A 54,504-nucleotide genomic window follows, 5' to 3' on the forward strand; every position below is an offset into this window, starting at 1 on the left:
TACCAGATCCTTTTCCCGTTCCGTTTCCGGTCCGGACTTTCGAATCCAGCGGCCTGTTGAAGCGGCCTTTTGTCTTTCGACTTTGCCTTTCGGCGTGTCCACTACGTTAGCCGATTTCCTCGGCGACTCATAATCGAGTCGGTCCGAAATCATTTCGGCATGCCAAAACAGAGCCCGTCCGGGCTGTGTCGAGCAGTAGGTGGGTTGGCCGCTTCGGGTTGCTGAACAGCAGGACCCGTGTCAAGCGGCTCGGGCTACGTTAGGCGTCCCGGATGGGCGAGTCAAGTTGACCTCTTGCGGGGGGCATGCGCGCGATAGGGGCTCACCGTGGGGTCTCCGTCGATCCAGAAACGCCAGGGGTGCTGGGCGCCATCGCCGCCCACTCCCGTACGGGGACCGCTGCGTACCAGGTCAAGGGCCGGGGTGGAGCCGGTGTGCAGAGTCAGGGGAGCGGTGTCGTCCTGACAGAGGTCCGTGCCGTTGAGAGCGCGGTCGACCGCGAGGGCCGTGGCGAGCCGGGCAGGTCCTTTGGCCAGTTCCTTGTCATAACGGGCCGAGACTCGACGTTTGCGGGCCAGCTCCTGGCCCTCGACGATCTCGCCGGCCCGCAGCAGGACCCCGCTCGCCCGGCCCTCGGGGCCGCAGACCACATTGAGGCAGTGCCACATTCCATAGGTGAAGTAGACGTAGGCATGGCCGGGCGGGCCGAACATCACCTCGTTGCGCGGGGTCCGGCCGCGGAAGGCGTGGGAGCCGGGGTCCAGCTCGCCCGCGTACGCCTCGACCTCGGTGATGCGGAGCACGACGGGGCCCTCGGCCGTCCGCCGTACCAGCACTCGGCCCAGCAGGTCGGGCGCGACCTCCAGCACCGGGCGGTCGAGGAAGGTCCTGGGCAGAGGCGTACGGTCGGGTCGCTCGGTCATGGCGTCCGAGCGTACCTGCGGAACCGGAGGCGGTCGCCGAGCGTTTTCACGGTGCACAACCCCTTATAAGGAGTGGATCAGGACATGGCCTTCAAGAAGCTGCTCGCGAGCCTCGGTGCCGGTGGCGCCTCGGTGGAGACGGTACTGACCGAGGAGAACGTCGTCCCCGGTGGAGTCGTCCAGGGCGAAGTGCGTATCCAGGGCGGTTCCGTGGACCAGCGGGTCGAGGGGCTGTCCATGGGGCTCCAGGCTCGCGTCGAGGTCGAGGGCGGCGACTACGAGACCAAGCAGGACATCGAGTTCGTCAAGCAGCGCATCGGCGGAGAGTTCGAGGTGCAGGCCGGAGCGGTGCACGTGGTGCCGTTCGGTCTTGAGATCCCCTGGGAGACGCCGGTCACCAGCATCGGTGGCCATCGGATGCGCGGGATGGACATCGGGGTGCGGACCGAGCTGGCGATCGCGCGGGCCGTGGACGCGGGCGACCTCGACCCGATCACCATCCATCCGCTGCCCGCTCAGCAGGCGATCATCGACGCCTTCGGGCAGCTCGGGTTCCGTTTCAAGAGCGCGGACATGGAGCGCGGTCATATCCGGGGCACCCGGCAGAAGCTGCCGTTCTACCAGGAGATCGAGTTCTTCCCGCCGGAGCGGTACCGGGGGCTCAACCAGGTCGAGCTGTCGTTCGTCGCCGACGAACGGGAGATGGACGTCATCCTGGAGATGGACAAAAAGCCCGGACTGTTCACCGAAGGCAGTGACTCCTTCAAGGCCTTCCGGGTCGGTCACCACGACTTCGCGTCGACCGACTGGGTTGCCTACCTCAACCAGTGGCTCACCGATGTCGGCGGTCGGCGCAATTGGTTCTGAAACACTTCCTGACGGTGCCCTAGGGTCGGTGGCACTACTGGACAGTGAAGTGAACCGGAGGTGCAGACGTGACCCAGCAGCGGGCTCCCCTGCCGCACGACTTCCATCCCGAGGTGCCGGCGTTCACCGTGGTGAGCGACGACCTCGCGCCCGGTGCGGTGCTCGGCGCCGCCCAGGTGTACGCGGAGGGCAATGCCTCCCCGCAGCTGCGCTGGGAGGGGTTTCCGGCGGAGACCAAGAGTTTCGCGGTGACCTGCTTCGACCCGGACGCTCCGACCGGCAGCGGATTCTGGCACTGGGTGCTCTTCGATATCCCCGCATCGGTGACCGAGCTTCCCGCCGGGGCCGGTGGGGGGTCCTTCACCGGACTGCCGAAGGGCGCGGTGCACGCCCGTAACGACTACGGGTCGAAGGATTTCGGCGGCGCCGCTCCCCCGGCGGGCGACGGACCCCACCGTTATGTGTTCACGGTGTACGCGGTCGACAGCGACACCCTGGGGCCGGACTCCGACGCCTCGCCCGCCGTGGTCGGCTTCCATCTGCGGTTCCACGCCCTGGCGCGGGCTTCGGTCATCGGAGAGTACGAGGTACCCGCGCCGGACTGACGGACCCCCCCGGTCCGATACTGACCGTTCGTTTCTTGTTTGCCCTGTCCGGGTCCTGGAGAGATCTGGACAGGGCAGGTTTTCTGTCCACCGGGGTCCACGGCCCGCGCGGGACGGATATTGCGTTGTCCATCCCGGCACGTCCGGCCAGAGTTGGTCCATCCCCGGGCCCGCACAGGCCGGGCCGGTGAACGGAGGTGGGGGAACATGCGGGACACACTGGTGCTCAACGCGAGCTTCGAACCACTGTCGACGGTGTCGATGAATCGCGCGGTGGTCCTGGTGCTCCAGGACAAGGCCGTTGTCGAGCAGGCCCACCCCGGTCTCCGGGTCCGCGGTGCCACCGTCGATCTACCGGTGCCGCGCGTGATCAGGCTCTGCAGATATGTCAGGGTGCCGTTCCGAAGACAGGCTCCGTGGTCGAGACGGGGTGTGCTGGTCAGGGACCAGCACCGGTGCGCCTACTGCGGCAGGCGTGCCACGACCGTGGACCATGTGGTGCCGCGGTCCCACGGAGGCGGAGACACCTGGCTGAATACGGTCGCCTCCTGCTCCGAGGACAACCACCGCAAGGCCGACCGCACACCGGAGCAGGCGGCGATGCCGCTGCTGCACCAGCCGTTCGTGCCGTCCCCGGCGGACGCGATGCTGCTGGGCCTGCGGGCCGGTGAGCGGTCCGAACTGCCGGAGTGGCTCCGGTCCGCGCGGCCCGCGGCCTAGTACCCCGTACCGCAGAGACCGTGTCGAGGGCCCGCTCCCCCCGGGGGAGCGGGCCCTCGTCCGTGTGTGGGGGCGGTCAGCCGTAGCGGTAGAGCAGGAGCTGGACCAGGGCGATCGTGCCGACGGCGACGATGAGGGCGCGCAGGGCGCCCGGAGGCAGTCGGCGGCCCGCCTTGGCGCCGATCTGGCCCCCGATGGTGGAACCGACGGCGATCAGGGCGACAGCGGTCCAGTCGAAGTCGGCGACGAAGAGGAAGAAGACCGCGGCGACGCTGTTGACGACGACGGCCAGGACGTTCTTGACGGCGTTCAGCCGCTGGAGGGTGTCGTCGATCAGCATGCCCATCAGGGCCATGTAGATGATGCCCTGGGCCGCGGTGAAGTAGCCGCCGTAGATGCTGGACAGCAGCAGTCCGAAGGTGAGGAGGGGGCCGCCGTCGGCGCCGGCGGTGGTGCCGTTCTCGGCGCGGCGGCGCTGGACGGCCCGGGAGATCCGCGGCTGGAGGATCACCAGGACCAGGGCGAGCGTCACCAGGACCGGGACGATGGTCTCGAAGGCCGTACTCGGCAGGGCGATCAGCAGGGTGGCGCCGATGATGCCGCCGACCGCGCCCACCGCGCAGAGCTTCAGTACCCGGTTGCGCTGGCCGACGAGTTCGGCCCGGTAGCCGATGGCTCCGCTGATGGAGCCGGCTACCAGGCCGAGGCCGTTGGAGACGGTCGCGGTGACCGGGGGCAGACCGACCCCGAGAAGAACGGGGAAGGTGATCAGGGTGCCGGAACCGACGATCGTGTTGATGGTTCCGGCACCGATGCCCGCGACAAGGACAGCAAGCATCTCCCAGATGGTCACAGTGTGCCCCTCCATGATCAGTGCAGTGGGCATTGATCATGCCGGAGGAGTGACCGGTCAGTCGACCGGGGGCACCTCACGCCGCTCGGTGCCGGTGCCGTTGCCGGACGAGGAGCCGCCGGTGTTGAAGCCGGGGACGCCGCCGCCGAGGTTGCCGAAGGCTCCGGAGAGGCCCTTCAGGGCGTCGCCGATCTCACTGGGGACGATCCAGAGCTTGTTGGCGTCGCCCTCGGCGATCTTCGGCAGCATCTGGAGGTACTGGTACGAGAGGAGCTTCTGGTCCGGATCCCCGGCGTGGATGGACTCGAAGACCGTACGGATCGCCTGGGCCTCGCCCTCGGCCCGCAGTGCGGCGGCTTTGGCCTCGCCCTCGGCCCGCAGGATGGCCGACTGCTTCTCACCCTCGGCGGTCAGGATCTGGGACTGCCGGATGCCCTCCGCGGTGAGGATGGCGGCGCGCTTGTCGCGGTCCGCGCGCATCTGCTTCTCCATCGAGTCCTGGATGGAGGTCGGCGGCTCGATGGCCTTCAGCTCGACGCGGTTGACGCGGATGCCCCACTTGCCGGTGGCCTCGTCGAGCACCCCGCGCAGGGCCGCGTTGATCTCCTCGCGGGAGGTCAGGGTGCGCTCCAGGTCCATGCCGCCGATGATGTTCCGCAGGGTGGTGACGGTGAGCTGCTCGATGGCCTGGATATAGCTGGCGACCTCATAGGTCGCGGCACGGGCGTCGGTGACCTGGTAATAGATGACGGTGTCGATATTGACGACCAGGTTGTCCTGGGTGATCACCGGCTGGGGCGGGAACGGGACGACCTGTTCCCGCAGGTCGATCCGGTTCCGGATGGAGTCGATGAACGGGACGACGATGTTCAGGCCCGCGTTCAGGGTGCGGGTGTAGCGGCCGAAGCGTTCGACGATGGCTGCGCTGGCCTGCGGGATGACCTGGATCGTCTTGATCAGGGCGATGAAGACCAGCACCACCAGAATGATCAGGACGATGATGATCGGTTGCATCGCGTTTCCCCGTGCCCTTCGCTGCCGGATGATGGTGTGATGATGATCGAGTTTCCCAGATCAGGGGCGGTCGTGGGGCTCTTTCCGGTCAGATGACGACGGCGGTCGCTCCGTCGATCTCGACCACGTCGACCTGCCGGCCCGGTTCGTAGCTCGCCTCGGGGTCCAGAGGCCGGGCGGACCACACCTCACCGGCGAGTTTGATCCGGCCGCCGTTGCCGTCGACGCGTTCCAGTACGACGGCCTGACGGCCTTTCAGTGCTTCCACTCCGCTGGTGAACCCGGAGCCCTGGGAGCGGTGCCGGGCGGCGATCGGCCGGACGACGGCGATCAGTGCCACCGACACGACGACGAAGACCAGCACCTGGACGACGATTCCGCCGCCGAGCGCCGCCGTGACGGCGGCGGCCACCGCGCCCGCCGAGAACATGCCGAACTCCGGCATCGCCGTCAGGACGAGCGGAATGCCCAGTCCGACCGCGCCGATCAGCCACCACACCCACGCGTCGATTTCCACATGGTCATGGTAGGTCGGCGGATCGGCTCGGGACAGAGGGCGACGGCTCCGGACCGGCGCGGGGCGGGCGCCGGTCAGCCCAGCGGAAGTCCGTGGGCGGTCCAGCGGTCGCCCCGCTGCTCGACGACGAGCGGCAGGCCGAAGCAGCGGGAGAGGTTGCGGGAGGTCAGTTCCATCTCGATGGGACCGGCGGCGAGGACCTTGCCCTGGCGGATCATCAGAACGTGGGTGAACCCGGGGGCGATCTCCTCGACATGGTGCGTGACCATGATCATGGAGGGGGCGTACGGGTCCCGGGCCAGTCGGCCGAGGCGGCGGACCAGGTCCTCCCGGCCTCCGAGGTCGAGTCCGGCGGCGGGCTCGTCGAGGAGGAGCAGCTCCGGGTCGGTCATCATGGCGCGGGCGATCAGGGTGCGCTTGCGCTCGCCCTCGGAGAGGGTGCCGAACTTGCGGTCGAGGTACTCGGTCATGCCGAGGCGGTCGAGGAAAGCGCGGGCGCGCTCCTCGTCGACCGGGTCGTAGTTCTCGTGCCAGGTCGCGGTCATGCCGTAGGCGGCGGTGAGGACCGTCTGGAGCACGGTCTGGCGCTTGGGGAGCTTCTCCGCCATGGCGATGCCCGCCATGCCGATGCGGGGGCGGAGCTCGAAGACGTCCACCCCGCCGAGGCGCTCGTCGAGGATGCGGACGGTGCCGGTGCTGGGGAAGAGGTAGCTGGAGGCCAGGTTGAGCAGGGTGGTCTTCCCGGCGCCGTTGGGGCCGAGGATGATCCAGCGCTCGCCTTCTTTGACCGACCAGGAGACGTCGTCCACCAGAGCGCGTCCGTCGCGGACCACGGATACGTCCACCAGCTCCAGTACATCGCTCATGAGCGCGTTGTCTCCCCATCCAGTCGTGTTGTGAGGTGTCCGGGGGCTTGACGTGTGCGGGCCGCCCCTCGATGAAATCTACGCCACCTGCCGGGCTTCCCCGTCCCCCGGGCCGCTCGTCGGCGGTGCCGGGGGCGGGGGCGGATCGCCTGATCGCGCTGTGTGCCGGTGCTATTCGGCGGCGGAGCGGACGAGGGAGTAGGAGAAGGGGTCCGATTCGCCGTACCGGTCCTCGTCCTCCGGGAGATGCTCCCAGAAGACGGCGACCAGGACGAGGAAGACGGTGCCGAGTGCGATCCCGATGGCGCCGGTGACGAGGCCGATGCGGGCCTGGCTGCCGTTGTCGGCCTCGCCTCGCTTCGCCTTGCGGATGCCGATGACGCCGAAGATCACCGCGAGGATGCCGAGGACGACGGCGGGGACGCCGTAGATGTAGAAGCTGCTGATGGCGCTGAGTCCGAGCACCATGGCCGTGGTGCCCTTGCCGTTCTGCAGGGACGGCAGCGGCTTGACGCCGGGGTAGGGGTACGGGTGCGGGTAGGGGCCCTGGCCGGGCTGGGGTGTCCAGGCGCCGTAGGCGTTGCCCGGCAGTCCGGCGGGGGCCGTCGGCACCGGGGGGCCGTAGGGTCCGGCGGGCGGCTGCCCGGGAGGGACAGGCGGTGGCGGTACGGCTCCGGTACGGTCCCCGGCCTGCTGATCGGTCATATGTCCCCCTGATTCGTTGTCGGCTCCATCGTAGATCGCGTCGGGTGGCGGCCGACGGGCCGGTTCGGAGCCGGAGTTCCGGGCGGGAACTTAGGCTGGGGGCATGATCTCGGATCCTTCGGAACCACGTTCAGGACGGCTCGCGGTATGGGGCAACGCCCTGTTGGCGGGGCTGGTGTCGCCCGACGACGCTGCGGTGGCGATCCGCGGTGAGGACGCTGTGCACCGGGTGCGGGGGCTGCCGGGTGAGCCGGGGCCGGTGGGGCTGACGCTGGCCCTGGGGCGGTTGCGGACGCTGGGGGTGACGGGCTGGCGGGTGGCGCTGCCGGTGGCGGGGCATCCGCTGGGGCTGAGCGGGCCTGCGGAGTTCAACGCCCGGGCGCTGGAGGCCGGGGAGGCGGTGGTCGGTCATGGGGCGGCGTGGGGGCTGGTGCCGTCGGTGACCGAGGTGGGGCCCGCGGGCGATGTGCATGCGGAGGTCGTCTGGGAGTGTCTGCCGGTGCGGGAGGCGCCGCCGGCGGATGTGCCGTCGCTCGGTGAGGCGGAGCGGGAGCTGGCGGAGGGGCTGCGGGAGGCGACCCGGGTGCTTTCGCAGCTGGACGTGGCGGCCTCGGGGCCGGTGGCCGAGGCGGCGATCGACGCCTACCGGGCGCGGGCCGAGGCCGGGAGGGCGGGCCTGGCGCCGGGCTATCCGCCGCGGGCGGTGCGGGTGCTGGAGCTGGCGGAGCGGGTGGGGCTGCTGGTCTCGGTGGCGTACGAGAACGGGCCCGGGGGTGCGGTGAGCGCCTCCGAGATGGCGGCGCGCGGGGAGGCGCTGCGGCCGGTGGAGCGGGTGGCGCGGCGGGCCCGGGTGGCCGCGTACAACGCGTATGTGGAGGAGCGGGAGCGGGGGCGCTGAGGCGGGCTGCCCGGCCGGAGGGCTGCGACGGTTCCTCCGGCCGGGCGGGCGGGGACGGTCAGCCGTTGTGGGCGAAGTTGCCGAAGGCCGGGTTCAGCAGGCCGATGACGTTGACCGAGTTGCCGGAGGCGTTCACCGGGATGTGGACCGGGACCTGGACCAGGTTGCCGGAGGCGACGCCCGGGGAGTTGACCGCCGAGCCCGCGGCGTGGGCGCCGGGGGTGGCGGAGGCGATGCCGGCACCGGCGGCCACCAGGCTGCCGGTGATCATGGTCAGGGCGGCGGCCTTCTTCAGGTTCTTCACGTGCGTTGTCCTCCTGGGCATCGGCCGCGGCGGGCGCCGCGGCACGCACTGGAGAACGGCCGGGCAGCGCGGGAGTTGCGCCGTCCGGGTGACATTCATCCGACAGTATGAATCTCCGATGGTCCGGGAACTCCCTGGGCGTACTCCCGGTGGCGGGGATCAGGTGGTCAGGCCGTGGCGTACGGCCCAGAGGGCGGCCTGGGTGCGGTCCGCGAGGTCGAGCTTCATCAGGATGTTGGACACATGGGTCTTGACGGTCTTCTCGGAGAGCACGAGGGCGCGGGCGATCTCCCGGTTGGAGCGGCCGTCCGCGATCAGGCCCAGGACTTCGCGCTCCCTTTCGGTGAGGGTTCCGCCGCGGCCCGATCCGGTGTTCGGATCGTCCTGGGAGAGCAGGGCCCCGGCGACCTCGGGCTGGAGGAGGACGTGTCCGGCGTGGACGGAGCGGATGGCTCCGGCGAGCGCCTCGGGGTCGATGTCCTTGTAGACGTATCCGGAGGCGCCGGCGCGCAGGGCGGGGACGACGGTCCGCTGTTCGGTGAAGCTGGTGACGATGAGGACCTTCGCCGGATTGTCCAGTCCGCGGAGTCTGCGGAGCGCCTCGATGCCGTCGGTGCCGGGCATCTTGACGTCCATGAGAACGACGTCCGGCCGCAGTTCCTCGGCGCGGGCGACGCCCTCGTCGCCGTCGCCCGCCTCGCCGACGACCTCGATGTCCTCCTGGACCTCCAGGAAGGTGCGCAGTCCGCGGCGGACGACCTGGTGGTCGTCGACGAGCAGGACCCTGATGCGGCTGGTGCGGTCACCCACCGGGGACCTCCATTTCGATCGTGGTGCCCCGGCCGGGGGCGGAATTCACCCGGAGCCGTCCGCCGACGCCGCTCGCGCGGTCGCGCATGGAGACGAGTCCGAGGTGGCGGCCGGCCCGGCGGACCGTGCGGGGGTCGAATCCCTTGCCGTTGTCGGTGACGCTGAGGGCGGCGCCTGGGCCGCGGCGGGTGAGGCTGACGTCGACCCGTTCGGCGCCGGAGTGGCGCAGGGCGTTGTGGAGGGCTTCCTGGGCGACGCGGAGCAGGGCTTCCTCCTGGGCCGCGGGGAGGGCCTTGAGGCCGCAGGTGTCGAAGGTGACCCGGGCGGTGTGGGCCCGGTCGAGCACCTGGATCTGGGTGCGGAGGGTGTTGATCAGCCCGTCTTCGTCGAGTGCGGCGGGGCGCAGTTCGACGACGGCCGCCCGTAGTTCGTCGGCGGCCTCGGCGGCCAGCTCGGCGACCTGCTGGAGCTCCTCTTTGGCGCGGGCCGGGTGGCGGTCGACGAGGGCGGCGGCGGCCTGGGCGGTCAGCCGCAGGGAGAAGAGCTTCTGGCTGACGGCGTCGTGGAGTTCGTGGGCGAGGCGGGAACGTTCCTCGGCGATGGTCAGTTCGCGGCTGCGCTCGTAGAGCCGGGCGTTGGTGAGGGCGATCGCGGCGTGCTGGGCGAGGATCGACAGGAGTTCCTCGTCGTCTTCGGTGAAGCCGCAGCCGCCGTCGGTGCGGGGGCAGCGCTTGTTGGCGAGGAAGAGGGCGCCGATGGTCTCGTCGCCGTCTCTGACGGGGAGGCCGAGGAAGTCCTTCATATCGGGGTGTGCCGCGGGCCAGCCGCCGAAGCGGGGGTCCTCCCGGACGTCGGCGAGCCGTTCGGTGCGGGCGTCGTGGAGCATCGCGGCGAGCACGCCGTGCTGCCGGGGCAGGGGGCCGATGGCCTTCCACTGGTCGTCGCCGACGCCGTCGACGACGAACTGGGCGAAGCCTCCGTGGTCGTCGGGGACGCCCAGGGCCGCGTACTCGGCGTCGAGCAGTTCGCGGGCGGAGGCGACGATCGTCTTGAGGACGTCCCGCACCTCCATCTGTCTGCTCATCGCGAGGAGTGCGGTGCTCACAGCGGCGAGGCCGGAGCTGGGTCGGTGGCTCATGTGCTCACCGTACCGGCGGCCGGGCCGAGCCGTATCGGCCTGTGGACAACGGGCGGCTAGGACCCGGGGCCTAGGTCGAAGTGCCTGGTCGGAAGGGGTCCGGCGGACGAGGTACGCCTGTGGGGCGGTTTCTACGGTGGTCGGTGCGGGCGCCGGTGAGCGGGGGTGGCCCGGGGACCGGTGCCGGAGAGGCCCGGAGACAGGTGAGGAGATGCCGATATGCCGGTAGCGGTGGTCACGGGGGGTTCGAAGGGGCTGGGCCGGGCGCTGGCGCTGGGGCTGGCCGCGCGGGGCTGGGATCTGGTGCTGGGGGCTCGTACCGCGGCGGTCCTGGCCCGGGCCGCGCGGGAGGCGGAGGCGTACGGAACGCGGGTGGTGGCCGTGCCGGGGGATGTCACGGACCCGGGGCACCGTGCGGAGCTGGTCGCGGCGGCCGGGCGGCTGGGCGGGCTCGATCTGCTGGTCAGCAATGCGAGCGTGCTGGGGGCCGAGCCGCTGGTGCGGCTGGACGTACAGCCCCTGGCGGGTCTGCGGGAGGCGCTGGAGGTGAATGTGGTGGCGGCGCTGGGGCTGGTGCAGGAGGCGCTGCCGCTGCTGCGGGTGTCGGCGGCGGGGACGGTGATCGCGATCAGCTCGGAGGCGGCGGCGGAGGCGTACGAGACGTGGGGCGGCTACGGGGCGGCGAAGGCGGCGCTGGACCAGCTGGTGGCGGTGCTGGCGGTGGAGGAGCCGGGGCTGCGGGTGTGGGCGGTGGACCCGGGGGATATGGACACGGATCTGCATAGGGCGGCGGTGCCGGCCGGCGGCGAGTACCGCCCCGCTCCGGAGTCGGTGGTACCGGCTTTCCTCCGGCTGCTGGACGAGCGGCCCGTGAGCGGACGGTACGGGGCGCGGTCCCTGCTGCCGTCGGGGTGAGCCGGCCGGGACGGTGACCCGGGGGGGCGGCCGGGCGGCGGGCGGGCGGATCCGCCGTGAGGCCCGTGCGCGGGGCGGAGGCGGCGGGCGGGCCGGGTGGGAGCAGGGGAGCCGTACGGCTGCGGGTGCCGGCGGCCCCTTTCCTGTTGTACGGCGGCGCGGCCCGGCTGTCCGTGGCGCGGGTTCGGAGCATCCGGCCGCTGCTGCCCGCCCGATCTCCTCACGTATCGAATTGCCATCGCAACACAAGGTGAAATCGGTGGGGTGGCGATGTGAGCCCGAGCATAGGGCGCAGGTCACTTACGAATCCCGATAGTGGAGAAATAAAGAGGCCGTGAGCTGGCGCGGGCCCGGAGAACGGCCGTTCTCCCGAGGGCCCGCTCCACTATCCGGGGTCGTACGTCACATGATTGCCAGGGGTTTTTGCCGGCGCTAAGAATTGTTTCTCGTTGCCGCCCCGCCGTGGAGCGCGACGCCGCTCCGGCCCGAAATTGCTTTCGGGCGGCAATTCCCCGATCCGAAGAGGTACGTCTGTATGTCCGCGCCCAGCATCCGCATGACCAAGGCCCGCAAGGTCTCGATCGCCGGTATCGCCACCGCCGGCGCCGCAGCCATCACCCTCTCCCTCGTCCCCGCCGGTGCCACGCCTGCCGAGGCCGCCCCGGTGAACGCCAAGGCGGCCCCCGCGGCCGTCAGCGCCGAGGCCGTCCAGGCCGCCGTGCTGAGCACCGGTGCCGACGCCCAGAAGTCCAGCCTGGACACCCAGGTGCAGGCGGCCGTCGAGAAGGCCGTCCAGGCCAAGGCCGACACCAAGAACGCCGCCGAGGCCGCCGTGAAGAAGGCCACCGCCGAGGTCGCCGCCAAGAAGGCGGCCGCCGCGAACGCCGCCAAGAAGGCCGCCGCAGCTCCGGCCGCCGCGCCGAAGACGTACGCGAACAACCTCGACGGCTGGATCCGCGAGGCCCTCGACATCATGGACAAGCACGACATCCCGGGTACGTACAACGGGCTGCACCGCAACATCATCCGTGAGTCCAGCGGTAACCCGCGGGCGATCAACAACTGGGACATCAACGCCCAGAACGGCATCCCGTCCAAGGGTCTGCTCCAGGTGATCCAGCCCACGTTCAACGCCTACCACGTCAAGGGCACCCCCTTCGACCTGTACCACCCGGTCGCCAACATCGTCGCCGCGGCCAACTACGCCGCCGACCGCTACGGCACCATCGACAACGTCTTCGGCGCCTACTGAGCCGTCGACGGACCTCTCCGGACGCCGGAAGGGCGGCACCCGCACGGGGTGCCGCCCTTCCGGCGTCGTCGTGCGCGCCCGGCTGCGGGCGCGCGGCGGCGGACTACTTGCGCATGACCTCGGGCTCGTGCCGACGCAGCAGCCTGGCCACGACGAAACCGCAGATCACGCCGATGGCGAGGAGAACGGTGAGGTTGATCCCCCACTGGGCGGCCGTACTCTCCCACAGGGGGTCGGTGTCGCCGGGATTCTTCTGGTCCCAGGGCGGCATCACCTGCCCGAGGTCGAGCGTGGTCGCGACGCCGGCGACGGCCCAGCGGGACGGCATCAGCCAGGTGAACTGCTCCAGGCCGGGTGATCCGTACACCTTGAAGAGCACCCCGGTGAACACGACCTGGACGATCGCGAACATCACCAGCAGCGGCATGGTCTTCTCGGCGGTCCTGACCAGGGACGAGATGATCAGACCGAACATCATCGAGGTGAATCCGAGGGCGATGATCATCAGACACATCTCGGCCGCGGGCGGCATCAGCAGGCCCTCTTCGGGCAGGGTGCGGCGGGCGAAGCCGATCGCGCAGATGATGACACCCTGGAGCGCGGTGATCATTCCGAGGACGATGACCTTGGACATCAGATAGGCGGAGCGGGAGAGGCCGGTGGCCCGTTCCCGTTCGTAGATCACCCGTTCCTTGATCAGCTCGCGGACGGAATTCGCGGCCCCGGAGAAACACATACCGACCGCGATGATCAGGATGATCGTGCCGGCGTCCGGATTGAACTTTCCCGCGGTGGTTGCCGGGGCCAGGCCGAACTTCGCCGGAATGACCACGCTGACCAGTCCGAGTACGGCGGGCAGGATCACCATCAGGCCCATAAAGCCCTTGTCGGAGCCGATGACCGAGAGATAGCGGCGGATCAGGGTGAACAGCTGGGCGCCCCAGCTCTGCGGTTTCGTCGGGCGGAGCTGCCGGTCCGCCGCGGGGGCCGGCTGCGGCGGCGCGGCGGCGTCCGGTTCTCCGGCGTAGAGCCGGTAGTGCTGCGAACCGCGCCAGCGTCCCGCCCAGTCGTAGTCGCGGTAGTTCTCGAAGGCGGAGAAGACATCGGCCCAGGTTTCGTAGCCGAAGAAGTTGAGCGCCTCGTCGGGCGGGCCGAAGTAGGCGACGGCGCCGCCGGGGGCCATCACCAGCAGTTTGTCGCAGAGGCTCAGCTCGGCGACCGAGTGCGTGACCACCAGGACCGTACGGCCGTCGTCGGCGAGGCCGCGCAACAGCTGCATCACATCGCGGTCCATGCCCGGGTCGAGCCCGGACGTCGGCTCGTCGAGGAAGATCAGCGACGGTTTGGTGAGCAGTTCGAGCGCGACGGAGACCCGCTTGCGCTGGCCGCCGGAGAGAGCCGTGATCTTCTTGTCCCGGTGGATGTCGAGCTTCAGCTCGCGCAGCACCTCGTCGATCCGGGCCTCCCGCTCGGCGGCGGCGGTGTCGCCGGGGAAGCGGAGCTTGGCCGCGTAGCGCAGTGCCTTCCGGACGGTCAGTTCCTTGTGGAGGATGTCGTCCTGCGGGACGAGTCCGATCCGCTGGCGCAGCTCGGCGAAGTGCTTGTAGAGACTGCGCTGGTCGTAGAGGACTTCGCCCCGGTCGGCGGGGCGGTAGCCGGTGAGTGCCTTGAGCAGGGTCGATTTTCCGGAGCCCGACGGGCCGATCACGGCGACCAGCGACTTCTCCGGAACGCCGAAGGAGACGTCCTTGAGGATCTCCTTGCCGCCGTCGACGGTGACGGTCAGTTGCCGGGCCGAGAACGAGATCTCACCGGTGTCGACGAACTCTTCGAGGCGGTCGCCGACGACGCGGAAGGTGGAGTGGCCGATGCCGACGATGTCCGGGGGGCCGATGAGGACCGTGCCCGATTTGGCCATCGGCCGGCCGTTGACGTAGGTGCCGTTGTGCGAGCCGAGGTCGCGGAGCTGGAAGCGGCCGTCGGGGCCGGCGGTGAACTCGGCGTGGTGGCGCGAGACCTGGAGGTCGGAGACGACGAGTTCGTTCTCCAGGGCGCGGCCGATGCGCATCACCCGGCCGAGGGCCAGCTGGTGGAAGGTGGTGGGGCTGCGGTCGCCGGGGCTCTGGCCCTGGTGGGGCGGGGGCTGCTGGGCGGGGACCTGCGGAAGGTGCTGCTGCGGGGATATGTGCTGGTGCTGTTGGGGGTCCGGCCCGGCGGGCGGGGCGTACGGCGGGGACGCCTGGGCCTGAGCGGGTGCCTGAACAGGTGTCCGGACGGGTGTCGGGACGGCGGTGGCGGGTGCCGCCGTGGCCGGGCCCGCGGTTGAGGCGGCCAGCGTCAGCAGCGGACCGTCGGTCGCGTTGCCCAGACGCACCGTGGAACCGGGCGCGAGGTCGGCCTGTTGGATCCGGTGGCCCTCCGCATAGGTGCCGTTGGTGCTGCCGTGGTCCTCGATGAGCCAATTGCGGCCGCTCCAGCGGATAGCCGCGTGCCGCCACGAGACCCGGGCGTCGTCCAGCACCACGTCACCGTGTGGATCCCGCCCCAGTGTGTACGTTCTGGACGGGTCGAGCGTCCAGAACCGGCCGTTCCATTCCAGTACGAGTTCCCGCACTCCATGCCCCACTTGCTTGTCCCCCGAACGACCCCCGTGACGGGGAGTCCAAAAGGGCTGCGAACAGTCGGGGGAACTATTCCAGGCGCGGCGGCCGGGAGGAAAGCCGGGCCGCGCGGCGAGCGCGACGGCCGGAAACGCACGGCCCGTTGACGGGACGCGGGCCCCGCCGGACAGTGGTATCCGTCCAGCACTCCCCCGCACCGCGACGGGGCCCGGCGGCCCCGGCGGACGGCGGGGGGATCGGGGGGTCTCGTGGCGGGCACGGACGGATCGGGCGGCCTGACCCGCGGGGCGGGGCGCCATCGGGCCCCGGCGCAGCGGCGGGTACGCCCGGTGCCGTGGGGCGATGTGCTGCTCACCGCCGTCGCCGCGGTGAGCTGGGCGTACGTCGCGATGGGCGCGGTGGCCGCGCTGGGTCTGCACCTTCTGGAGGCGGATGCCCACGGGCGGCTCGGGCCGCTGACCGCCGCCGTGGTGCTCCTGGCGGTGGGCGGCACGGTGAGACCGTCCGGGGACGTGTCGGCGTTCGGTCTGGACGGCGGGCAGGCCCGGACGGCCGTCGACCTCGCACCGCTCGGCGTGGCTCTGGCCGGGGCCCTGTTACTGGCGTACGTCTTCCTGCGCTCGCTGCGGCGGGCGGGCACGGCCGTCGGGGGGAGCGAACTCGCTGTCCGGGCCGGGGCGGTGGTGCTGCTGTTCGCCGGGGTGACCGCGGGGCTGGCCTGGGCGGGCCGCGATGCGGTCACGTTCGACGGACGGGGCATCGGCAACGGTGGCGGTGGTGGCGGCGGGACCCTGGTGCCCGGACTCGGCAGCGTCGACCTCGGCGATCTCATCGGCGGCGGGGGTCTGCGGGACGGGCCGGCGGATCTGGTGGGCGCGCGGGCGTCGGTCGGATTCCGGGTGGACACGGTGCCGTCGGTCCTCGGGGCGCTGCTCTGGGCGGCCGGGGTGCTGGCGATCGCGCTGCTGGTGGGCCGGTGCCCGCTGCCGGGTGTCCTGGGCCGGATCCACCGTCAGGTCAGGCCCGCGGCCTCGGCGCTGGTCTCGGTGGCGCTGGCCGCCGTGGCGGCGGGCTGGGCAGCGGCGGCGTACGCGGCCGTCGGGGACGAGCATCCGAGGCTGATCGCCGGGTCGGCGCTGCTCGGGGCGCCGAACGGGGTCTGGACCGGGGTCCCGCTCGGGCTGTTCGTCCCCTTCGACGGACAGGCCGAGGGCGCGCTCGCCGAGGCCGCGCTCCCCGATCCGCTCGGTGAACTCCTCCGGCTCACGGCGGACGAGCCCGTGACGGTCGACCGGCTCGCCGGTCTCGACGGGCGGGTCTGGCTGCTGGCGGTGGGCGCGGCGGTGCTGATGCTGCACGCGGGGGTGCTGGCGGCGGCCCGTACCCCGATCGGCGCAGGGGGTGCGGCCGGGTTCGCCGTCCGGTGCGCGGTACGCCTCGGGGCGCTGACGGCCCTCGCGCTGCCGCTGCTGGTGTGGCTGACCCGGGTGTCCGTGGGCGCTTCCCTCTCGGTGCTGGGCTTCGACGCCTTCGGGGCGGGAATCGAACTGGCCGGACGGACGGGCCGGGCGGCGGCGCTGGGCGCACTGTGGGGCGCGGGCGCGGGCTGCGCGGGCGCACTGCTGGTGTACGCGGCCTGGTACCGGGGGCGCGGGCGGCTCACCGGGGAGCCCACGGCGGTGCCGTCCGGCGGCGGATCCGGGCCGAAGGCGCCCGGCGGCGCCCCGGACGCGGCGGGTCCCGGGCGGTACGGCCGCGGGGGCGGCCCACCGGGCCCCTACGATCCGGCGCCGCCGTACCGGCCGCCGGATCCCGGGACCAATCCCTATCTGCGCCGGCCGCCGGATCCCCGGTGACCGGTGTCCAGCAACCGGGACGTGTCGTCTCGCCGTAACCTTTCGCGGTTACGGTGGGACACACCATGAGCGCTTCGCAGAATTCCGACGTACGTACTCTTCTGGTCAAGATCTTCGGGAAGGACCGGCCGGGTATCACCGCCGGTCTGTTCGACACCCTGGCCGCCTACGCGGTCGACGTGGTCGATATCGAGCAGGTCGTCTCCCGGGGCCGCCTGGTGCTGTGCGCCCTGGTCACCGCGCCGACGGCGGCGGGTGCCGACGAGGGCGAGCTGCGGGCCACCGTCCACGGCTGGGCCGAGTCGATGAAGCTCCAGGCGGAGATCATCTCGGGCACGGGCGACAACCGTCCGCGAGGGATCGGCCGCTCGCATGTGACGGTACTCGGGCATCCGCTGACGGCCGAGTCGACGGCCGCCATAGCGGCCAGGATCACGGAGACCGGCGGCAATATCGACCGGATCTTCCGGCTGGCCAAGTATCCGGTGACCGCGGTGGAGTTCGCGGTGTCGGGCGCGGCGACCGAGGCGCTGCGGACGGCGCTGGCGACCTGCGCGGCCGAGATCGGTGTCGATGTGGCGGTGGTCTCCGCGGGGCTGCACCGGCGTGCCCAGCGGCTGGTGGTGATGGACGTCGACTCGACGCTCATCCAGGACGAGGTCATCGAGCTGTTCGCGGCGCACGCGGGCTGTGAGGAGCAGGTCGCCGAGGTCACGGCCGCCGCGATGCGCGGGGAACTCGACTTCGAGCAGTCGCTGCACGCCCGGGTGGCGCTGCTGGCGGGGCTGGACGCCTCGGTGGTGGACAAGGTGCGGGCGGAGGTACGGCTGACGCCGGGCGCCCGGACGCTGATCCGGACCCTGAAGCGGCTCGGGTTCCAGGTGGGTGTGGTCTCGGGCGGATTCACCCAGGTGACGGACGATCTGCAGGAGCGGCTGGGGCTCGACTTCGCCTCGGCGAACACGCTGGAGATCGTGGACGGCAAGCTGACCGGGCGGGTCACCGGCGAGATAGTGGACCGGGCGGGGAAGGCGAGACTGCTGCGGCGGTTCGCGGCCGAGGCCGGGGTGCCGCTGGCGCAGACGGTGGCGATCGGCGACGGCGCCAATGACCTGGACATGCTGAACGCGGCCGGGCTCGGGGTGGCGTTCAACGCCAAGCCGGTGGTCCGGGAGGCCGCCCATACGGCGGTGAATGTGCCGTTCCTGGACGCCGTGCTCTATCTGCTGGGCATCACCCGCGAAGAGGTCGAGGCCGCGGACGCCGCGGAGCCGGCCGGGCCCGGCGAAGCCGCGCTCTGAGCCGAGTCCGAGCCGGGTCCGTCCGGCGGGCCCCGGGCGGGCGTGCCAGGGGCGGCGGATGCGTTACGGGCCAGGGGCTGCGCCCGCAGCGGGCCCGTGGCCGGTTCCCGGCGCACGGGAGGGCCCCGGGTCCATCTGCTCGGGACGCCGGACCACCCGGGCAGTAGGGCGGTACGGCTGCGGTACGGCTAACGGCCGGGCTGCGGTACGGCTGCGGTACGGCGAACGGCCCCGGCGCGGATGCGTGCCGGGGCCGTCGTCGTCGGCCGGGGGTCTTCTTCCGGACCGGGCCGGATCAACGGGCCCCGGCAGGTTCCGGAAGGGAGGCCCTGCGGATCAGGAGTGGGGCGTCCAGAAGTCGGTGAGTGTGCCGACGCCGTGCTCGACGGACTTCCAGGAGCCGGTGAAGCCGAGGACGGCGAAGGCCGCGGTCGGGAAACCGCTGCGGTTCATCCGGGCGAGGAGATCGCCCTCCGCCTGCCCGGTCAGAGCGTCGGCCAAGGCGTGCATCCCGGGGTTGTGGCCGATCAGAACGATGTCCCTGACCTCGTCGGAGACCTCGTTCAGCAGGGCGATCAGCTCGCCCAGGGAGGCCTCGTACATCCGCTCCTCGTAGACCGTCCGGGGACGGTGGGGCAGCTCGGCGACGGCCAGCTTCCAGGTCTCGCGGGTGCGGGCGGCGGAGGAGCAGAGGGCGAGATCGAAGCTGATTCCGGAACCGGCGAGCCGGCGTCCGGCGACGGGGGCGTCCTTGCGGCCGCGGTCGGCCAGGGGACGCTCGTGGTCGGACACCTCGGGCCAGTCGGCCTTGGCATGCCTGAGGAGGACGATCCTGCGGGACTCGGGAGATCCGGAGGCTGCCCCTCCGGAAGTCGTGGCGACGCTCATGCCACCAGCTTCGCATGAAACGGGCCATCGGGCGCGGGGTGTTGACGTCCCGATCACCGGGCGGACCTGCGGGGGTCCGGGGTCAGCGGACCAGCAGCTGCCGGAGGTACTCCAGCACCGGGGCGAGGGCCGGGGTGCCGTCGGCGGACTCCGCCCGAGCCGGTTCGGCTATCAGGGCGAGGAGGACGAAGACGAGTACCGGGACGGCCAGTCCCCACCAGGGCAGACGGCCGGCGGCTCCGGCGCCCGGGGGCGAAGGGCTGGGCGGATGGGCGGACATGAACGCCTCCTGGGGCCGGTCCGCGGACGACGGGCGAGTGGTTCCACCGTAGTGACCGGGGATTCCGGCGCCCATCCGGAAGCCCACCCACTCGCCCCTGATGCCGGCCCCCTAGGGGATACGGGGGTTAGCCCCAGCACCCGCCGCCGGGGCGGGGCCGCGGCGGCCGGTCCGGCAACTGCCCGGTCAGGGCGAGGCGATGGTCGCGATGATGCCGACCACCACGAAGAAGCCGATCATCGTCGCGAAGACGAGGAGCAGCTTGCGCTGTCCGTTCTGGGGATTGGGTTCGAGGACTGGCTTCATGGGCTCAGTCTCGCATCCCCGTCTCGTCCTCGATCGTCCGGTCCCGGCCTGCCAGCGTCCCGAGCACGATCTGCGGCACCAGCAGCCCCGCCATCAGCGCGACGGGCAGCCCCCAGCTGCCGGTGTGCTCATAGAGGACGCCGACCAGCAGCGGGCCGGGGATGGAGATCAGATAGCCGGTGGACTGGGCGAACGCGGAGAGCCTGACGGTTCCGGCGGCCGAGCGCGAGCGCATGCCGATCATGGTGAGGGCGAGCGGGAAGGCGCAGTTGGAGAGGCCGAGCAGCAGGGCCCAGGCCCAGGCGCCCTCGGCGGGCGCCAGAAGCAGTCCGGTGTATCCGGCGAGTCCGCTCAGACCGAGGACGGCGGCGATGGGGCCCTGGGTGCGGAAGCGGGCGGCGAGCCGGGGGATGACGAAGGCGAGCGGTACGCCCATGACCATGGTGACGGCGAGCAGCAGTCCGGCGGTGGACGCGGGGACACCCGCGTCCCGGAAGATCTGCGGCAGCCAGCCCATGGTGATGTACGCGCCGGTGGCCTGGAGGCCGAAGAATCCGGCGAGGGCCCAGGCGGTGGGGCTGCGGACGATCGACCCGGCGGGGCGGCCGGCGCCCGGTGCGGCCGGTGCGGTGGAGACGGCCGGAGCCGGGACCGGGGCCGGGGCGGCCGGGACCGGGGCCGTATCGGGGTGGCGTCCTCGGCTCCGTACCACCAGAACCCACGGCAGCACGGCGACGGCCGCGAGAAGTCCCCAGACCGCGAGGCCGGTCCGCCAGTCGCCGCCCAGCGCACCGGTCAGCGGAACGGTGGCGGCGGCCGCGGTGGAGGTGCCGATGGCCAGGGCCATGGAGTACAGCCCGGTCATGGTGCCGACCCGGTCGGGGAAGTACCGCTTGACGATCACCGGCATCAGGACGTTGCTCACGGCGATGCCGATCAGCGCCAGGGCGGTGGCGGCGACGAATCCGGGGGTACCTCCCGCGTACGGCCGGATCAGCAGACCGGCGGCGATGGCGGCCATGCCCGCGCAGACGACGACGGCGGGTCCGTGGCGGCGGGCCAGCCGGGGTGCCGCGATACCGAAGACGGCGAAGGTGACCGCGGGAACCGAGGTGAGGATCCCGGCGACGGCTCCGCTCATGCCCAGCCCGGCGCGGACCTCTTCCAGCAGGGCACCGAGGCCGGTGATGGCGGGGCGGAGGTTGAGGGCGGCCAGGACGACGGCGACCATGACGAGCCGGCGGAACCAGACGCTCCGGGAGGCGGTGGACGCCGGTGGGGCCGGATCCACAGGGCCGGGGACCGGCCGCGCGCCGGAGGGCGTACGGACGGCAGCCGGGGCGGTGGTACGGGTGGCGGACTCGTCAGACATGGCACCATCATAGAATCATGGGATGATTGGTTGTCCACTGGTGACCGCTCATACTGGACTCCATACGCAGACCCTGTACGTCCCGGGCCGTCCCAGAACACACGGAGCACTGATGTCGTTGACCTCTCCCCGGCGCTCGGGGCTCACCGACCAGGTGATCGCACAGCTGCGGAACCAGATCACCTCCGGCGAGTGGCCGGTCGGCTCGCGCATCCCGACCGAACCGGAGTTGGTGGAGCAGCTCGGCGTGGCCCGCAACACCGTCCGTGAGGCGGTTCGCGCCCTGGCCCACAACGGTCTGCTGGACATCCGCCAGGGTTCGGGCACCTATGTCCTCGCGACCAGCGAACTGGCCGGGGTGATGCACCGCCGCTTCGCCGGGGCCTCCCCGCGCCATATCGCCGAGGTGCGCTCGGCCCTGGAGTCCGCCGCCGCCGGGCGGGCCGCCGAACGGCGTACCGAACGCGATCTCCAGCAGCTCGACGCACTGCTGGTCCGCCGGGAGGAGGCCTGGCGCAGCGGGGACGCGGCGCAGTTCGTCGCCGCCGATATGACCTTCCACATGGCGGTCGTCGCGGCCGCCCACAACGACGTACTCGGCGAGCTGTACGCGGATCTGGGAGACGTCCTGCGCAACTGGCTGACCGAGGACGTCGGCCCCGAGCTGCGGCCGGAACACCATATGGACCATGCGACGCTGGTCGAGGCGATCCGCTCCGGCGACGGCGAGACCGCGGCGGCGGAGGCGGCCGGCTATCCGTTCGCCTGTCTCAGCCGCCCCCGAACGGCTGGTGGGTGACCCAGACCGCCCGGATCTCCTTCCAGCAGCGGTCCGTCAGCTCCACATATCCGGCGGGGCCGATATCGGCGGGCGTGCCGTCGGCGTCCACGTCCCACCAGCGGTCGCACTCCACATGCAGTCTGACCCGGTCGGTCACCGGATAGGGGTTGTGGCAGTAGGCCGTGGCCCGGGAACCGGTGATCTCGGTACGGCAGTCCGCCTCGTACGTCCGCGGTTCCTGGTACGCCTCCGGCCCCGGCCCGTCCGCACCGGCGCGGCCCGATGCGGCGCCGGAGCCCGCCCAGAGCAGTACGACGGCCGACAGGGGGGCGGCGAGGAGCGGCGCGGTGCGGCGGATCGTCAGCACGGGCGTGACCTCCTCGGCCGTACGGCGGCCCGCCGGGCCGCGGCTGCACCACAAGGGGGATTGACGGTTCCACCCTCCCCCGCCCGGCCGCCCGCCGCACCCGGCGGCGGCCGAACGGGCGACGCCCCGCCCCCCGCGCGCTGCGGGGAAGCGGGGCGTCGTCGCGCTCTGCGCCGTACCGGAAGCCGTACCGGAAGTGCCGGTCAGGCACCCATCATGTGGACGCCGCCGTCCACGTGCAGGACCGAGCCGGTGGTGCGGGGGAAGAAGTCCGACAGCAGACCGACGATGCCGCGGCCCGCCGGGTCCGGGTCGGTCTGGTCCCAGCCGAGCGGCGCCCGGTGGTTCCACACGTCCGAGAGGTCCTCGAAACCGGGGATCGACTTGGCCGCCATCGACTTGAGGGGGCCGGCGGAGATGAGGTTGCAGCGGATGCCCTTGGGGCCCAGATCGCGCGCGAGGTAGCGGTTGGTGGACTCCAGGGCCGCCTTGGCGACACCCATCCAGTCGTACTTGGGCCAGGCGACGGTGGCGTCGAAGGTGAGGCCCACGATCGAACCGCCGCGCTCCTCCATCAGCGGCAGACAGGCCATCGCCAGCGACTTGTGGGAGTAGGCGGAGACCTGGACGGCGGTGGACACGTCCTCCCAGGAGGCCCCGAGGAAGTTGAACGCGCCCTGCGGTCCGAAGGCGATGGAGTGGACGATGCCGTCGAGACCGGAGTCGTCGCTCGCGTGCTCCCGGATCCGGTCCGCGAGCCCGTCGAGGTGCTCCTGGTTGGTGACGTCCAGTTCGATCACCGGCACGGGCTTGGGCAGCCGCTTGGAGATCCGCTCGACGAGGGAGAGCCGGCCGAAGCCGGTGAGGATGACCTCCGCGCCCTCCTCCTGCGCCACCTTGGCGGCGTGGAAGGCGATGGAGGCGTCGGTGAGGACACCCGTGACGAGGATGCGCTTGCCGGCGAGGATTCCACTCATGTGATCAGTGACCCATGCCCAATCCGCCGTCAACGGGAATGACGGCTCCAGTGATGTACGAGGCGTCGTCGGAGGCGAGGAAGCGCACGGCGGCGGCGATCTCCTCCGGCTGCGCATAGCGGCCGGCCGGGACCTGGGCGATGATGCCCTTCCGCTGCTCCTCGCTGAGCGACTGCGTCATGTCGGTGTCGACGAAGCCGGGCGCGACGACGTTGAAGGTGATGTTCCGGGAGCCCAGCTCCCGGGCGAGGGAACGGGCGAAGCCGACGAGACCGGCCTTGGAGGCGGCGTAGTTGGCCTGTCCGGCGGAGCCGAGGAGTCCGACGACGGACGAGATCAGCACCACGCGGCCCTTCTTGGCGCGCAGCATCGCCCGGTTGGCGCGCTTGACGACGCGGAAGGTGCCCGTGAGGTTGGTGTCGAGGACGGAGACGAAGTCCTCCTCCGACATCCGCATCAGCAACTGGTCCTTGGTGATGCCGGCATTGGCCACCAGCACCTCGACCGGGCCGTGCTTCTCCTCGATCTCCTTGTACGCCTGCTCCACCTGTTCGGAGTCGGTGATGTCGCAGCGGACGGCGAGGAAGCCCGCCGGGGGCTCGCCGGAGCGGTATGTGATCGCGACCTGGTCGCCCGCGTCGGCGAATGCGCGGGCGATGGCGAGGCCGATGCCCCGGTTTCCTCCGGTGACAAGAACCGAGCGGCTCAACGGATCACCCTTTCGAATAGCGGACTGGTACCCCCGATATCCCCGAAACTATCGGGCGGGGGACGCTCCCGGAGAATCGGGCCCTGACAGCGCCTTCCACGCGGCACTGTTGGATCCCTACATAAGGGTGCGCCGCCGGATGCCCCGCCCGGCCCCGGGCCCGGTCCTCCGCCGGGGCCGTCCGGCGGCCGGGGCAAAGCCGCTGGGCAAGGGCTGCTTCCCCGCGACATGATCGGGCACGACCGGCAGGACGAAGGCGGACCGCCGGTCTCGACGACAGGAGACATTGGTGCCTCATTCCATCGACGCGGCGTTCACGGCGCTGCCGCTGCGGGCGCTCGCCGACGCGGCGCTGGCCCGGGCGAGGGCCCTCGGCGCCGATCACGCCGACTTCCGGTTCGAACGGGTCCGCAGTGCCTCCTGGCGGCTGCGGGACGCCCGCCCGGCCGGATCGTCCGACACCACCGACCTCGGGTACGCGGTCCGGGTGGTGCACGGCGGTGCCTGGGGCTTCGCCTCCGGGGTCGACCTGACCATGGACGCGGCGGCCCGGGTGGCGGGGCAGGCGGTGGCGATGGCGAAGCTGTCGGCGCGGGTGATCGCGGCCGCGGGTTCGGACGAGCGGGTGGAGCTGGCCGACGAGCCGGTGCACGAGGACCGGAGCTGGGTCTCGTCGTACGAGATCAACCCCTTCGACGTGCCGGACGCGGAGAAGGCCGCGCTGCTGGCCGAGCGGAGCGCGCGGCTGCTCGCGGCGGACGGGGTCGCGCATGTCGACGCGTCGCTGCTGACCGTGCAGGAGAACAAGTTCTACGCGGACACCGCGGGGACCGTCACCACCCAGCAGCGGGTCCGGCTCCATCCCGAGTTCACGGCGGTCGCGGTGAACGGGTCGTCCGGCGAGTTCGACTCGATGCGGACGATCGCGCCACCGGCGGGCCGGGGCTGGGAGTATCTGACCGGCACCGGCTGGGACTGGGAGTCGGAGCTGGAGCGGATCCCGGAGCTGCTGGCGGAGAAGATGCGGGCGCCAGGTGTCGAGGCGGGCCGCTACGACCTGGTCGTCGACCCCTCCAACCTCTGGCTGACCATCCACGAGTCGATCGGTCACGCCACCGAGCTGGACCGGGCGCTGGGCTACGAGGCGGCGTACGCGGGCACCTCGTTCGCCACCTTCGACCAGCTGGGGAAGCTGGAGTACGGCTCCTCGGTGATGAACGTGACCGGCGACCGTACCGCGGAGCACGGACTGGCGACGGTCGGGTACGACGACGAGGGCGTCGCGGCCCAGTCCTGGGATCTGATCAGGAACGGCAGGCTGGTGGGCTACCAGCTCGACCGGCGGATCGCGAAGCTGACCGGTCTCGGCCGGTCGAACGGCTGCGCGTACGCGGACTCCCCCGCCCACGTACCGGTGCAGCGGATGGCGAACGTCTCCCTCCAGCCGGCGCCGGGCGGGCTTTCCACGGAGGACCTGATCGGGGGCGTCGAGCGGGGGATCTACGTGGTCGGGGACCGCTCCTGGTCCATCGACATGCAGCGGTACAACTTCCAGTTCACGGGGCAGCGGTTCTTCCGCATCGAGAACGGGCGGCTGGCGGGGCAGCTGCGGGATGTGGCGTACCAGGCCACGACCACCGAGTTCTGGGGGTCGATGGAGCAGGTCGGCGGCCCGCAGACCTATGTGCTGGGCGGCGCCTTCAACTGCGGCAAGGCGCAGCCGGGCCAGGTGGCGGCGGTCTCCCACGGCTGTCCGTCGGCGCTGTTCCGCGGCGTCAACATCTTGAACACCACGCAGGAGGCCGGCCGGTGACGGGGCAGGCCGAGCACCAACTCCGCCGGGGGTCCGAGGGGGCGCCCCGCGGGTCGGCACAGTCCGAACACCACGCAGGAGGCCGGCCGGTGACGGGGCAGGCCGAGCACCAACTCCGCCGGGGGTCCGAGGGGCGCCACCCCGGCCCGCACAGTCCGAACACCACGCAGGAGGCCGGGCGATGAGCCGTACCACCAAACCGCACGAGATCGTCGAGCGGGCGCTGGAGCTGTCCACCGCCGACGGCTGTGTCGTCATCGCGGACGAGCATTCCTCCGCGAATCTGCGGTGGGCCGCGAACGCTCTCACCACCAACGGGGTCACCCGGGGCCGGAGCCTCACGGTCGTCGCGACCGTGGACGGCGCCGAGGGCACCGCTTCGGGGGTGGTGTCCCGGTCGGCCGTCACCGACGCCGATCTGGAGCCGCTGGTACGGGCGGCGGAGGCGGCCGCCCGGTCCGCCGGGCCCGCCGAGGATGCCCAGCCGCTGGTGCCGGGCCGGGCCGCCGATCCGGCGTTCACCGAGGGGCCCGCCGAGACCTCGTCCGCCGTCTTCGAACGGTTCGCCCCGGCGCTGGGCGAGTCGTTCGCCCGTGCGCGGGCGGGCGGCCGGGAGCTGTACGGCTTCGCGAACCACGAGCTGACCTCGACCTATCTCGGCACCTCGACCGGGCTGCGGCTCCGGCACGACCAGCCGAACGGAACGCTGGAGCTGAACGCCAAATCCCCCGACCGGACCCGGTCGGCCTGGGCCGGACGGGCCACCCGTGATTTCACGGATGTGGACCCGGCCGCGCTCGACGAGGAGCTGGCGGGGCGGCTGGCCTGGGCCGGGCGGCGGATCGAGCTGCCCGCCGGGCGGTACGAGACGCTGCTGCCGCCCACGGCCGTCGCGGATCTCCTGATCTACCAGTCGTGGTCGTCGGCGGCCCGGGACGCGGCCGAGGGCCGTACCGTCTTCTCCAGGCCCGGCGGCGGCACCCGGCTGGGCGAGAAGCTGGCCTCGCTGCCGCTGACCCTGCGCAGCGACCCCAACGAGCCGGGCCTTGAGTCGTCACCGTTCGTGATCGCCCACTCCTCGGGCGACGACGCGTCGGTCTTCGACAACGGATTGCCGATCGCGCCCGTCGACTGGATCAGGTCCGGCACCCTGGAGCATCTGGTCACCACCCGGCACAGCGCCGGGCTGACCGGGCTGCCGGTGGCACCGGGCGCGGGCAATCTGATCCTCGACGGCGGCGGGGACCGTTCGCTCGCGGAGATGGTCGCGGGCACCGAGCGCGGGCTGCTGCTGACCTGCCTCTGGTACATCCGCGAGGTCGATCCGGCGACCCTGCTGCTGACCGGTCTGACCAGGGACGGGGTCTATCTGGTCGAGAACGGTGAGGTGGTGGGCGAGGTGAACAACTTCCGGTTCAACGAATCGCCCGTCGATCTGCTGTCCCGGGCCGTGGAGGCGGGCCGCACCGAGCGGACGCTGCCGCGGGAATGGGGCGACTGGTTCACCCGGGCCGCGATGCCCGCGCTGCGGGTCCCCGATTTCCATATGAGTTCGGTCAGCGCGGGCGTATAACCTCGAAGGGGCGGCGGCACACGCCCGCAGCGTGTGCGGGCCGCCTACCCGGCCCGTCCCCGCAACCGCGTATGACGGGCATCACATCCAGCAAGGAGACACGAGAGTCGTGACGGATATCGTCGACGAACTGCAGTGGCGGGGGCTGATCGCCCTCTCCACTGACGAGGACGCATTGCGCAAGGCGTTCGCGGACGGTCCCGTCACGTTCTATTGCGGCTTCGACCCGACCGCGCCCAGTCTCCACCTGGGCAATCTGGTCCAGATCCTCACCATGCGCCGTATCCAGCAGGCGGGCCACCGCCCGCTGGGTCTGGTCGGCGGGGCGACGGGTCTGATCGGCGACCCCAAGCCGACGGCGGAGCGGACGCTCAACGACCCGGAGACCGTCGCGGCCTGGGTCGGCCGGCTCCGCGGCCAGATCGAGCGGTTCCTCGACTTCGAGGGCCCGTACGCGGCCACCATGGTCAACAACCTGGACTGGACGCAGGGCCTGTCGGCGATCGGGTTCCTCCGTGACGTGGGCAAGTACTTCCGGGTGAACAAGATGATCGCCAAGGAGGCGGTCGCCCGGCGGCTGAACTCCGACGCGGGCATCAGCTACACCGAGTTCAGCTACCAGATCCTCCAGGGGATGGACTTCCTGGAGCTGTACCGGCGCCATGGCTGTGTGCTCCAGACCGGCGGCAGCGACCAGTGGGGCAATCTGACCGCGGGCACGGACCTCATCCACCGGGTCGAGCCGGAGGCCCGGGTGCACGCCCTGGCCACCCCGCTGATCACCAAGGCCGACGGCACCAAGTTCGGCAAGACGGAGTCGGGCACGGTCTGGCTGGACCCGGAGCGGACCAGCCCGTACGCCTTCTACCAGTTCTGGCTGAACGCGGACGACCGCGATGTCCCGAAGTTCCTCCGGATCTTCAGCTTCCGCTCCCGGGCGGACATCGAGGAGCTGGAGCGGCAGACCGAGGAGCGTCCGCAGGCGCGGGCGGCCCAGCGGGCCCTCGCGGAGGAGCTGACGACCCTGGTGCACGGCGCCGACCAGTGCGCGGCGGCCGTGAACGCGTCGAAGGCGCTGTTCGGGCAGGGCGAACTGGGTGAACTGGACGAGGCGACGCTGCGCGCCGCGCTGGCGGAGCTGCCGCAGGCGCGGATCGCGGAGCCGGGTGCCGTGGTCGACCTCTTCGCCGAGGTCGGTCTGGTCGCCAGCAAGTCGGCGGCGCGCCGGACCGTGAAGGAGGGCGGGGCCTACGTGAACAACGTGAAGGTCACGGCCGAGGACGCGGTCGTCTCGCGGGACGAGCTGCTGCACGGCCGCTGGCTGGTGCTGCGCCGGGGCAAGAAGAACCTGGCCGCGGTCGAGATCGGCTGACGCACCGCTGCTCCGCGGGGTCTCGGCCGACGGTGCCGGGCCCCGGGGCGGATGCCGTCGGCCGGCTCCGCCGCAGGCGAGGCCCGCAGTCCGGGCCGAGCCCGGGGTCGCGGGACCGCGGCCCCGGGCTCGGCCCGGACTTGCGCGGCCCGCGCTGCCGGTCCTTCCGGCGGAACGACCGGGACGGCACCGCACCGGTGTATCGGTGCGGTGCCGTCCCGGTCGTTGTCGTTGTCGTTGTCGGGTGTCGAATCCGTACGCACGGTGGGGCGGCACCCCGTCCTCCGTACGGTCGGCCGACGGTCAGGTCCTCTGTTTGCTGCCCTTCATCGCCACCCAGGCGCGGTCGCCCAGGAAGACGAGGATGACGGCGGCCACCAGCTGGAAAGCATGGCGGCTCCAGTCGATACCGGAGGTTTCCGCGACTCCGAGTCCGGCCGCGATCCAGTTGCCGATCACGGCGCCACCGATGCCGCAGATGGTGGCGAGCCACCAGGGGAGGTGCTGCTTGCCGGGCAGGATCAGCTTGGCCAGCAGACCCAGCACGAATCCCACGATGATCGCCCACAACCAGCCCATGGCTGCCTCCTCGTCAGGCTCTGCGTGAGCAGGTACGCCGCCCATTCTGGGCCTTTCCACCACATGGCGCATGTCGGGCAATATCCGTGCTTCCCCCGGTGGCACGCCGGCCGGGGGCCCGGCGTACCGTGGTGGACGGCGGAACCGGGGAGCGTTCCGCGGACGATCGGGCGGTGGAACGCGATGCGGCGGAGCGTGGGTACGGAGGTCTTCCGGATCACCGGGGCCCGACAGGGTCTGGCCGAGGACGTCCGGGGGCGGCAGCGCCGCTATGTGATCTCCATGGTGGTGCGGACGGTGTCGTTCGTGGCGGCCGCCGTGCTCTGGAACGTCGAACGTCCGGTGGCGGTCGTCGCCATCGTGCTCGGGATGCTGCTGCCCTATGTCGCGGTGGTGATCGCCAACGCGGGCCGGGAGCGGCCCCCGTCCCTGCCCTCGACCTTTGTTCCGGTGACCACCCGGCCGGTGCTCGCGGCCGCCGCGCCGATGCCGGAGAGCGCCACGGAGCCCCCGAACCACCCAGACCACGCACACCACGCAGGTCACGCGGAAGCCGCAGACCACGCCGGAGAAGGGCGCGACAGCGGCCGGTAAAACATCGGATCAATAGTTCAAGTTCCGGTGCCCGGCGGCGTGTTGCCCATGGCATACTGCCTACGCGCTCCGCATCCCCCGTCGGGGCGACAGACCGACGCCGGGCAGCTCCCCCCGTGGCTGCCCGGCGTCCGCTGTGTGTGGACAATGAACCGGTGCTTATCGACCCGGTGAACGAAGAGAACCCGATCTGCTCGGCCAAGGGCTGCCGTACGGCGGCGGTGTGGGTGCTGGCCTGGAACAATCCGAAGCTGCATACCCCCGAGCGCCGTAAGACCTGGCTGGCCTGCGAGGAACACCGCGAGCATCTGTCGCAGTTCCTCGGCGTCCGCGGTTTCCTCAAGGAGGTCGTGACGCTGGAGGAGTGGCACTCCCGGCCCGGTGCAAAGGACTGACGGCGTCAGCCGCCGATGGCCGACATGGGGCGCTCGGGCTGGAGAAAAGCCGGGTCGTCGAGGCCCGACCCCGCCTTCTTGCCCAGCGTCGCCCGCCGCCAGAGGCCGGCTATCTCCTCGTCCGGCCGGCCGGAGCGCAGGGCGGTGCGCAGATCTGATTCCTCCCGCGCGAAGAGGCAGGTCCGCACCTGCCCGTCGGCGGTGAGCCGGGTGCGGTCGCAGTCGGCGCAGAAGGGCCGGGTGACCGAGGCGATCACTCCCACGCGGTGCGGTCCGCCGTCGACGGTCCAGCGTTCGGCGGGGGCCGCGCCGCGTTCGCCGGGCTGTTCGGGGGTGAGGTCGAAGCGGGTGCGCAGGGAGTCCAGGATGGCCCCGGCGGTGACCATGCCGTCGCGCTTCCAGCCGTGCTGGGCGTCGAGCGGCATCTGCTCGATGAAGCGCAACTCGTACCCCTGCTCGACGGCCCAGGCCAGCAGGGCGGGGGCCTCGTCGTCGTTGATCCCGGGCATCAGGACGGCATTGACCTTGACCGGGGTGAGTCCGGCGGCGCGGGCCGCGGCCAGCCCGTCGATGACATCGCGGTGGCGGTCGCGGCGGGTGAGGGTCCGGAAGACCTCGGGCCGCAGGGTGTCCAGGGAGACATTGACCCGGTCGAGACCGGCGGCCCGGAGTGCGGCGGCGGTACGGCTGAGCCCGATGCCGTTCGTCGTCAGGGAGAGGCGGGGGCGGGGGGTGAGCGCGGCGCACCGCTCGACGATCCCGACGAGACCGGGCCGGAGCAGGGGCTCGCCGCCGGTGAAGCGGACCTCGGTGACACCCAGCCCGGTGACGGCGATCCGGACCAGTCTGACGATCTCGTCGTCGGTGAGCAGCTCGGGCTTGGCGAGCCAGCGGAGCCCCTCTTCGGGCATGCAGTAGGTGCACCGCAGGTTGCACCGGTCGGTCAGCGAGACCCTCAGGTCCGTGGCGATCCGGCCGTAGGTGTCGACGAGCACGGTCGGTCTCCTCCCCCGGCGAGACGAACTTGGCGGACGTGTGCCGGGGGCGCAGGGCTCCCGGTCACCTTCCCGAGCCTACGCCAGGGGTCCGACATGATCGCCGCGGCCGGAGGACGGGCGGGGACCGAGGAGGGCCGGGCGGGGACCGGGCGGGGACCGAGGAGGGCCCGGCGGGGCCGTACCGCTTCGGCGGGATCCGGGGCCGGGAGCCTCGTACGGTCATGGCGCGGTCACGGCCCGCCAGCCGTACGCGGGCTCCCGGCCGCCCGGCTTCAGTGGGCGCCGACGCCGGTCAGGGACTTGACCTCCAGTTCGGCGTATTTTCCGCGGTCGGGCTTCTCCTTCGTCAGGACCGAGCCCAGCCAGCCGAGCAGGAAGCCCAGCGGAATGGAGACCAGTCCGGGGTTCTCCAGCGGGAACCAGTAGAAGTCGGCGTTCTTGAACATCGACGTGGGCTTGCCGGAGACCACCGGCGAGAAGATCACCAGCACGACGGAGGAGATCAGCCCGCCGTAGATGGACCAGAGCGCGCCCTGGGTGGTGAACCGCTTCCAGAACAGGCTGTAGAGGATCGTCGGCAGGTTGGCGGAGGCGGCGACCGCGAAGGCGAGGGCGACGAGTCCGGCGACGTTGAGATCGCGGGCCAGGGCGCCGAGCGCGATGGAGGCGACGCCGATGGCGACGGTCGCCCAGCGGGCCGCCCGTACCTCCTCCTTCTCCGTGGCCTGCCCCTTGCGGATCACATTGGCGTAGATGTCGTGGGCGAAGGACGACGAGGAGGCCAGAGTGAGCCCCGCGACGACGGCGAGGATGGTGGCGAAGGCGACCGCGGAGATCACGGCGAGCAGGATCGCGCCGCCCGCCGAGTCCGTACCGCCGAGATGGAGGGCGAGCAGCGGGGCCGCCGTATTGCCCGCCTTGTTGGATGCGGTGATCTCGGCCTGGCCGACCAGGGCCGCGGCGCCGAAGCCGAGGGCGATGGTCATCAGGTAGAAGCCGCCGATGATGCCGATCGCCCAGAGCACGGACTTACGGGCGGCCTGGGCGGTGGGAACGGTGTAGAAGCGGATGAGGATATGCGGCAGTCCGGCGGTGCCGAGGACCAGGGCGATGCCCAGCGAGATGAAGTCCAGCTTGGAGGTGCCCGTGGCGCCGTACTTGAGGCCGGGCTCCAGGAACGCAGCACCGTGCCCGCTCTTCTCGGCGGCGGTGCCGAGGAGGTCGGAGATGTTGAAGTTGAACTTGAGCAGTACCAGGAAGGTGATGAGCAGGGTTCCGGCGATCAGCAGGACGGCCTTCACCATCTGCACCCAGGTGGTGCCCTTCATCCCGCCGATGGTGACGTACAGGATCATGATGATGCCGACCAGGGCGACGATCAGCACCTTGCCGGTGTCGGTGGTGATGCCGAGGAGCAGGGAGACCAGGACGCCCGCTCCGGCCATCTGGGCGAGCAGATAGAAGATGGACACCACGATGGTGGAGGTGCCCGCGGCGGTGCGGACGGGGCGCTGGCGCATCCGGTAGGCGAGGACGTCGCCCATGGTGAACCGGCCCGAGTTGCGCAGTGGTTCGGCGACCAGCAGCAGGGCGACCAGCCAGGCGACGAGGAAGCCGATGGAGTAGAGGAAGCCGTCGTAGCCGAAGAGGGCGATGGCGCCGGCGATACCGAGGAAGGACGCGGCGGACATGTAGTCGCCGGAGATCGCGAGCCCGTTCTGGAAGCCGGTGAACTGCCGTCCGCCCGCGTAGAAGTCGGCGGCGCTCTTGGTCTGCCGCCCGGCCCAGACGGTGATGATGAGGGTGGCGACCACGAAGAGGCCGAACAGGGTGATGATCAGCGGCCGGTGCTCGGTGGTGGCGTTTTCGGCCGCCAGGGTGAGGGAGTACGGGGAGGGGCTCATGCGTCGGCCTCCATCCGGGCCTTGATGGCCTGGGCCCGCGGGTCCATCACGCGGGCCGCGTGGCGGGCGTACCACCAGGCGATGAGGAAGGTCGTGGCGAACTGGGCGACCCCGAGGACGAGGGCGACGTTGATATTGCCGAAGAGCCGGGTGCCCATGAAGTCGCCCGCGTAGCTCGACAGCAGGACGTACAGCAGGTACCAGGCGACGAAGGCGAAGGTCAGGGGGAAGGCGAAGGAGCGGTAGGAGCGGCGCAGTTCGCCGAACTCCTCACCCTCCTGCACCCTGATGAACTGCTCGGTGGTGGGCGGGCCCGGTTCGGGGCCGGCCGGGCTGAGCGGCGGCGGTGCGTCGGTGGTCACGGAATCTCCTGATGACGCCGGGGTCGTCGAAGGGGACAGGCTGCTCAAAACGGTCCTCGGTTCCAAGGGGTCGGGGGGCGGTTCGATGGTGCTCCACCTCCTGCCCACGGCACGGAGAGCACGCCGGGCAGGTTCAACTTCGGTCGTTTTTCCCTCGGCTCCGAGGATTGCCGGTTCGAACACATTGATGAGGACCAAGATCGGCGCTAGTTTTCACTGGTCATGTACCCGCCTACCGGTACTCCGGGTACCGGGAGGCGGACGGCAGTGTTCCGGCACGTGTTCCGGCACCGATTGATGATGTGGAGAACCCATGGCCCTTCCGGGATCCAGACGACGGCGTGCGACGGCTCTGACCGCGGGGCTGGCGCTGACCGCCACCCTCGGCTTCCTGCCGGCCGGGTCCGCTTCGGCGGCCGACTCGACCGGGGCCGCGGCCGCGGTACCGGCGGTGACCGACGGCCCGAAGCTGTCGTACGTGGTGAACGTGAAGAATGGTTACGGCAATGCCAAGGCGGCCAAGAAGGCGATAGTCGCGGCCGGTGGCACGATCGTGATCGCCTACGACCAGATAGGCGTCATCGTCGTCCACTCGCAGAACCCGGCGTTCGCCCAGACGGTCCGCAAGGCCAAGGGCGTCCAGTCGGCCGGTGCCAGCCGTACCGCTCCCATCGCCCCCGCTCTGGACACCGCGATCGACTCGGAGCGTCCGCTGACGGCCGCGGAGGCCAAGGAGTCGGCCGAGGTCGCCGGTGACGGTCAGGACCCGCTGGAGCCGCTGCAGTGGAGCCTGCCGGCCATCAAGGCGGACCAGGCCCATGAGCGCACTCTGGGCAGCAGGAAGGTCACGGTCGCCGTGATCGACACGGGTGTCGACGACACCCACCCGGACCTGGCGCCGAACTTCGACGTCCGCTCCTCGGCGAACTGCGTCACCGGAAAGCCGGACACCACCCCCGGCTCCTGGCGGCCGGGCCCGACCGAGTCGGACCACGGCACCCATGTCGCGGGCACCGTCGCCGCCGCGAAGAACGGCGTCGGCGTCACGGGTGTCGCGCCGGGCGTGAAGGTCTCCGGTATCAAGGTGTCCAACCCGGACGGCTTCTTCTACACCGAGTCCGTGGTCTGCGGCTTCATCTGGGCCGCGGAGAACGGCGCCCAGATCACCAACAACAGCTACTACATCGACCCGTGGCTGTTCAACTGCAAGGACGACCCGGACCAGGGTGCCCTGGTCGAGGCCGTCACCCGGGCCACCCGCTACGCGGAGCGCCGGGGCACGGTGAACGTGGCCGCCGCCGGCAACTCCCGGATGGACCTGGCCTCCGACAGCCTGACGGACACCACGAGCCCCAACGACACCACGCCGGGCACCCGGGTCATCAACCCGAGTGAGTGCCTGGACATCCCGACCCAGCTTCCGGGGGTCGTGACGGTCTCGTCGCTCGGCGCCAAGGGCCTCAAGTCGTCGTTCTCGAACTACGGCAACGGTGTGGTGGACATCTCCGCGCCCGGCGGTGACTCCACCCGCTTCCAGGCTCCCGACGGCCCGGCGATCGACGGCCGCATCCTGTCGACGCTGCCCGGCGGCAAGTTCGGCTACAAGGCCGGTACGTCGATGGCCTCCCCGCATGTCGCGGGCGTCGCCGCACTCATCAAGTCCAAGTACCCGTGGGCCCCGCCGTCGGTCGTGAAGGCGGTCCTGTCCGGACAGGCCGACGACCGCGCCTGCACCAACCCGTACGACTACAACAACGACGGTGTCGTCGACGCGGTCTGCGAGGGCGACACCCGGAAGAACGGCTTCTACGGCGAGGGCGTCACCGACGCGCTCGACGCGGTGCGCCGCTGACGCGCCGACAGCTAGCGCGGTGACCGTCCGATGACGGCGGAGGGCCGGACGATCCCGTCCGGCCCTCCCTGCTGTCCGGGGCTACCGGCCCGGGGTGCCCGGGGCCGCGTTGCGGCCGGGCGACCCGAGTACACCGAGTACACCGATCGCCAGCAGCAGCTGCCCCGCACTGTAGATCAGCATGATCCAGAAGTCGGGCTCCGGAAGCTGCGGCCAGCCGGCGATCCCGGCGGCGATGACCAGGTCCGAGACGAGGAAGAGGGCACCGCCGAGACCGGCGAGCGGGCCGAGGGCCGTCGACTGCCGGGCCATGACCGTCAGCAGGGCCGCGTAGCCGGCGACGGGGACACGCAGTTCGGCCGGGAGACCCGGCCAGAGCAGCGCCACGAGGACGACGAGGGCGGTGCCGTAGACGGGTCCGGTCCACCGCGGGGGCGCGGCGCCGCCGCGGACGGCGGCGAAGAGCGCGAGATAGCAGACGTGTCCCACGGCGAAGGAGCCCATACCGACGAGGAAGGCCCAGTCCGCTCCGGAGAGCAGGAACACGTCCCCGCCCCAGCCGAAGAGCAGCGCCGCCACCAGCAGCCTCGGGCCGCCGCGTACCACGACGAAGGCGGCGATCAGCGGCATCAGCAGCGGTTTGGCGATCCGGTGGCCCGTCTCGGCCTCGGCGACGAGTGACCCGAGGTCGGTCAGGAGCGCCAGTCCGAAGGCGGCGAGCAGCACCTTGGCGGCGAGCGCGGCCCGTGCGGTCGGGGCGGTCGGGGCGGTCGGAGCGGTCGGCGTGGTCGGCACGGGGTGCTGATCGGTGGTCACGCGGCACGTCCTGCGGGGGTCTCGGGGGCCGGGGCGGGCGGATGGGGGTCCGGTGGAGTGGTCTGCGGTACGGGCTCCGCCGTACGGCCGGGTACGGAATCGGGTACGGGTACGGGCTGCGCGGGTACGGGTACGGCCTCCGGCCCGGCCGCGGGCGGTGCCGGAGCTTCCGGCGGTACGGGCGGGGGCTCCAGGGTCTCCGGTGCCGAAGCGGCCAGCGGTAGGGGCGGGGGCGGTGCGGCCGGTGGTGCGGGCTGCCAGCCCGGGCCCCGCAGCAGCCGGTTCGCGCCCTCGCGCCACGAGGCCGCCGCCCGCAGATCGCGGGCGATGGCCGCGTACTCGTGCGTGGCCACCAGCAGGGCGTTGTAGGTGTCGATGTTCTTGGTCAGCCCGTAGACGGGCCGTTCGGTCTCGGCCGTGAAGGAGCCGAAGAGCCGGTCCCAGAGGATGAGGATGCCGCCGAAGTTGCGGTCCAGATAGCTCCCCTGGGACGCATGGTGGACCCGGTGGTGCGAAGGCGTGTTCAGTACGTACTCGAAGGGCCGCGGCAGTCTGCCGATCCGCTCCGTGTGGACCCAGAACTGGTAGACGAGATTGACCGACGAGCAGAACGCCACCGCCGCCGGGTGCACCCCGAGGGCGACCATCGGCAGATAGAACGGCCAGACCGTCCAGGTGGTCCACGGCTGGCGCAGCGCGGTGGTCAGGTTGAACTTCCGGCTGGAGTGGTGGACCACATGGCAGGCCCAGAGGATCCGCACCACGTGGTGGCCGCGGTGGGACCAGTAGTAGAGGAAGTCCTGGGCGAGCAGCATCAGCGGAAGGGTCCACCACAGCACCGGGACGCGCGCCGGGGTCAGCTCGTACACCGCCGTGTAGACCGCGACGATCGGGATCTTCCAGAGGAGGTCGAAGGCGATGCTGCCGAGGCCCATGCTCACGCTGGTGACCGCGTCCCGGGTGTCGTAGCCGGCGGCGCCCTCGTCGGGGCGGAGCCGGTAGCTCACCAGTTCCACGGCCGTGAGCAGTACGAAGGCCGGTATCGACCACAGCACGACATCGGGCAGGTTCGGCATGGGTGCACCGTAAGTGCGGTTAGCGGAGGCGGGCTAGACGGTGTTACCGACAAGTATGCGAGACGGAATGTCAGCAAGTTTTGGTGGGTTCCACCAATCGGGACGCTCCCGGCGGAGGGGCGGCCGTACGTCCGGACCGGACCGGTCAGGCCCCCACCGCGCCGAGCAGCGACCCCGCCGCGTAGGTCACCGCCATCGCCAGCGCCCCTCCGCCCGCGTTCCGGACGATCGCGGTCCCGGGCCGGGCGGCGCCGAGCCGGGCGCTCCACCAGCCGGTGAGGACGAGGGCGGCGAGCACCGAGCCGACCGTCACGGCGAGCCGGACGTCCGCCGCGGGCAGCACGATCGCCAGCAGCGGCAGCAGCGCCCCGGCGGTGAAGGCGAGGAAGCTGGCACCGGCCGCATGCCAGGGGTTGGCCAGTGCGTCCGGGTCGATGCCCAGCTCCACCCGGGCGTGGGCACGCAGCGCATCGCGCTCGGTGAGCTGGACCGCCGCCTCGCGGGCGGTGTCGCGGTCGAGTCCGCGCTCCGTCAGCAGGGCGGTCAGCTCGTCGAGTTCGGCCTCGGGCTCCTCCCGCAGCTCGCGCTTCTCGGCGGCGAGCGCGGCCTTCTCGGAGTCGCGCTGGGTGGAGACGGAGACGTATTCGCCCGCGGCCATGGACATGGACCCGGCCAGCAGTCCGGCCAGTCCCGAGGTGAGCAGCGCCGACCGGTCGCCGGTGGCGCCCGCGACACCGACGACGAGTCCGGCGGTGGAGACGATGCCGTCGTTGGCGCCGAGGACGGCGGCCCGCAGCCAGTTGAGCCGGGGGCCGAGACCGGTGTCGTGGGGCTCGTGATGCGGTCCGGACGGCGGTGGTTCCGGGGCCGCTCCCCCGGTGGTGTCGTACGTCATCCCGGGAGGGTCCCACCCTCCGGGCACCGACAGCCGGACCGACTCGTTCCGGGGGCTGCCCGGACTGAGGGGGCGTAAGGGGCGTACGGGGCAGGCGGATCGGGGTTCGGGCCGCGCCGCAAGAGGAGCGGCGGCAGGAGTGTCGGTGGCGGCCCGTATTCTCTGTGACCATGCTCGACGACAGCGCGGCGACAGCGGAGACCTGGCCCACCGCATACCCAGAGGGGTATGCGGTGGTCGATGTGGAGACCACCGGACTCGCCCGCGACGACCGGATAGTCTCCGCCGCCGTCTACCGGCTGGACGCCCGCGGCGAGGTCGAGGACCAGTGGTACACGCTGGTCAACCCGGAGCGGGATCCAGGACCGGTATGGATCCACGGGCTGACCCGGGAGGTGCTGGCGGGCGCTCCGCTCTTCGCCGAGATCGCCGACGCGTTCGCCGAGCGGCTCGCGGACCGGGTGCTCGTGGCGCACAACGCCCTCTTCGACTGGTCCATGATCGCCCGGGAGTACGCCCGAGCGGGCCGCACCGCGCCGGTGAGCCGAAGGCTGTGCACGATCGCGCTGGCCAAGGAGCTGAGCCTGCCGCTGCCCAACCACAAACTGGAGTCGCTGGCGGCGCACTTCGGCGTCGTCCAGCAGCGCGCCCACCATGCACTGGACGACGCCCGGGTGCTGGCGGAGGCCTTCCGGCCGAGTCTGCGGGCGGCCGCGCGCGACGGAGTGCGGCTGCCGCTGCTGGAGTGCCGCCCGCTCACCGAATGGTCGGACTCCCCGGCCGGCGGCCCGCGCATCGGCCACCAGCCGTCGTACGGGCACCGGCCGCCGGGCGCCGTCTCCTACGGCTCGTACGGCAGCTGGCGGCCGTCCCGGAAACGGCCCGCCTGCCCCCATCCGAACCCCGGCCGGTACGTGGCGGGGCAGCCGCTGAAGCAGGGCATGCGGGTGGCCTTCTCCGGGGACACCTCCGTCGACCGCGAGCTGCTGGAGGACCGGGCCTTCGACGCGGGGCTGCATATCGCGTCGAGCGTCTCCCGGCTGACCAGCCTGCTGGTGACCAACGACCCGGATTCGGTGACCTCCAAGGCGGCCAAGGCGCGGGCCTTCGGCACTCCGGTGCTGGACGAGGCGGCGTTTACCCAGTTGCTGCGGGACGTGGCCCCGGCGGACGGTCCGGCCGGGCCCGGCACCGCGCCGTCCGGGGGCGCAGTCGGGTGACGGCCGGGCGTGCCGCACCCTGATCGGCGGCCCCCGGCCCGCACTCTGTGGGCCATGGCACGTTGCGAGGTCTGCGGTAACGAGTACGGGATGTCCTTCGAGGTGCATGCGCAGGGCGCGGTGCACGTCTTCGACTGCTTCGCCTGCGCGATCCACCGGATGGCGCCGATCTGCGAACACTGCCGGGTGCAGGTCATCGGGCAGGGCGTCGAGGCGGACGGCCACTGGTACTGCGGTGCGCACTGCGCCCGTGCGGAGGGCCGGGTCGGGATCGTCGACCGGGTCTGAACCGGGCGGTACGGCTCCGGCCCCGGGCTCGGGCCCTGTTGTGGACAGAGTCCGGTCGTGCTCGGGACGCAGTCCTGCCGTGGTCTGCCGTGGTCTGCCGTGGTCCGGTCACGATCCGGGGCGTATCCGAGTGGCGTTCGAGTCCCGGTCGCGAGTCCCGGTCGCGTTCGAGTCCTGGTCGCGGCCGCGCTCAGGGCCGTCGGAACGGGCGGCGGGTACGGCCCCGGGCGTTCCCGGGACAGCCCGGAAGGGGCCCCACCGCCGGGCCCGCCGAGTGCGGCAGGTACCGTCGATCCGTGTACCGCTTCCTGTTGACCCGGCAGTGGGTGTGCCTCACCCTCATCGGACTCGTCCTCATCCCCGCGATGATCGAGCTGGGCTTCTGGCAGTTCCATCGCCATGAGCGCCGGGTCGAGCAGAACGCGCTCATCGCGCGGAACCTCGACGCGAAGCCGGTCCCGGTCACCGAGCTGACGTCGCCCGGCCACCGGGTCCCCCGTGCGGACTACTGGCGCGGGGTCGTCGCCACGGGCACCTTCGACACCGCGGGCGAGGTCGTCGTCCGGCGCCGTACCGACGCCGACGAACGCGTCGGGTACCACGTACTGACCCCGCTCGTCCTCGGCGACGGCCGGGTCGTCGTGGTCAACCGCGGCTGGGTGCCGTCGGCCACCGATCCCACGGCCTTCCCCGAGGTGCCCGCCCCGCCTCGGGGCACGGTCACCGTCACCGGCCGGCTCAAGGCCGACGAGACGACGAAGGCCAGCGGTATCAAGGACCTCGCCGGGCTGCCGCCGCGCCAGGTGATGCTGATCAACAGCGAGCAGCAGGCGAAGCTGCTGGGCCGGGAGGTGCTCGGCGGCTATCTGGAGCTGACCGGCCCCGTACCCGCCGGCAATCTGCCCAAGCCGGTCCACTCGCCGGACCACGACTCCATCGGCGCGCATATGGCGTACGCCGTCCAGTGGTGGCTCTTCACCACGGCCGTACCGATCGGATGGGTGATCCTGGTCCGACGCGAGCTGCGCGACCGGCGCGAGGCCGCGGCGAAGGAAGCGGCCGGGACGGCAGGGCCCGCCGGGGGCGCGGACCCCGGGACCACCGGGGCCACCGGGGCCACCGGGGCCACCGGGGCGGAGGAGCCCAAGGAACCCGCGACGGCCTGACCCCCGCCCGCCGCGCGGATCACCCGCCCCTCCCCGCACTCCGCCGCTCCCTCCTGCCCCACGCGCCCCCCGCGCCCGCCTGATTGCCTCTCGTACACAGCGGGAACACGCTTCACGTGACCCTACGTATCGAGGACTACGCCCTCATCGGCGATCTCCAGACGGCGGCCCTCGTCGGCACCGACGGCTCCGTGGACTGGCTCTGCCTGCCCCGCTTCGATTCGGGCGCCTGCTTCGCCGCCCTGCTCGGCGACAAGGAGAACGGTCACTGGCGGATCGCCCCCAAGGGCTCCGAACGCTGTACCTCCCGCCGCTACCTCGGCGACTCCCTCGTCCTCGAAACCCGCTGGGAGACCCGTACCGGCACGGTGAAGGTCATCGACTTCATGCCGCAGCGGGACATCACCCCCGATGTCGTGCGGATCGTGGAAGGCGTCAGCGGCACCGTCGAGCTGGAATCCGTGCTGCGGCTCCGCTTCGACCACGGTTCGATCGTGCCGTGGATGCGCCGCTCCGACAGCCACCGGGTGGCCGTCGCCGGCCCCGACTCGGTGTGGCTGCGCAGCGAGCCCCCGGTCCGGACCTGGGGTCACCAGTTCAGCACGGTTTCGTCGTTCTCCGTCGAGGAGGGCGAACGGGTGGCGTTCGTCCTGAGCTGGCACCCCTCCCACGAACAGCGGCCCGATCTCACCGACCCCCACGAGGCGCTCCGGTGCAGCCTCGCGGACTGGGCCCAGTGGTCGGACTCCTGCCGGTCCGGGGGCCGCTACCGGGAGGCGGTGGTCCGTTCGCTGATCACGCTGAAGGCCCTCACCTACGCCCCCACCGGCGGTATCGTCGCCGCGCCCACCACCTCCCTGCCGGAGGAGATCGGCGGCGTACGGAACTGGGACTACCGCTACTGCTGGCTGCGGGACTCCACCCTCACCCTCGGCGCCCTGCTCGCCGCCGGATACCAGGAGGAGGCGGCGGCCTGGCGCGACTGGCTGCTGAGGGCCGTCGCCGGGGACCCCGCCGACCTCCAGATCATGTACGGCCTCGCCGGGGAGCGCCGGATGCCCGAAACCGAGCTGACCTGGCTGGGCGGATATGCCGGCTCCGCTCCCGTACGCACCGGGAACGCGGCCGTCGACCAGCTTCAGCTGGATGTCTACGGGGAGGTGATGGACTCCCTGTTCCTCGCCGCGCAGCAGGGCATCCCCGGCGAGCGGCACACCTGGTTCATCCAGCTCAGCCTGCTGGGGTTCCTGGAGTCCAAATGGCGTGAACCGGACGAGGGTCTATGGGAGATCCGGGGGCCGCGACAGCACTTCGTCCACTCCAAGGTGATGGCCTGGGTGGCGGCGGACCGTGCCGTCCGGACCCTGGAGGCCGATCCGTCCCTGCGCGGCGACGTCGGCCGGTGGCGGGCGATGCGGGACGAGGTGCACCAAGAGGTGTGCGAGAAGGGGTACGACCCGGTACGCAACACCTTCACCCAGTACTACGGCTCGCAGGCGCTGGACGCGGCGACCCTGCTGATCCCCCGGGTCGGCTTTCTGCCCCCGGACGACCCCCGGGTCGTCGGTACCGTCGACGCGGTCCGCGCGGAGCTGGGCGCGCACGGCGGTCTGGTCCGCCGCTACAGCACGGAGGGCGCTTCCGTTGACGGGCTCCCCGGCCGCGAGGGTGCCTTTCTGGCCTGCTCGTTCTGGCTGGCGGACGCGCTGCGGATGACGGGCCGCGTCCGGGAGGCCCGGAAGCTGTTCGAGTATCTGCTGACGCTCCGCAACGATGTGGGACTGCTGGCCGAGGAGTACGATCCGGTGGCGCGGCGCCAGTTGGGGAACTTCCCCCAGGCCTTCAGCCATATCGCCCTGGTGACCACCGCCCTCGCGCTCGACGACGAGGAAGCGGACGCGGGAGACTAGCGGCATGGATCTTGGACTGAAGGACCGTGTGTACGTCGTCACCGGGGGTTCCCGGGGGCTCGGCAACGCCTCGGCGCGGGCGCTGGTCGCCGAGGGCGCGAAGGTCGTCGTCTCCGGCCGGGACGAGCGGACCGTGCTGGCCGCGGCCGCCGAACTGGGGCCCGACGCGGTGGGGGTCGCCGTCGACAACGCCGACCCGGACGGCCCGGAACGGCTGCTGGCGGCGGCCCGGGCCCACTTCGGAAGGGTCGACGGGGTACTGATCAGCGTCGGCGGTCCGCCGCCGGGATCGGCCGCGGACAATACGGACGAGCAGTGGCGTACGGCCTTCGAGAGCGTGTTCCTCGGCGCGGTCAGGCTGGCGCGGGCGGCCGTCGCGGCGCTCGGCGACGAGGGCAACGAGGGCAACGAGGGCAACGAGGGCAACGAGGCCAACAGGGGCAATGGGAGTGATGGGGGTGTTGTCGGATTCGTCCTCTCCGGCTCCGTCCATGAGCCGATCCCCGGTCTGACCATCTCCAACGGTCTGCGGCCCGGCCTCGCGGGCTTCGCCAAGTCCCTGGCGGACGAGGTCGGCCCACGGGGGATCCGGGTCGTCGGCCTGCTGCCCGCGCGGATCGACACCGACCGGGTCCGTGAACTCGACGCGCTGACGGGCGACGCGGACACGGCACGGGAGGGCAACGAATCGCGCATTCCGCTGCGGCGGTACGGAACGCCGGAGGAGTTCGGCCGCGTGGCGGCGTTTGTGCTGTCACCGGCGGCGTCGTACCTCACAGGCATCATGCTCCCGGTGGACGGCGGCGCCCTCCGGGGTTTCTAGCCGCGGCGGTACGGGGGCGGGGCGCCCGGGTGCCCGCAGCGGAGTCCGGCGCCCGGTTTCACCACCGCGCGAGGCGCACGCCCCGGGCGCGCGGCGGCCCGCAGCGGAGTCCGGCCCGGGGTTCACCACTACGCGCCTTGTGCGCGGAGCGCGCTCCGGGGCCCGGAGCGGGCCGTGTCCGCGCCTTGCGGGCCCGCCGGGCGTGAGCGGGGCCGGCGGGGTGGGCGCGGCGCCCCGGGACGTACCCCCTCAGGAGACCCGGCGCGGGGCGTGTTTCGCCGCCTGGAGGCGGCATTCCGTGGGGAGCACCGGCAGGCCCGTGGAGGTCCGGGCATGCGCCACCGCCTGCGAGGTCAGGGTGTGCAGGGTGCGGGCGGGGGACGCGTGCGGCTCCAGGAGCAGCCGGGCGCGCGCCTCCGGAGCGCCCTTGCGGCGCCGGAGCGTGATCCGGGCCCGCCGTACGCCCTCCAGCGACTCGGCCTCGGCCTCCATCGCGCCCTCCAGCGCCCGGCCGCGCAACCGCGCGCCCTCGCCGTCACCGTCGTCGACCAGCAGCTCACCTAGCCGGGCCCGCCGCGGCTGGGCCAGCAGCAGCCAGAGCGCCAGGACGACCAGGACCGCGAGGACCGCGAGGACCGTGGGCCACCACCAGCCCTCGGCCCGCCACCGATCCCGGTCCGCCGTGCTCAGCAGCACGTCGCCGGGGCCGTGCCACGGCCACCACGACGGTACGGAGAGCCCCGCGCCCGCCGCGAGCACCGCGCCGCCGACCGCCGTCAGCACCAGCCCGGCGACGCCGAGCGCCACCCGGTTCACGGTCCGCAGCATGACCGCCTCATCTCTTCCCGCGGGGCGGCCGCACCACCCGTACCGACGGCACCGGCGGTTTCGCCAGGCCGAGTTCGCCGACGGCGTCCGCCAGCACGTTCTCCACATCGGCCCGGACGTCGTCGAGGGCCCGGAAATGGGAGCGGGCCCGTACGGACGCCTTGCGGCGGCCCACCCGTACCCGGACGGACTCCACCCCGGCCACCTCCAGCACCCGGTCCCGCAGCACCAGGGCAGCCGCGTCGCGGGTCAGTCCGGCCCTGACCGGACCGGGGGCACCGGGATCAGCGTCGCGCCGCATGGGCAGCAGCTTCCGCAGGCCGGGCGCCAGGGCCATGACGAGCAGCCAGATCCCGACGGCGGCGGCCACCGCGGCGCCCACCGTGACCCAGGTGTCGTCGAGCCGGGTGTCCGCGAGACGGTCGGCGAGCGTCCGCCGCCAGGCCATGCCGGGGCGGCCGGCCCGGACCGCCGCGACATCGTAGAGCAGCAGCCCCGCGCCGCCGAGGACCACGAGGGCCGCGAGCGCCGCCGGAAGGCGCCGTACGGACCAGAACCGGCGGGCCCTGGCGGCGGGGGCGCCCGGCGGGGGCGGGGATCCGGACTCGGATACGGGGACCGGGCCGGGTCCCGGGGCGGGCACGCTCATCGGGTCACCCGCTCCCCGCGCCCGGCCGCGCCGCGCGTATGCGACGACAGCAGCCGCTCCACCGACACCTCCACCTCGGGAACGTCCATTCCGGCCAGTGTGCTCACCCGTTCGACGACCCGGCGGCGCACGGCACCGCACCTGCGGCCGATATCGGAGGGGTAGTCGAGGTCGAGACTGATACGGACCCGCGCGCTGTCCTGGTGCACGACGACCCCGGCGTGCGGCGCGGAACCGCCCTCCGGTACCCGGCCGATCGCCTCGCGCGCCGCCTGTGCGGCGATCTTGGCAACCACCCGTTCGGCGATGACGGTGGCGCCCCGGTCCCCCGCGGCGATCCGCTCCGTACCGGAAATCCGGGAACTGCCGTGGCCATCGGGCCCTGTGGGGCTGCCGGGGCTGCCCCGCTCACCGGCCACCCGCGTCACCGCGTCCGGTCGCCGCGCTCACGGCCCCGGAAGAAGTCGCCGGGTTCGAGATCACCGTCGAGGAAGCGGCCCGCAACAAAACCGACCGCTCCGAGCGCGGCCACGAGCAGGAACGCCCCGAAGCCACCGAAATACCCGGCGAAGCCCAGTGCCATGCCGGCCAGCAGGCCGACCGCGGACATGCTCATCATCAGCTCCTTCGTCTCCGACTTGCCGTCACCGAAGCCCGTTCACCGGGGCCCGCCCCGTACCGCCCCGGAAACGGGAAACGGAACGGGAGGTCGTGGCTACTGAAGCCGCGATTCCGGCTCCTCGTCCTCCTCGTCGGGGAGCTTCACATCGCTGACGGCGATATTGACCTCGACGACCTCAAGGCTCGTCATCCGCTCCACGGCCGAGATCACGTTCTCCCGCACCGCGCGGGCGACATCGGAGATCGACACGCCGTAATCGACCACGATCTCCAGGTCGAGTGCCGTCTGCACCTCACCGACCTCGGCCTTCACCCCCCGGCTGACACTGGCCTTGCCACCGCCCGGCACCCGGTCGCGGACCGCGCCGAAGGTACGGGAGAGGCCGCTGCCCATGGCATGGACGCCGACCACATCGCGTGCCGCGAGCCCCGCGATCTTCTCGACGACACCGTCCGCGATGGTGGTACGGCCCCGGGACCCGGGGTCGCCACCGCCGCGCTTGGTGACGGATGTCCTCCTCGGCTCGCCGCCCGAGCCCACTCCGGTGCTGGCGGTGTCACTCATGCCGGTGTCCTTTCCAGGCCTCTGCTCGTGGCCCTGCTGACAGCCCTGCTGACAGTGCCGGGCGCCACGGGCCGCGACCGCCGTGCCGCCTTGCGCGACCCGGCCGCACCCGCTTGAGGAATGCACCCTTTCGCCCCACATTAAGGGGAAATGCCGTGTCTTGCGTCGGGGAGTACGGCAGGCTGGGGCCATGACCACAGCTGACGCGGTACGGGAACGGCTCGCCCTCGGCAGGCTGCTCCCGCTGGGTCCCGCCGAAGACGGCGCCTGGCTGACGGAGCAGACCGCCCGGTCGGTACTGGGCCGGGCGGCGGACCCGATCGCGGGGGTACGGCTGATCGGGTCGCGCCGGGGTGTTCCGGGGGTACGGCTGGCCCTCGACGACCCCGGGTCGGCGGCCGTGTCCCCCGTACCGCCGCCACCGGGCGCGCTGCCGCACGGACCGCTGAGGATCACCGGGGAGGTCGCGGTGGAGCGGGCCGCACTGGCGCGCGCACCCCTGCCCGACCTGGCGTCGGAGCTGCGCGGCGCCCTGCTGACCGCGGCGGAGGAGACGCTGGGCCTGGTCGTGGCCGGGGCCGATCTCCGGATGGCGCAACTGCTCGACACGGCGGCGGATCCGGCGGAGCGGAGCCGAGTGGAGCCGCCGCCCGCGGTGCCCGCCGACGGCCCGGTGGCCGAGGCGGTGGCGGGCGTTACGGGAGTGGCCGGGCTGACGGGCACCCTGGGCCGTCCGGTGCACAGGGCGGAGGACCGGGTGCGGGTGGAGTTCGCGGTGGCGGCCGGTCACCGCCCGCTGACGGTCGTCCGCGCGGTCCGCGCGGCAGTGACGCCCCTGGTGGCCGGTATCCCCGTATCCGTACTGGTCACGGCGGTGCGCACGGCAACCGATCCGGACGGCTGAGGGCCGGGCGCACCGGCGGGATTCCGGACCCCGGTACGTACCGAAGAGCCGACCGGGCGGCCGGCGGTCTCGTCGGCCCGCCGCTCGCGCCTCCCGCCACGGCGCCCGGCGGGGCCTCCGGCAGGGTGGGCTCGGGCAGGTGTCCACGGGCCCGGGGAGCGCCGACGGTCCGAGGGCCTGTGCAGTGCGGGCCGGTCCGAGGGCCTGTCCAGGGCCGGCCGGTCCGAGGGCCTGTGCAGTGCGGGCCGGTCCGAGGGCCTGTCCAGGGCCGGCCGGTCCGAGGGCCTGTGCAGTGCGGGCCTGTGCGGTGCGGCGGGTCCGGAGCGGGCCGTGCCGTCAGTCGCCGAGGCCCGCCAGATCCCGCAGACGGCGGGCCTGCGCCGCGCGTTCGGCGGTGCGCTGCTCTTCGTACGAGCGAGTGACCGCGCCCTGGAGCAGTGCCTTCGTCTCGACGACCGCATCCCGTGGACCGGCCAGCAGGGCGGTCGTCAGATCGGCGACCGCAGAGTCGAGTTCGGCTCCCGGCACCACGAGATTGGCCAGACCGGTCCGCTCGGCCTCCTCCGCATGGACGAAACGGCCGGTGACACAGATCTCCAGGGCACGGGCATAGCCGACCAGGGAAACCAAGGGGTGGGTGCCGGTGAGATCGGGCACCAGTCCGAGACCGGTCTCCCGCATGGCGAACTGGGCGTCCTCCGCCACGATCCGCAGATCGCAGGCGAGGGCGAGCTGGAAACCCGCGCCGACGGCATGCCCCTGCACCGCGGCGACCGAGATCAGATCGGGCCGCCGCCACCAGGTGAACGCCTCCTGGTACTCGGCGATCACAGCGTCCAGCGCGGCATCGTCACTGCGCGCCAAATCCAGGAAGGACGGCTCGCCGTCGAATCCCTCGGGCGTGAACGCCTGCCGGTCGAGCCCCGCGGAGAAGGACCGGCCCTCGGCGCGCAGCACCACCAGCCGCACGGCACCCGGCAGGGACCGCCCGGCCAGCGCCAGCGCCCGCCACATGGCGGGCGACTGGGCGTTCCGCTTCTCCGGGCGCACCAGTGCCACCGTGGCCACCGCGCCCTCGATGGTGAGCCGGACACCGTCCTGCTCCAGCACGGTGTCGCGGGCGGGCCGGTGCACGGCTTCCGGCGTGGTCATGGGAGCCTCCGGTCGGGGTGGGGGCACGGTGCAGACCACGCTAAACCAAGTGACTGCACAGTAACCACCCCGGCCGGATGCCGAATCGGCCGGGTATCCACCGTGCCGACCGGGGTGTCCGACCCCGGCCGACTCCGGCCCGCTCGCCAACAGCGGGCCCATGACCTGCGCACGCGCGGTGCGAGGGGGAAAGAAGACGCGATCGACGCACGGGCGCCGCGGCGCGTCAGGCCGAAGCGGCCTTCTTGCCCCGGGTCGCCCCGCCGCGTCCACGCAGCGTGACTCCGGACTCACTCAGCATCCGGTGGACGAATCCATAGGAGCGGCCGGTCTCTTCGGCCAGCGCCCGGATACTCGCACCGGAGTCGTACTTCTTCTTCAGGTCTGCCGCGAGCTTGTCGCGCGCGGCGCCGGTCACCCGGCTGCCCTTCTTCAGAGTCTCGGCCACCCGTGCCTCCTCATGGGAAGTGCGCTCTGGACTTCTCATGATCACCCCTTGCAGGCTTCCTGGCCACCCATTCGGCAAGGTCCATGGGACGAGCTTTGCCGCGCAAAGCCCCGTCCAGCCGCTCGGAACCGTGGATTCCAGACGCTCCGGAACCGGACCCGGAAGCTCTGATTCCGGAGAGTTGGCAGGTCAGAAAGGTTGACCGGGGTGGAGTGGCACCCCGCGAACACCCGGGAGGGAAAAACCGCTCCCTCGCCAGCAACCACACCGGGGTACCAGAGCGTCTCACTCAGATGACGGATCACCTGTGGGCCGAATGATCCCTACGGAAGTGATCACCAACGGCGTTCCGGGCGGGCGCGGCCCGCCCCCGGACACCCCTCCGGGGCTCAGGCGAGCGCCACCAGGTCCGCGTAGTCGGCACCCCACAGGTCCTCGACACCGTCCGGCAGCAGGATGATCCGCTCCGGCTGGAGCGCCTCCACCGCGCCCTCGTCGTGTGTCACCAGGACGACCGCGCCCTTGTAGGTCCGCAGCGCCCCGAGGATCTCCTCGCGGCTGGCCGGGTCGAGGTTGTTGGTGGGCTCGTCGAGCAGCAGCACATTGGCAGCGGAGACCACCAGGGTGGCCAGCGCCAGCCGGGTCTTCTCACCGCCGGAGAGCACCCCGGCCGGCTTGTCGACGTCGTCGCCGGAGAACAGGAACGAGCCCAGGGTCTTGCGTACCTCGACCAGGTCGAGGTCGGGCGCGGAGGAGCGCATGTTCTCCAGGACCGTACGGTCGGGGTCCAGGGTCTCGTGCTCCTGGGCGTAGTAGCCCAGCTTGAGACCGTGACCGGGGGTGACCTCGCCGGTGTCGGCCTGCTCGACCCCGGCCAGCAGGCGCAGGAGCGTCGTCTTGCCCGCGCCGTTGAGGCCGAGGATGACGACCCGGGACCCCTTGTCGATCGCGAGGTCGACGTCGGTGAAGATCTCCAGGGAGCCGTAGGACTTGGACAGTCCCTCGGCCCGCAGCGGGGTCTTGCCGCAGGGCGCCGGTTCGGGGAAGCGGAGCTTGGCCACCTTGTCGGAGACGCGGGCGTCCTCCAGCCCCGCCAGCAGCCGCTCGGCGCGCCGGGCCATGTTCTGCGCGGCAACTGTCTTGGTGGCCTTGGCGCGCATCTTGTCGGCCTGGGCGTTCAGCGCGGCGGCCTTCTTCTCGGCGTTCTGGCGCTCCCGCTTGCGGCGCTTCTCGTCGGCCTCGCGCTGCTGCTGGTAGAGCTTCCAGCCCATGTTGTAGACGTCGATGGTGGCGCGGTTGGCGTCGAGGTAGAAGACCTTGTTGACGACCGTCTCGACCAGGTCGACGTCGTGGGAGATGACGATGAAACCGCCGCGGTAGGTCTTCAGGTATTCACGCAGCCAGACGATGGAGTCGGCGTCGAGGTGGTTGGTCGGCTCGTCGAGGAGGAGGGTGTCGGCGTCCGAGAAGAGGATCCGGGCCAGCTCCACCCGGCGGCGCTGACCGCCGGAGAGGGTGTGCAGCGGCTGGCCGAGCACCCGGTCGGGCAGGCCCAGCGCGGAGGCGATGGTCGCGGCCTCGGCCTCGGCGGCGTACCCGCCCTTGGTGAGGAACTCGGTCTCCAGGCGCTCGTACTTCTTCATCGCCTTCTCGCGGGTGGCGCCCTTGCCGTTCGCCATCCGGTCCTCGTTCTCGCGCATCCGCCGCAGCACGGTGTCCAGCTCGCGGGCGGAGAGGATGCGGTCGCGGGCGAGGATGTCGAGATCGCCCGTGCGCGGGTCCTGCGGGAGGTAGCCGACCTCGCCGGAGCGGGCGATGGTGCCGCCGGCGGGGACGCCCTCACCCGCGAGGCATTTGGTGAGGGTGGTCTTCCCGGCGCCGTTCCGGCCGACGAGGCCGATGCGGTCGCCCTTGGCGACGCGGAACGTGGCGGACTCGATGAGGATGCGGGCGCCGGCGCGCAACTCGATGCCGGAAGCGGTGATCACGGACAGACTCCAGAAACAAGCGGTATGGACGGCGGGAGGGTGGGCGTGTCTGCTACGCCGTCTATTGCGCGAGGAGAATGGCCATGAGGCCAGTTTAACGGGGTGTGCAAGTGCTTTTGCCGCTGCTGCGGGCTCCCTCGGGCGGAGCCGACGGCTGCCGGCTGGTGTGCCGGCTGCGGTCCGCTGCTGCGGGCTCCCGCGGGCGGAGCGCCTGTCCGCGGGAGCCGGCGGTCGCGGGGCGGCCCCCGGGACCCGCGGCCGGGTGCCCGGAAGGGGCACCCGGCGGGACGACTACCGGAAACGGCGAACGGGACGGCAAGCGGGGCTGTAAGGGGGGTTGTACGGCAGCACGGGGTGATCGTGCTCCTCGGGTGCCTCGTGGCGGCCTCGGGCCCTTGCGATGGCGGCCCGGTGCGGCTCCGGTGAGGGCCTCGGGCGCCTCCGCCGGCAGCTTGGGGGGCGCCCGCCGGCGGCCTCGGGCCCTTTCGGCGGCGGCCCGGTGCGGCTCGGCCCGCGCGGGGCCGGTGGCCGCGGCGTGCGCGGCCCGACGGCCCCGCCGGACGGTCACACCCCGGGCGTTCCCCGGGCCGCCGGAGCCGCCGGAAGCCGGGGCCCGGAGCCCCCGCGCGGACGGCCCCGGCCGGGCTCCGCCCGCGCGGGGGTTTCAGGCGCCGCCGGTGTGGACCTGGAAGGCCGCCCGGCGCAGCGCCTTGGCGAGGGCCGGATCGGGATGGGCGGCCGCGAGGGCCACCAGGACCTGGACCGTCCGGGGGTGGCCGCCGGAGCGGACTTCCTCCAGCAGCGCGGGGACCGTGCCCTGGACGGCCGCGTCGAGATGGCGCAGCAGCAGCTGGGGCTCGCCGTGGTCGGCGACGGCCGCCGCGGTGTCCACCCAGAGCCACGTGGCCTCGTCCCGGGTGAGGACGTCATGGGCGTCCTCGGGGTCGACTCCGTCGTACTCGGCGAGCCACAGCAGGGCGTACGGCCGCAGGGGTGCCTCCGCCGCCGCCGCCCGTACCTCGGACTCGGCCGGGGCGCCGACGACCCGGAGGGCCTCGAAGGCCAGTCCCCGCAGCAGGGCGTCCTCGCCGCGGGCGACGGCGAGCAGTTCCGCGACGGCGACGGCGACGGTCCGGGCGGCCAGCCAGGCGCGGTACTCGGCGCGGGCGGGCCCCGGGGTGAGCCGGGCACAGCCGCGGAGCATGTCCTCGGCGGGCTGCTCGATATTCCCGGCCGGGCTCTGGGCGGCGACGCAGATCTGCTCCAGCTTGACCCAGACCGCCCAGTTGCCGAGCGGGGTGAGCGTGGCGGAGCGGCCCCGGTCCAGGGTGAGGGCGCCGACGGCGGCGAGGCCGTCGAGGGCCCAGTCGAGGAGGGGCGCGACGGGGACCGGCGAAGCGGCGGGGGCGTCCGGGGCGCCCGGTGCGCAGGCCACCTCGCAGCGTTCCTCGCGCAGCTCGGCGACCCGCTGCTCCAGCAGGTCGAGCAGGGCGGGCACCAGGACGGGGCCCGCGGAGAGCTGGAGCAGGGACAGCAGTTGGGGCACCGCCTCGACGACCTCGGCGACGGCGGTGGGCGCCACGTCGCCGGGGGCGGGGTGGACCAGGGACCAGGCGTCGAAGAGGGCGACCCAGCCGCGCAGGACGGCCATGTCGTCGCGGTCCCAGGCACGCAGCCGCCAGCCGGGGCGTGCGGTGCCGCCGTGGAGTTCGACGAGGCCGGCCAGGCGGGCCCGGTCCCAGCCCGCGCGGACCTGGTCGAGACTGAGCGCGAGGGCGGCTGCGGCCCGTTCCTCGGTGCCGCCGGTGAGCGGGACCGTACCGGCGGCGTCGCCGTCGACGGCGGCGGCCCAGCGGGCGATGCGGACCGCCTCGGACAGCACGCCGCGGGCCTGGCGGGCCAGTTCGGACGGGGGTGGGGTGCCCTCGGGGGGCCTCGGCGCGGGCCGGGTGCGCCGGGTGGTCACGGCCTTGCGTGCGCTGGTCAGCGGTCGCGGGCGGACAAGACGGAGTCTGGGGTTGCGCGCCAATTGCTCATCAGGCTTTCGGGACGTCACGGGAGCAGTCTTCCCGTTGACGGGCCGAAAGCCCAAACGGAACCGGGCGGACCGGACCGGTGAGGTGGTCGCGGCGGACGGGACGGCCGGTGCGGAAGCCGGTTTCGGGAGGTGTGCGGAGGCTGTCCCGGGCCGTATCAGGGGGATACGCCAGGGGTCGCATCAGAGGGTCACATCAGAGGGGTGAGGAAGCGGCGGAGCGCCTCTTCGTACGCATCGGGGTCGGCGTTCCACATCGCTGCGTGGGGGGCGTCGAGTACGGCGCGGAGGGTGACCAGTTCGGGGCGGGCGGCGGCGAGTTCCCGGGACGCCGCCCAGGGGGCGACGGTGTCGTCGGGGCCGTGGAAGACCAGGGTCGGTACGCGGACGGCCCTGGCGTCGGCGGCGACCGGCACCCGGTCCCGGTAGAGCCCGGCCCGGCCGCGGGCCGCGCGGACGAGCAGCGGCACCAGCGGGGCGGGGGTGTGCCGGGCTCGGGCCAGGGCGCGCAGGGCGGCCTCCTGGTCGAGGACCGGGGAGTCGAGCACCAGACCGGTGACGCGGTCGCGGAGGGCGGAGTTGGCAGCGGTGTGCAGGGCCATGGTGGCGCCGGTGGACCAGCCGTGGAGGACGATACGGCGGGCGCCGCGGTCGGCCGCGTACCGCAGCGCGGCGTCCAGATCGCGCCACTCGGTGTCGCCGAGGTGTCCGAGGCCGTCGGGTGACCGGGGTGCGCCGGGGTCGCCGCGGTAGGCGACGGCGAGCACCGGGAGGCTGCGGCGGTGCAGGAAAGGCAGCAGGTTCAGGGTGTGCTCGCGGGTGGCGCCGAGGCCGTGGACGGCGATCACCCAGGTCTCGCGGGCCCCGGGCACGAACCAGGCCGGGAGCGGGCCCAGCTCGCCGGGGACGGTGACCTCTTCGTAGTCGATGCCGAGGGCGTCGGCGGGGTTGCCGGTGTGGAGGCGGGGGGTCATCCGCACCTTGGTGCCGCGGACCGGGGGGTGGGGGCCCGGGGAGTCCAGCCGGCGGACGACGGTGTCGGGCGATTCGGCAAGCCCCTTCAGGACGGGTCCGGCGACGGCGTGCACGCCGTGTCCGGCGAGGCCGTAGACGCCGGGGCGGCGGGAGGCCAGGCTGCGGGTGAGCGTGATCCGGCCGGGTGCGGTGGCGTGGACGGTGAGGCGGCCGCCGCCGGGGAGGGCGCGGTCGGCCGCGGGCCGGAGCGTGGCGTCGACGGCGTGGCGGGCGGCGGCGAAAGCGGTGCCGAGGCCTGCGAGCGTGGTGACGGCGGCGGCCGTCGCGATTACCGGGCGCACCGTTCCAGTGTGGTGACCCCCGCGCTCCTCTGCCAGCGGGGCGCCGCCGGGGTCCCCCATGGCCGAAGGCACAGCCGGGGGCCGCTTCCCCTGCCGAAGACAGGGGGGAGCGGCAGAGAAGCGTCGCCTGGCCCGCGGCCCGGCGGCGTCCGGCACCGCGCCGGACGCCAACCGCGGGCCGCGGTCGCTCACGCCCGGAGGCGTACCACCGCCCGCGACGGACGCCTACGGACGGCCGGGGCGGGACCTTCGCGGGTCCGGGCCCGTGGGAGCCGGTCGGCCCCGGCACGGTCACCCCGGCTGGCCGTACCCCCGCAGTCGCGCGCCCGCCTCCGCCAGCTGCTCCGGCGTGAGCAGTCGGGGCGCGAGTCCGGGGACCGAGGACGCGAGCAGCCAGACCCGGCACATCCACTCCAGCTGCGCCGTGCGGTCGTACGCCTGGTCCAGCGTCGCGCCCACGGCGACCGTGCCGTGGTTCCCCAGCAGGCAGGCCCGGCGGCCGTCGAGTGCCGTGAGC

General features: G+C 72.1%; 56 protein-coding genes (1 of these 56 only partly in view). 21 read left to right on the forward strand and 35 right to left on the reverse strand.

Annotated features, from left to right (window positions below):
• Positions 1–281: 281 nt before the first annotated feature.
• Positions 282–923, reverse strand: coding sequence for a DNA-3-methyladenine glycosylase (locus ACIQ9E_RS28420; RefSeq protein WP_403711834.1), 642 nt, complete (start codon positions 921–923; stop codon positions 282–284).
• An 84-nt stretch (positions 924–1,007) separates the two neighbouring features.
• Between ACIQ9E_RS28420 and ACIQ9E_RS28425 the strand changes: the two genes are divergently transcribed.
• From ACIQ9E_RS28425 to ACIQ9E_RS28435, 3 genes are all read left to right on the forward strand, one after another.
• Entirely contained in the window at positions 1,008–1,790 is a 783-nt protein-coding gene (locus tag ACIQ9E_RS28425; protein ID WP_403711835.1) for a sporulation protein, read from the forward strand.
• Positions 1,791–1,858: 68 nt separating this feature from the next.
• Complete coding sequence (locus ACIQ9E_RS28430; RefSeq protein WP_403711837.1) at positions 1,859–2,395, forward strand: YbhB/YbcL family Raf kinase inhibitor-like protein; 537 nt, start codon at positions 1,859–1,861, stop codon at positions 2,393–2,395.
• 207 nt (positions 2,396–2,602) lie between these two features.
• Positions 2,603–3,115: an HNH endonuclease gene (locus ACIQ9E_RS28435; RefSeq protein ID WP_403711839.1), complete on the forward strand. Its 513-nt coding sequence runs from the start codon at positions 2,603–2,605 to the stop codon at positions 3,113–3,115.
• A 76-nt stretch (positions 3,116–3,191) separates the two neighbouring features.
• Here the strand turns inward: ACIQ9E_RS28435 and ACIQ9E_RS28440 are convergent, their stop codons facing one another.
• The 5 genes from ACIQ9E_RS28440 to ACIQ9E_RS28460 form a co-directional block, all read right to left on the reverse strand.
• Complete coding sequence (locus ACIQ9E_RS28440; RefSeq protein ID WP_403711841.1) at positions 3,192–3,968, reverse strand: sulfite exporter TauE/SafE family protein; 777 nt, start codon at positions 3,966–3,968, stop codon at positions 3,192–3,194.
• Between the two features lie 57 nt (positions 3,969–4,025).
• Positions 4,026–4,982, reverse strand: a complete 957-nt coding sequence (locus tag ACIQ9E_RS28445) for an SPFH domain-containing protein (RefSeq protein WP_403711843.1) — start codon at positions 4,980–4,982, stop codon at positions 4,026–4,028.
• An 88-nt stretch (positions 4,983–5,070) separates the two neighbouring features.
• On the reverse strand, positions 5,071–5,499 hold the full coding sequence (locus ACIQ9E_RS28450; RefSeq protein ID WP_403711845.1) for an NfeD family protein: 429 nt from the start codon (positions 5,497–5,499) through the stop codon (positions 5,071–5,073).
• 74 nt (positions 5,500–5,573) lie between these two features.
• The gene (locus ACIQ9E_RS28455; RefSeq protein ID WP_146479399.1) at positions 5,574–6,365 is read right to left on the reverse strand and encodes an ABC transporter ATP-binding protein; all 792 of its coding nucleotides are present in this window, start codon (positions 6,363–6,365) and stop codon (positions 5,574–5,576) included.
• A 171-nt stretch (positions 6,366–6,536) separates the two neighbouring features.
• Complete coding sequence (locus tag ACIQ9E_RS28460; RefSeq protein ID WP_403711847.1) at positions 6,537–6,977, reverse strand: DUF4190 domain-containing protein; 441 nt, start codon at positions 6,975–6,977, stop codon at positions 6,537–6,539.
• Between the two features lie 196 nt (positions 6,978–7,173).
• Between ACIQ9E_RS28460 and ACIQ9E_RS28465 the strand changes: the two genes are divergently transcribed.
• A complete protein-coding gene (locus ACIQ9E_RS28465; RefSeq protein ID WP_403711848.1) occupies positions 7,174–7,968 on the forward strand; it encodes a hypothetical protein in 795 nt (264 codons plus the stop codon).
• A 58-nt stretch (positions 7,969–8,026) separates the two neighbouring features.
• Here the strand turns inward: ACIQ9E_RS28465 and ACIQ9E_RS28470 are convergent, their stop codons facing one another.
• From ACIQ9E_RS28470 to ACIQ9E_RS28480, 3 genes are all read right to left on the reverse strand, one after another.
• Positions 8,027–8,272, reverse strand: coding sequence for a chaplin (locus tag ACIQ9E_RS28470; protein ID WP_403711850.1), 246 nt, complete (start codon positions 8,270–8,272; stop codon positions 8,027–8,029).
• Positions 8,273–8,431: 159 nt separating this feature from the next.
• A complete protein-coding gene (locus ACIQ9E_RS28475; RefSeq protein ID WP_403711851.1) occupies positions 8,432–9,082 on the reverse strand; it encodes a response regulator in 651 nt (216 codons plus the stop codon).
• Entirely contained in the window at positions 9,075–10,220 is a 1,146-nt protein-coding gene (locus ACIQ9E_RS28480; protein WP_403711853.1) for a GAF domain-containing sensor histidine kinase, read from the reverse strand. The genes ACIQ9E_RS28475 and ACIQ9E_RS28480 overlap by 8 nt, the downstream gene beginning before the upstream one ends.
• Positions 10,221–10,439: 219 nt before the next feature.
• Between ACIQ9E_RS28480 and ACIQ9E_RS28485 the strand changes: the two genes are divergently transcribed.
• Both ACIQ9E_RS28485 and ACIQ9E_RS28490 read left to right on the forward strand, forming a co-directional pair.
• Positions 10,440–11,135 (forward strand): SDR family NAD(P)-dependent oxidoreductase, encoded by a 696-nt coding sequence (locus ACIQ9E_RS28485; RefSeq protein WP_403711855.1) that lies wholly within the window; start codon positions 10,440–10,442, stop codon positions 11,133–11,135.
• A 535-nt stretch (positions 11,136–11,670) separates the two neighbouring features.
• A complete protein-coding gene (locus ACIQ9E_RS28490; protein ID WP_403711857.1) occupies positions 11,671–12,387 on the forward strand; it encodes a transglycosylase SLT domain-containing protein in 717 nt (238 codons plus the stop codon).
• Between the two features lie 103 nt (positions 12,388–12,490).
• Here the strand turns inward: ACIQ9E_RS28490 and ACIQ9E_RS28495 are convergent, their stop codons facing one another.
• Entirely contained in the window at positions 12,491–15,001 is a 2,511-nt protein-coding gene (locus tag ACIQ9E_RS28495) for an FHA domain-containing protein (protein WP_403712023.1), read from the reverse strand.
• Positions 15,002–15,256: 255 nt separating this feature from the next.
• Here ACIQ9E_RS28495 and ACIQ9E_RS28500 point away from each other — a divergent pair, with 255 nt between their 5' ends.
• Positions 15,257–16,864 (forward strand): streptophobe family protein, encoded by a 1,608-nt coding sequence (locus ACIQ9E_RS28500; RefSeq protein WP_403711858.1) that lies wholly within the window; start codon positions 15,257–15,259, stop codon positions 16,862–16,864.
• A gap of 65 nt (positions 16,865–16,929) precedes the next feature.
• Positions 16,930–18,165, forward strand: coding sequence for a phosphoserine phosphatase SerB (gene serB / locus ACIQ9E_RS28505; RefSeq protein ID WP_403711860.1), 1,236 nt, complete (start codon positions 16,930–16,932; stop codon positions 18,163–18,165).
• Between the two features lie 336 nt (positions 18,166–18,501).
• On the opposite strand, the gene ACIQ9E_RS28510 is transcribed toward serB, so the two are convergent.
• The 4 genes from ACIQ9E_RS28510 to ACIQ9E_RS28525 all read right to left on the reverse strand — a co-directional run bounded on the left by ACIQ9E_RS28510 (position 18,502) and on the right by ACIQ9E_RS28525 (position 21,011).
• Complete coding sequence (locus ACIQ9E_RS28510; protein ID WP_403711862.1) at positions 18,502–19,053, reverse strand: SixA phosphatase family protein; 552 nt, start codon at positions 19,051–19,053, stop codon at positions 18,502–18,504.
• Positions 19,054–19,135: 82 nt separating this feature from the next.
• On the reverse strand, positions 19,136–19,333 hold the full coding sequence (locus ACIQ9E_RS28515) for a hypothetical protein (RefSeq protein WP_403711864.1): 198 nt from the start codon (positions 19,331–19,333) through the stop codon (positions 19,136–19,138).
• Between the two features lie 186 nt (positions 19,334–19,519).
• Entirely contained in the window at positions 19,520–19,639 is a 120-nt protein-coding gene (locus ACIQ9E_RS28520; protein WP_006350047.1) for an SGM_5486 family transporter-associated protein, read from the reverse strand.
• A 4-nt stretch (positions 19,640–19,643) separates the two neighbouring features.
• The gene (locus tag ACIQ9E_RS28525) at positions 19,644–21,011 is read right to left on the reverse strand and encodes a CynX/NimT family MFS transporter (RefSeq protein ID WP_403711865.1); all 1,368 of its coding nucleotides are present in this window, start codon (positions 21,009–21,011) and stop codon (positions 19,644–19,646) included.
• 112 nt (positions 21,012–21,123) lie between these two features.
• Between ACIQ9E_RS28525 and ACIQ9E_RS28530 the strand changes: the two genes are divergently transcribed.
• Positions 21,124–21,810 (forward strand): FadR/GntR family transcriptional regulator, encoded by a 687-nt coding sequence (locus ACIQ9E_RS28530; RefSeq protein ID WP_403711867.1) that lies wholly within the window; start codon positions 21,124–21,126, stop codon positions 21,808–21,810.
• Here ACIQ9E_RS28530 and ACIQ9E_RS28535 read toward each other — a convergent pair.
• The 3 genes from ACIQ9E_RS28535 to fabG all read right to left on the reverse strand — a co-directional run bounded on the left by ACIQ9E_RS28535 (position 21,782) and on the right by fabG (position 23,845).
• Positions 21,782–22,159 (reverse strand): hypothetical protein, encoded by a 378-nt coding sequence (locus ACIQ9E_RS28535; protein ID WP_403711869.1) that lies wholly within the window; start codon positions 22,157–22,159, stop codon positions 21,782–21,784. The two genes, ACIQ9E_RS28530 and ACIQ9E_RS28535, sit on opposite strands and share 29 nt — an antisense overlap.
• Before the next feature lie 203 nt (positions 22,160–22,362).
• Entirely contained in the window at positions 22,363–23,136 is a 774-nt protein-coding gene (gene fabI, locus ACIQ9E_RS28540; protein WP_006350043.1) for an enoyl-ACP reductase FabI, read from the reverse strand.
• A gap of 4 nt (positions 23,137–23,140) precedes the next feature.
• A complete protein-coding gene (fabG, locus tag ACIQ9E_RS28545) occupies positions 23,141–23,845 on the reverse strand; it encodes a 3-oxoacyl-[acyl-carrier-protein] reductase (RefSeq protein ID WP_006350042.1) in 705 nt (234 codons plus the stop codon).
• A 289-nt stretch (positions 23,846–24,134) separates the two neighbouring features.
• Here fabG and ACIQ9E_RS28550 point away from each other — a divergent pair, with 289 nt between their 5' ends.
• The 3 genes from ACIQ9E_RS28550 (at position 24,135) to tyrS (ending at position 28,603) form a co-directional block, all read left to right on the forward strand.
• A complete protein-coding gene (locus ACIQ9E_RS28550) occupies positions 24,135–25,658 on the forward strand; it encodes a TldD/PmbA family protein (protein ID WP_403711872.1) in 1,524 nt (507 codons plus the stop codon).
• 181 nt (positions 25,659–25,839) lie between these two features.
• Positions 25,840–27,231, forward strand: a complete 1,392-nt coding sequence (locus ACIQ9E_RS28555; protein ID WP_403711874.1) for a metallopeptidase TldD-related protein — start codon at positions 25,840–25,842, stop codon at positions 27,229–27,231.
• A gap of 109 nt (positions 27,232–27,340) precedes the next feature.
• Positions 27,341–28,603, forward strand: a complete 1,263-nt coding sequence (gene tyrS / locus ACIQ9E_RS28560; RefSeq protein WP_403711875.1) for a tyrosine--tRNA ligase — start codon at positions 27,341–27,343, stop codon at positions 28,601–28,603.
• A 303-nt stretch (positions 28,604–28,906) separates the two neighbouring features.
• On the opposite strand, the gene ACIQ9E_RS28565 is transcribed toward tyrS, so the two are convergent.
• Positions 28,907–29,182, reverse strand: a complete 276-nt coding sequence (locus ACIQ9E_RS28565) for a GlsB/YeaQ/YmgE family stress response membrane protein (protein WP_403711877.1) — start codon at positions 29,180–29,182, stop codon at positions 28,907–28,909.
• Between the two features lie 183 nt (positions 29,183–29,365).
• Between ACIQ9E_RS28565 and ACIQ9E_RS28570 the strand changes: the two genes are divergently transcribed.
• Both ACIQ9E_RS28570 and ACIQ9E_RS28575 read left to right on the forward strand, forming a co-directional pair.
• Entirely contained in the window at positions 29,366–29,776 is a 411-nt protein-coding gene (locus tag ACIQ9E_RS28570; protein WP_403711879.1) for a DUF3099 domain-containing protein, read from the forward strand.
• A gap of 170 nt (positions 29,777–29,946) precedes the next feature.
• Positions 29,947–30,171: a hypothetical protein gene (locus ACIQ9E_RS28575; protein ID WP_403712025.1), complete on the forward strand. Its 225-nt coding sequence runs from the start codon at positions 29,947–29,949 to the stop codon at positions 30,169–30,171.
• Between the two features lie 5 nt (positions 30,172–30,176).
• Here ACIQ9E_RS28575 and moaA read toward each other — a convergent pair whose 3' ends face one another.
• From moaA to ACIQ9E_RS28590, 3 genes are all read right to left on the reverse strand, one after another.
• Complete coding sequence (gene moaA, locus ACIQ9E_RS28580) at positions 30,177–31,166, reverse strand: GTP 3',8-cyclase MoaA (RefSeq protein WP_403711881.1); 990 nt, start codon at positions 31,164–31,166, stop codon at positions 30,177–30,179.
• Positions 31,167–31,441: 275 nt separating this feature from the next.
• Positions 31,442–33,073, reverse strand: coding sequence for a cation acetate symporter (locus ACIQ9E_RS28585; protein ID WP_366260052.1), 1,632 nt, complete (start codon positions 33,071–33,073; stop codon positions 31,442–31,444).
• Positions 33,070–33,435: a DUF485 domain-containing protein gene (locus ACIQ9E_RS28590; RefSeq protein ID WP_403711883.1), complete on the reverse strand. Its 366-nt coding sequence runs from the start codon at positions 33,433–33,435 to the stop codon at positions 33,070–33,072. The genes ACIQ9E_RS28585 and ACIQ9E_RS28590 overlap by 4 nt, the downstream gene beginning before the upstream one ends.
• 313 nt (positions 33,436–33,748) lie before the next feature.
• Between ACIQ9E_RS28590 and ACIQ9E_RS28595 the strand changes: the two genes are divergently transcribed.
• Positions 33,749–35,287, forward strand: coding sequence for a S8 family peptidase (locus ACIQ9E_RS28595; RefSeq protein ID WP_403711885.1), 1,539 nt, complete (start codon positions 33,749–33,751; stop codon positions 35,285–35,287).
• Positions 35,288–35,368: 81 nt separating this feature from the next.
• Here ACIQ9E_RS28595 and ACIQ9E_RS28600 read toward each other — a convergent pair whose 3' ends face one another.
• The 3 genes from ACIQ9E_RS28600 to ACIQ9E_RS28610 all read right to left on the reverse strand — a co-directional run bounded on the left by ACIQ9E_RS28600 (position 35,369) and on the right by ACIQ9E_RS28610 (position 38,074).
• Positions 35,369–36,103: a lysoplasmalogenase gene (locus tag ACIQ9E_RS28600; protein ID WP_403711887.1), complete on the reverse strand. Its 735-nt coding sequence runs from the start codon at positions 36,101–36,103 to the stop codon at positions 35,369–35,371.
• Complete coding sequence (locus tag ACIQ9E_RS28605) at positions 36,100–37,179, reverse strand: sterol desaturase family protein (protein ID WP_403711889.1); 1,080 nt, start codon at positions 37,177–37,179, stop codon at positions 36,100–36,102. Before ACIQ9E_RS28605 ends, ACIQ9E_RS28600 begins: the two co-directional genes overlap by 4 nt.
• A 145-nt stretch (positions 37,180–37,324) precedes the next feature.
• Complete coding sequence (locus ACIQ9E_RS28610; protein WP_403711891.1) at positions 37,325–38,074, reverse strand: VIT family protein; 750 nt, start codon at positions 38,072–38,074, stop codon at positions 37,325–37,327.
• Positions 38,075–38,238: 164 nt separating this feature from the next.
• Between ACIQ9E_RS28610 and ACIQ9E_RS28615 the strand changes: the two genes are divergently transcribed.
• The 5 genes from ACIQ9E_RS28615 (at position 38,239) to ACIQ9E_RS28635 (ending at position 43,481) form a co-directional block, all read left to right on the forward strand.
• On the forward strand, positions 38,239–39,294 hold the full coding sequence (locus ACIQ9E_RS28615; RefSeq protein WP_403711893.1) for a DEDDh family exonuclease: 1,056 nt from the start codon (positions 38,239–38,241) through the stop codon (positions 39,292–39,294).
• A 54-nt stretch (positions 39,295–39,348) separates the two neighbouring features.
• On the forward strand, positions 39,349–39,582 hold the full coding sequence (locus tag ACIQ9E_RS28620; RefSeq protein ID WP_146479429.1) for a hypothetical protein: 234 nt from the start codon (positions 39,349–39,351) through the stop codon (positions 39,580–39,582).
• Positions 39,583–39,878: 296 nt separating this feature from the next.
• The gene (locus tag ACIQ9E_RS28625) at positions 39,879–40,748 is read left to right on the forward strand and encodes an SURF1 family protein (protein WP_403711895.1); all 870 of its coding nucleotides are present in this window, start codon (positions 39,879–39,881) and stop codon (positions 40,746–40,748) included.
• A gap of 116 nt (positions 40,749–40,864) precedes the next feature.
• The gene (locus ACIQ9E_RS28630; RefSeq protein ID WP_403711897.1) at positions 40,865–42,658 is read left to right on the forward strand and encodes a glycoside hydrolase family 15 protein; all 1,794 of its coding nucleotides are present in this window, start codon (positions 40,865–40,867) and stop codon (positions 42,656–42,658) included.
• 4 nt (positions 42,659–42,662) lie between these two features.
• Positions 42,663–43,481, forward strand: a complete 819-nt coding sequence (locus ACIQ9E_RS28635; protein ID WP_403711899.1) for an SDR family oxidoreductase — start codon at positions 42,663–42,665, stop codon at positions 43,479–43,481.
• Positions 43,482–43,730: 249 nt separating this feature from the next.
• Here the strand turns inward: ACIQ9E_RS28635 and amaP are convergent, their stop codons facing one another.
• From amaP to ACIQ9E_RS28660, 5 genes are all read right to left on the reverse strand, one after another.
• Complete coding sequence (gene amaP / locus ACIQ9E_RS28640; protein WP_403711901.1) at positions 43,731–44,309, reverse strand: alkaline shock response membrane anchor protein AmaP; 579 nt, start codon at positions 44,307–44,309, stop codon at positions 43,731–43,733.
• Between the two features lie 7 nt (positions 44,310–44,316).
• Complete coding sequence (locus tag ACIQ9E_RS28645) at positions 44,317–44,958, reverse strand: DUF6286 domain-containing protein (protein WP_403711903.1); 642 nt, start codon at positions 44,956–44,958, stop codon at positions 44,317–44,319.
• Positions 44,955–45,386: a hypothetical protein gene (locus ACIQ9E_RS28650; RefSeq protein ID WP_403711905.1), complete on the reverse strand. Its 432-nt coding sequence runs from the start codon at positions 45,384–45,386 to the stop codon at positions 44,955–44,957. The genes ACIQ9E_RS28645 and ACIQ9E_RS28650 overlap by 4 nt, the downstream gene beginning before the upstream one ends.
• The gene (locus ACIQ9E_RS28655; protein ID WP_040916690.1) at positions 45,383–45,574 is read right to left on the reverse strand and encodes a hypothetical protein; all 192 of its coding nucleotides are present in this window, start codon (positions 45,572–45,574) and stop codon (positions 45,383–45,385) included. Before ACIQ9E_RS28655 ends, ACIQ9E_RS28650 begins: the two co-directional genes overlap by 4 nt.
• 99 nt (positions 45,575–45,673) lie before the next feature.
• The gene (locus ACIQ9E_RS28660; RefSeq protein ID WP_006350020.1) at positions 45,674–46,144 is read right to left on the reverse strand and encodes an Asp23/Gls24 family envelope stress response protein; all 471 of its coding nucleotides are present in this window, start codon (positions 46,142–46,144) and stop codon (positions 45,674–45,676) included.
• Positions 46,145–46,334: 190 nt separating this feature from the next.
• Here ACIQ9E_RS28660 and ACIQ9E_RS28665 point away from each other — a divergent pair, with 190 nt between their 5' ends.
• Positions 46,335–47,048 (forward strand): hypothetical protein, encoded by a 714-nt coding sequence (locus ACIQ9E_RS28665; protein ID WP_403711907.1) that lies wholly within the window; start codon positions 46,335–46,337, stop codon positions 47,046–47,048.
• Between the two features lie 336 nt (positions 47,049–47,384).
• Here ACIQ9E_RS28665 and ACIQ9E_RS28670 read toward each other — a convergent pair whose 3' ends face one another.
• The 6 genes from ACIQ9E_RS28670 to ACIQ9E_RS28695 all read right to left on the reverse strand — a co-directional run.
• Positions 47,385–48,200, reverse strand: a complete 816-nt coding sequence (locus ACIQ9E_RS28670) for an enoyl-CoA hydratase/isomerase family protein (RefSeq protein ID WP_403711909.1) — start codon at positions 48,198–48,200, stop codon at positions 47,385–47,387.
• A gap of 226 nt (positions 48,201–48,426) precedes the next feature.
• The gene (locus ACIQ9E_RS28675) at positions 48,427–48,648 is read right to left on the reverse strand and encodes a helix-turn-helix domain-containing protein (protein WP_006123601.1); all 222 of its coding nucleotides are present in this window, start codon (positions 48,646–48,648) and stop codon (positions 48,427–48,429) included.
• Positions 48,649–49,037: 389 nt separating this feature from the next.
• On the reverse strand, positions 49,038–50,636 hold the full coding sequence (locus tag ACIQ9E_RS28680; RefSeq protein ID WP_403711911.1) for an ABC-F family ATP-binding cassette domain-containing protein: 1,599 nt from the start codon (positions 50,634–50,636) through the stop codon (positions 49,038–49,040).
• A 664-nt stretch (positions 50,637–51,300) separates the two neighbouring features.
• Positions 51,301–52,602, reverse strand: a complete 1,302-nt coding sequence (locus ACIQ9E_RS28685) for a hypothetical protein (protein WP_403711913.1) — start codon at positions 52,600–52,602, stop codon at positions 51,301–51,303.
• Between the two features lie 260 nt (positions 52,603–52,862).
• Positions 52,863–53,987 (reverse strand): alpha/beta hydrolase, encoded by a 1,125-nt coding sequence (locus tag ACIQ9E_RS28690; protein WP_403711915.1) that lies wholly within the window; start codon positions 53,985–53,987, stop codon positions 52,863–52,865.
• 291 nt (positions 53,988–54,278) lie between these two features.
• On the reverse strand, positions 54,279–54,504 hold the 3' end of the coding sequence (locus tag ACIQ9E_RS28695; protein ID WP_403711917.1) for a class II aldolase/adducin family protein. The gene runs 446 nt beyond the window's last position; 226 of the gene's 672 nt are visible here — the last part of the coding sequence; its start codon lies beyond the right edge, outside the window — the gene reads right to left on this strand; its stop codon occupies positions 54,279–54,281.

Origin of the sequence: Streptomyces sp. NPDC094448 (genome assembly GCF_044763775.1) — a bacterium.
Classification (GTDB): domain Bacteria; phylum Actinomycetota; class Actinomycetes; order Streptomycetales; family Streptomycetaceae; genus Streptomyces.

Excerpts from the sequence above, each read along its gene's own strand:
- ACIQ9E_RS28420 (WP_403711834.1), bottom strand. The coding sequence starts at position 923 with ATGACCGAGCGACCCGACCGTACGCCTCTGCCCAGGACCTTCCTCGAC.
- ACIQ9E_RS28425 (WP_403711835.1), top strand. The coding sequence starts at position 1,008 with ATGGCCTTCAAGAAGCTGCTCGCGAGCCTCGGTGCCGGTGGCGCCTCG.
- ACIQ9E_RS28435 (WP_403711839.1), top strand. The coding sequence starts at position 2,603 with ATGCGGGACACACTGGTGCTCAACGCGAGCTTCGAACCACTGTCGACG.
- ACIQ9E_RS28445 (WP_403711843.1), bottom strand. The coding sequence starts at position 4,982 with ATGCAACCGATCATCATCGTCCTGATCATTCTGGTGGTGCTGGTCTTC.
- ACIQ9E_RS28455 (WP_146479399.1), bottom strand. The coding sequence starts at position 6,365 with ATGAGCGATGTACTGGAGCTGGTGGACGTATCCGTGGTCCGCGACGGA.
- ACIQ9E_RS28465 (WP_403711848.1), top strand. The coding sequence starts at position 7,174 with ATGATCTCGGATCCTTCGGAACCACGTTCAGGACGGCTCGCGGTATGG.
- ACIQ9E_RS28480 (WP_403711853.1), bottom strand. The coding sequence starts at position 10,220 with ATGAGCCACCGACCCAGCTCCGGCCTCGCCGCTGTGAGCACCGCACTC.
- ACIQ9E_RS28485 (WP_403711855.1), top strand. The coding sequence starts at position 10,440 with ATGCCGGTAGCGGTGGTCACGGGGGGTTCGAAGGGGCTGGGCCGGGCG.
- ACIQ9E_RS28490 (WP_403711857.1), top strand. The coding sequence starts at position 11,671 with ATGTCCGCGCCCAGCATCCGCATGACCAAGGCCCGCAAGGTCTCGATC.
- serB (WP_403711860.1), top strand. The coding sequence starts at position 16,930 with ATGAGCGCTTCGCAGAATTCCGACGTACGTACTCTTCTGGTCAAGATC.
- ACIQ9E_RS28510 (WP_403711862.1), bottom strand. The coding sequence starts at position 19,053 with ATGAGCGTCGCCACGACTTCCGGAGGGGCAGCCTCCGGATCTCCCGAG.
- ACIQ9E_RS28515 (WP_403711864.1), bottom strand. The coding sequence starts at position 19,333 with ATGTCCGCCCATCCGCCCAGCCCTTCGCCCCCGGGCGCCGGAGCCGCC.
- ACIQ9E_RS28520 (WP_006350047.1), bottom strand. The coding sequence starts at position 19,639 with ATGAAGCCAGTCCTCGAACCCAATCCCCAGAACGGACAGCGCAAGCTG.
- ACIQ9E_RS28525 (WP_403711865.1), bottom strand. The coding sequence starts at position 21,011 with ATGTCTGACGAGTCCGCCACCCGTACCACCGCCCCGGCTGCCGTCCGT.
- ACIQ9E_RS28530 (WP_403711867.1), top strand. The coding sequence starts at position 21,124 with ATGTCGTTGACCTCTCCCCGGCGCTCGGGGCTCACCGACCAGGTGATC.
- fabI (WP_006350043.1), bottom strand. The coding sequence starts at position 23,136 with ATGAGTGGAATCCTCGCCGGCAAGCGCATCCTCGTCACGGGTGTCCTC.
- ACIQ9E_RS28555 (WP_403711874.1), top strand. The coding sequence starts at position 25,840 with ATGAGCCGTACCACCAAACCGCACGAGATCGTCGAGCGGGCGCTGGAG.
- ACIQ9E_RS28565 (WP_403711877.1), bottom strand. The coding sequence starts at position 29,182 with ATGGGCTGGTTGTGGGCGATCATCGTGGGATTCGTGCTGGGTCTGCTG.
- ACIQ9E_RS28570 (WP_403711879.1), top strand. The coding sequence starts at position 29,366 with ATGCGGCGGAGCGTGGGTACGGAGGTCTTCCGGATCACCGGGGCCCGA.
- ACIQ9E_RS28585 (WP_366260052.1), bottom strand. The coding sequence starts at position 33,073 with ATGAGCCCCTCCCCGTACTCCCTCACCCTGGCGGCCGAAAACGCCACC.
- ACIQ9E_RS28595 (WP_403711885.1), top strand. The coding sequence starts at position 33,749 with ATGGCCCTTCCGGGATCCAGACGACGGCGTGCGACGGCTCTGACCGCG.
- ACIQ9E_RS28605 (WP_403711889.1), bottom strand. The coding sequence starts at position 37,179 with ATGCCGAACCTGCCCGATGTCGTGCTGTGGTCGATACCGGCCTTCGTA.
- ACIQ9E_RS28610 (WP_403711891.1), bottom strand. The coding sequence starts at position 38,074 with ATGACGTACGACACCACCGGGGGAGCGGCCCCGGAACCACCGCCGTCC.
- ACIQ9E_RS28620 (WP_146479429.1), top strand. The coding sequence starts at position 39,349 with ATGGCACGTTGCGAGGTCTGCGGTAACGAGTACGGGATGTCCTTCGAG.
- ACIQ9E_RS28635 (WP_403711899.1), top strand. The coding sequence starts at position 42,663 with ATGGATCTTGGACTGAAGGACCGTGTGTACGTCGTCACCGGGGGTTCC.
- amaP (WP_403711901.1), bottom strand. The coding sequence starts at position 44,309 with ATGCTGCGGACCGTGAACCGGGTGGCGCTCGGCGTCGCCGGGCTGGTG.
- ACIQ9E_RS28645 (WP_403711903.1), bottom strand. The coding sequence starts at position 44,958 with ATGAGCGTGCCCGCCCCGGGACCCGGCCCGGTCCCCGTATCCGAGTCC.
- ACIQ9E_RS28655 (WP_040916690.1), bottom strand. The coding sequence starts at position 45,574 with ATGAGCATGTCCGCGGTCGGCCTGCTGGCCGGCATGGCACTGGGCTTC.
- ACIQ9E_RS28660 (WP_006350020.1), bottom strand. The coding sequence starts at position 46,144 with ATGAGTGACACCGCCAGCACCGGAGTGGGCTCGGGCGGCGAGCCGAGG.
- ACIQ9E_RS28665 (WP_403711907.1), top strand. The coding sequence starts at position 46,335 with ATGACCACAGCTGACGCGGTACGGGAACGGCTCGCCCTCGGCAGGCTG.
- ACIQ9E_RS28670 (WP_403711909.1), bottom strand. The coding sequence starts at position 48,200 with ATGACCACGCCGGAAGCCGTGCACCGGCCCGCCCGCGACACCGTGCTG.